The organism is Candidatus Limnocylindrales bacterium (assembly GCA_035626395.1).
Classification (GTDB): Bacteria; Desulfobacterota; Binatia; order UBA1149; family CAITLU01; genus DASPNH01.
The window spans coordinates 230,687-288,357 of sequence record DASPNR010000031.1; the positions used below are offsets into that span (position 1 = coordinate 230,687).

General features: G+C 68.4%; 49 protein-coding genes (2 of these 49 running past the window's edge). 27 read left to right on the forward strand and 22 right to left on the reverse strand.

Annotation, left to right across the window (positions count from 1 at the left end; all coding sequences use genetic code 11):
- The 9 genes in view from VEC57_12540 to VEC57_12580 are tightly spaced (each overlapping or abutting the next) and all read left to right on the forward strand, a layout consistent with a single transcriptional unit that may run on beyond the window.
- Positions 1 to 478 carry the end of a nickel-dependent hydrogenase large subunit gene (locus VEC57_12540; GenBank protein HYB99951.1) on the forward strand. The gene continues 1,307 nt to the left of window position 1, outside the view, so only the last 478 of its 1,785 coding nucleotides appear in the window; the start codon falls outside the window, past its left edge; it ends in the stop codon at positions 476 to 478.
- The gene (locus tag VEC57_12545; protein HYB99952.1) at positions 475 to 1,494 is read left to right on the forward strand and encodes a DUF5947 family protein; all 1,020 of its coding nucleotides are present in this window, start codon (positions 475 to 477) and stop codon (positions 1,492 to 1,494) included. The genes VEC57_12540 and VEC57_12545 overlap by 4 nt, the downstream gene beginning before the upstream one ends.
- Positions 1,491 to 2,564: a hypothetical protein gene (locus VEC57_12550; protein ID HYB99953.1), complete on the forward strand. Its 1,074-nt coding sequence runs from the start codon at positions 1,491 to 1,493 to the stop codon at positions 2,562 to 2,564. The genes VEC57_12545 and VEC57_12550 overlap by 4 nt, the downstream gene beginning before the upstream one ends.
- Positions 2,561 to 3,046, forward strand: a complete 486-nt coding sequence (locus tag VEC57_12555; protein HYB99954.1) for a hydrogenase maturation protease — start codon at positions 2,561 to 2,563, stop codon at positions 3,044 to 3,046. Before VEC57_12550 ends, VEC57_12555 begins: the two co-directional genes overlap by 4 nt.
- On the forward strand, positions 3,039 to 3,368 hold the full coding sequence (locus VEC57_12560; protein HYB99955.1) for a hydrogenase maturation nickel metallochaperone HypA: 330 nt from the start codon (positions 3,039 to 3,041) through the stop codon (positions 3,366 to 3,368). The genes VEC57_12555 and VEC57_12560 overlap by 8 nt, the downstream gene beginning before the upstream one ends.
- A complete protein-coding gene (hypB, locus tag VEC57_12565; GenBank protein HYB99956.1) occupies positions 3,368 to 4,225 on the forward strand; it encodes a hydrogenase nickel incorporation protein HypB in 858 nt (285 codons plus the stop codon). Before VEC57_12560 ends, hypB begins: the two co-directional genes overlap by 1 nt.
- Positions 4,212 to 5,648, forward strand: a complete 1,437-nt coding sequence (locus tag VEC57_12570) for a histidine kinase dimerization/phosphoacceptor domain -containing protein (protein HYB99957.1) — start codon at positions 4,212 to 4,214, stop codon at positions 5,646 to 5,648. Before hypB ends, VEC57_12570 begins: the two co-directional genes overlap by 14 nt.
- Entirely contained in the window at positions 5,645 to 8,308 is a 2,664-nt protein-coding gene (locus tag VEC57_12575) for a GAF domain-containing protein (GenBank protein ID HYB99958.1), read from the forward strand. The genes VEC57_12570 and VEC57_12575 overlap by 4 nt, the downstream gene beginning before the upstream one ends.
- A complete protein-coding gene (locus VEC57_12580; GenBank protein ID HYB99959.1) occupies positions 8,305 to 8,658 on the forward strand; it encodes a response regulator in 354 nt (117 codons plus the stop codon). The genes VEC57_12575 and VEC57_12580 overlap by 4 nt, the downstream gene beginning before the upstream one ends.
- Before the next feature lie 93 nt (positions 8,659 to 8,751).
- On the opposite strand, the gene VEC57_12585 is transcribed toward VEC57_12580, so the two are convergent.
- The 5 genes from VEC57_12585 to VEC57_12605 form a co-directional block, all read right to left on the reverse strand.
- Complete coding sequence (locus VEC57_12585) at positions 8,752 to 9,714, reverse strand: hypothetical protein (protein ID HYB99960.1); 963 nt, start codon at positions 9,712 to 9,714, stop codon at positions 8,752 to 8,754.
- Position 9,715: 1 nt separating this feature from the next.
- On the reverse strand, positions 9,716 to 10,435 hold the full coding sequence (locus VEC57_12590) for a hypothetical protein (GenBank protein HYB99961.1): 720 nt from the start codon (positions 10,433 to 10,435) through the stop codon (positions 9,716 to 9,718).
- Positions 10,432 to 11,580 (reverse strand): ELM1/GtrOC1 family putative glycosyltransferase, encoded by a 1,149-nt coding sequence (locus VEC57_12595; GenBank protein ID HYB99962.1) that lies wholly within the window; start codon positions 11,578 to 11,580, stop codon positions 10,432 to 10,434. The genes VEC57_12590 and VEC57_12595 overlap by 4 nt, the downstream gene beginning before the upstream one ends.
- Positions 11,581 to 11,605: 25 nt before the next feature.
- Positions 11,606 to 14,101 carry an ELM1/GtrOC1 family putative glycosyltransferase gene (locus VEC57_12600; protein HYB99963.1) on the reverse strand — a complete coding sequence of 832 codons (2,496 nt, stop codon included), beginning with the start codon at positions 14,099 to 14,101 and terminating at the stop codon, positions 11,606 to 11,608.
- 142 nt (positions 14,102 to 14,243) lie between these two features.
- Positions 14,244 to 15,971, reverse strand: a complete 1,728-nt coding sequence (locus VEC57_12605) for an ABC transporter ATP-binding protein (protein ID HYB99964.1) — start codon at positions 15,969 to 15,971, stop codon at positions 14,244 to 14,246.
- 144 nt (positions 15,972 to 16,115) lie between these two features.
- Here VEC57_12605 and VEC57_12610 point away from each other — a divergent pair, with 144 nt between their 5' ends.
- From VEC57_12610 to VEC57_12640, 7 genes are all read left to right on the forward strand, one after another.
- Entirely contained in the window at positions 16,116 to 16,904 is a 789-nt protein-coding gene (locus VEC57_12610) for a nucleotidyltransferase family protein (GenBank protein HYB99965.1), read from the forward strand.
- A 94-nt stretch (positions 16,905 to 16,998) separates the two neighbouring features.
- Positions 16,999 to 17,958 (forward strand): diacylglycerol kinase family protein, encoded by a 960-nt coding sequence (locus VEC57_12615; GenBank protein ID HYB99966.1) that lies wholly within the window; start codon positions 16,999 to 17,001, stop codon positions 17,956 to 17,958.
- A gap of 14 nt (positions 17,959 to 17,972) precedes the next feature.
- Positions 17,973 to 18,965, forward strand: coding sequence for a hypothetical protein (locus VEC57_12620; GenBank protein HYB99967.1), 993 nt, complete (start codon positions 17,973 to 17,975; stop codon positions 18,963 to 18,965).
- Between the two features lie 156 nt (positions 18,966 to 19,121).
- Positions 19,122 to 20,204, forward strand: a complete 1,083-nt coding sequence (locus tag VEC57_12625; GenBank protein HYB99968.1) for a fatty acid desaturase — start codon at positions 19,122 to 19,124, stop codon at positions 20,202 to 20,204.
- A gap of 240 nt (positions 20,205 to 20,444) precedes the next feature.
- Positions 20,445 to 21,434 carry a hypothetical protein gene (locus VEC57_12630; protein HYB99969.1) on the forward strand — a complete coding sequence of 330 codons (990 nt, stop codon included), beginning with the start codon at positions 20,445 to 20,447 and terminating at the stop codon, positions 21,432 to 21,434.
- Positions 21,431 to 21,859 (forward strand): hypothetical protein, encoded by a 429-nt coding sequence (locus tag VEC57_12635; GenBank protein ID HYB99970.1) that lies wholly within the window; start codon positions 21,431 to 21,433, stop codon positions 21,857 to 21,859. The genes VEC57_12630 and VEC57_12635 overlap by 4 nt, the downstream gene beginning before the upstream one ends.
- A gap of 107 nt (positions 21,860 to 21,966) precedes the next feature.
- Complete coding sequence (locus tag VEC57_12640) at positions 21,967 to 23,181, forward strand: hypothetical protein (GenBank protein ID HYB99971.1); 1,215 nt, start codon at positions 21,967 to 21,969, stop codon at positions 23,179 to 23,181.
- Positions 23,182 to 23,190: 9 nt separating this feature from the next.
- Here the strand turns inward: VEC57_12640 and VEC57_12645 are convergent, their stop codons facing one another.
- The 9 genes from VEC57_12645 to VEC57_12685 all read right to left on the reverse strand — a co-directional run bounded on the left by VEC57_12645 (position 23,191) and on the right by VEC57_12685 (position 35,540).
- Positions 23,191 to 24,687 carry an amino acid permease gene (locus tag VEC57_12645; protein ID HYB99972.1) on the reverse strand — a complete coding sequence of 499 codons (1,497 nt, stop codon included), beginning with the start codon at positions 24,685 to 24,687 and terminating at the stop codon, positions 23,191 to 23,193.
- A gap of 7 nt (positions 24,688 to 24,694) precedes the next feature.
- The gene (gene lptF / locus VEC57_12650; GenBank protein ID HYB99973.1) at positions 24,695 to 25,822 is read right to left on the reverse strand and encodes an LPS export ABC transporter permease LptF; all 1,128 of its coding nucleotides are present in this window, start codon (positions 25,820 to 25,822) and stop codon (positions 24,695 to 24,697) included.
- Positions 25,823 to 25,854: 32 nt separating this feature from the next.
- A complete protein-coding gene (locus VEC57_12655; GenBank protein ID HYB99974.1) occupies positions 25,855 to 26,391 on the reverse strand; it encodes a DUF4833 domain-containing protein in 537 nt (178 codons plus the stop codon).
- A gap of 137 nt (positions 26,392 to 26,528) precedes the next feature.
- A complete protein-coding gene (locus tag VEC57_12660) occupies positions 26,529 to 29,747 on the reverse strand; it encodes a PAS domain S-box protein (protein ID HYB99975.1) in 3,219 nt (1,072 codons plus the stop codon).
- Between the two features lie 26 nt (positions 29,748 to 29,773).
- A complete protein-coding gene (locus VEC57_12665) occupies positions 29,774 to 30,412 on the reverse strand; it encodes an MEDS domain-containing protein (GenBank protein ID HYB99976.1) in 639 nt (212 codons plus the stop codon).
- Between the two features lie 208 nt (positions 30,413 to 30,620).
- A complete protein-coding gene (locus VEC57_12670; protein ID HYB99977.1) occupies positions 30,621 to 31,289 on the reverse strand; it encodes a glutathione S-transferase family protein in 669 nt (222 codons plus the stop codon).
- 95 nt (positions 31,290 to 31,384) lie between these two features.
- A complete protein-coding gene (locus VEC57_12675; GenBank protein ID HYB99978.1) occupies positions 31,385 to 33,775 on the reverse strand; it encodes a molybdopterin-dependent oxidoreductase in 2,391 nt (796 codons plus the stop codon).
- A gap of 54 nt (positions 33,776 to 33,829) precedes the next feature.
- Entirely contained in the window at positions 33,830 to 34,270 is a 441-nt protein-coding gene (locus tag VEC57_12680) for a MarR family winged helix-turn-helix transcriptional regulator (GenBank protein ID HYB99979.1), read from the reverse strand.
- A 118-nt stretch (positions 34,271 to 34,388) separates the two neighbouring features.
- A complete protein-coding gene (locus tag VEC57_12685) occupies positions 34,389 to 35,540 on the reverse strand; it encodes an epoxide hydrolase (protein HYB99980.1) in 1,152 nt (383 codons plus the stop codon).
- Between the two features lie 63 nt (positions 35,541 to 35,603).
- Between VEC57_12685 and VEC57_12690 the strand changes: the two genes are divergently transcribed.
- Complete coding sequence (locus VEC57_12690) at positions 35,604 to 36,800, forward strand: cytochrome P450 (protein HYB99981.1); 1,197 nt, start codon at positions 35,604 to 35,606, stop codon at positions 36,798 to 36,800.
- Between the two features lie 55 nt (positions 36,801 to 36,855).
- On the opposite strand, the gene VEC57_12695 is transcribed toward VEC57_12690, so the two are convergent.
- Positions 36,856 to 37,326, reverse strand: coding sequence for a 2,4'-dihydroxyacetophenone dioxygenase family protein (locus VEC57_12695; protein HYB99982.1), 471 nt, complete (start codon positions 37,324 to 37,326; stop codon positions 36,856 to 36,858).
- Positions 37,327 to 37,400: 74 nt separating this feature from the next.
- On the reverse strand, positions 37,401 to 38,816 hold the full coding sequence (locus VEC57_12700) for a wax ester/triacylglycerol synthase family O-acyltransferase (protein ID HYB99983.1): 1,416 nt from the start codon (positions 38,814 to 38,816) through the stop codon (positions 37,401 to 37,403).
- A gap of 329 nt (positions 38,817 to 39,145) precedes the next feature.
- On the opposite strand from VEC57_12700, the gene VEC57_12705 reads away from it, so the two are divergent.
- The 5 genes from VEC57_12705 (at position 39,146) to VEC57_12725 (ending at position 45,878) form a co-directional block, all read left to right on the forward strand.
- Positions 39,146 to 42,583: a mechanosensitive ion channel domain-containing protein gene (locus VEC57_12705; GenBank protein HYB99984.1), complete on the forward strand. Its 3,438-nt coding sequence runs from the start codon at positions 39,146 to 39,148 to the stop codon at positions 42,581 to 42,583.
- A gap of 23 nt (positions 42,584 to 42,606) precedes the next feature.
- Positions 42,607 to 43,077, forward strand: coding sequence for a hypothetical protein (locus VEC57_12710; GenBank protein HYB99985.1), 471 nt, complete (start codon positions 42,607 to 42,609; stop codon positions 43,075 to 43,077).
- Positions 43,074 to 43,946 carry a PaaI family thioesterase gene (locus VEC57_12715; protein ID HYB99986.1) on the forward strand — a complete coding sequence of 291 codons (873 nt, stop codon included), beginning with the start codon at positions 43,074 to 43,076 and terminating at the stop codon, positions 43,944 to 43,946. The genes VEC57_12710 and VEC57_12715 overlap by 4 nt, the downstream gene beginning before the upstream one ends.
- Positions 43,947 to 44,142: 196 nt before the next feature.
- On the forward strand, positions 44,143 to 44,958 hold the full coding sequence (locus VEC57_12720; GenBank protein HYB99987.1) for a PD-(D/E)XK nuclease family protein: 816 nt from the start codon (positions 44,143 to 44,145) through the stop codon (positions 44,956 to 44,958).
- A gap of 32 nt (positions 44,959 to 44,990) precedes the next feature.
- Positions 44,991 to 45,878, forward strand: coding sequence for an MBL fold metallo-hydrolase (locus VEC57_12725; GenBank protein HYB99988.1), 888 nt, complete (start codon positions 44,991 to 44,993; stop codon positions 45,876 to 45,878).
- A 61-nt stretch (positions 45,879 to 45,939) separates the two neighbouring features.
- Here VEC57_12725 and VEC57_12730 read toward each other — a convergent pair whose 3' ends face one another.
- Complete coding sequence (locus VEC57_12730; protein ID HYB99989.1) at positions 45,940 to 46,383, reverse strand: nuclear transport factor 2 family protein; 444 nt, start codon at positions 46,381 to 46,383, stop codon at positions 45,940 to 45,942.
- 1,047 nt (positions 46,384 to 47,430) lie between these two features.
- Here VEC57_12730 and VEC57_12735 point away from each other — a divergent pair.
- Together VEC57_12735 and gorA are read left to right on the forward strand one after the other, a co-directional pair.
- Positions 47,431 to 47,856 carry a hypothetical protein gene (locus VEC57_12735; protein ID HYB99990.1) on the forward strand — a complete coding sequence of 142 codons (426 nt, stop codon included), beginning with the start codon at positions 47,431 to 47,433 and terminating at the stop codon, positions 47,854 to 47,856.
- A 231-nt stretch (positions 47,857 to 48,087) separates the two neighbouring features.
- Complete coding sequence (gene gorA, locus VEC57_12740) at positions 48,088 to 49,443, forward strand: glutathione-disulfide reductase (protein ID HYB99991.1); 1,356 nt, start codon at positions 48,088 to 48,090, stop codon at positions 49,441 to 49,443.
- Here gorA and VEC57_12745 read toward each other — a convergent pair.
- On the reverse strand, positions 49,404 to 50,048 hold the full coding sequence (locus VEC57_12745; GenBank protein HYB99992.1) for a DNA-3-methyladenine glycosylase: 645 nt from the start codon (positions 50,046 to 50,048) through the stop codon (positions 49,404 to 49,406). The genes gorA and VEC57_12745 overlap by 40 nt on opposite strands.
- Positions 50,049 to 50,088: 40 nt before the next feature.
- Positions 50,089 to 50,472, reverse strand: coding sequence for a Co2+/Mg2+ efflux protein ApaG (gene apaG, locus VEC57_12750; protein ID HYB99993.1), 384 nt, complete (start codon positions 50,470 to 50,472; stop codon positions 50,089 to 50,091).
- 106 nt (positions 50,473 to 50,578) lie between these two features.
- Between apaG and VEC57_12755 the strand changes: the two genes are divergently transcribed.
- Together VEC57_12755 and VEC57_12760 are read left to right on the forward strand one after the other, a co-directional pair.
- The gene (locus tag VEC57_12755) at positions 50,579 to 52,729 is read left to right on the forward strand and encodes a molybdopterin-dependent oxidoreductase (GenBank protein ID HYB99994.1); all 2,151 of its coding nucleotides are present in this window, start codon (positions 50,579 to 50,581) and stop codon (positions 52,727 to 52,729) included.
- Between the two features lie 270 nt (positions 52,730 to 52,999).
- Complete coding sequence (locus VEC57_12760) at positions 53,000 to 55,072, forward strand: ABC-F family ATP-binding cassette domain-containing protein (GenBank protein HYB99995.1); 2,073 nt, start codon at positions 53,000 to 53,002, stop codon at positions 55,070 to 55,072.
- Positions 55,073 to 55,080: 8 nt separating this feature from the next.
- On the opposite strand, the gene VEC57_12765 is transcribed toward VEC57_12760, so the two are convergent.
- Positions 55,081 to 55,719, reverse strand: coding sequence for a hypothetical protein (locus VEC57_12765; GenBank protein HYB99996.1), 639 nt, complete (start codon positions 55,717 to 55,719; stop codon positions 55,081 to 55,083).
- A gap of 140 nt (positions 55,720 to 55,859) precedes the next feature.
- Between VEC57_12765 and VEC57_12770 the strand changes: the two genes are divergently transcribed.
- Positions 55,860 to 56,393 carry an O-acetyl-ADP-ribose deacetylase gene (locus VEC57_12770; protein ID HYB99997.1) on the forward strand — a complete coding sequence of 178 codons (534 nt, stop codon included), beginning with the start codon at positions 55,860 to 55,862 and terminating at the stop codon, positions 56,391 to 56,393.
- 132 nt (positions 56,394 to 56,525) lie between these two features.
- Here VEC57_12770 and VEC57_12775 read toward each other — a convergent pair whose 3' ends face one another.
- Entirely contained in the window at positions 56,526 to 57,008 is a 483-nt protein-coding gene (locus VEC57_12775) for a DUF2267 domain-containing protein (GenBank protein HYB99998.1), read from the reverse strand.
- Positions 57,009 to 57,169: 161 nt separating this feature from the next.
- A protein-coding gene (locus tag VEC57_12780) for a glutathione S-transferase N-terminal domain-containing protein (GenBank protein ID HYB99999.1) crosses the window boundary here: on the reverse strand, positions 57,170 to 57,671 show its final stretch. The gene runs 524 nt beyond the window's last position; the window shows 502 of its 1,026 coding nt (coding positions 525-1,026); its start codon lies off the right edge, out of view — the gene reads right to left on this strand; the stop codon is at positions 57,170 to 57,172.

Below are 57,671 nucleotides of genomic sequence, written 5' to 3' on the forward strand. Positions count from 1 at the left end.
GCGCAACCGTGCGCGCAGCTATTTCCAGGCGTACGCGGCAGCGTGCGCGCTCTACTTCGTGGATCGCGCTCTGGAAACGTTCAACGCCGGCGACACCAGCGTCTGGTCCGAATTCCAGGTTCCGGAGGAGGCGATCGCATGCGGCTTCCACGAAGCGGTGCGCGGTGCGCTGTCGCACCATCTCGTGATCCGCAACGGGAAGATCGCCAACTACCACCCGTATCCGCCGACCTGCTGGAACGCCAGCCCGCGCGACGTGCATGGAACGCCCGGGCCCTACGAGGATGCCATCGAGGGAAGCCCGATCTTCGAAGAGAACGGTCAGGAGAACTTCAAGGGCATCGACATCATGCGCACCGTGCGCAGCTTCGATCCCTGCCTTCCGTGCGGCGTGCACATGTATCTCGGTCCGGGAAAGGAGCTGCTCGTGCGCCATTCGCCGATGTTCGGTGTCCAGCCGCCGAAGGAGACGGAGTGACCATCGCACCCGAGCAGCTGACGGTCGCGATCGCGCGCGTGGAGTCCATCCGCGACGAGGAGGCGCGCGCCGCCGCGCGCGCCGCCGTTTCGGCCGTGCTCGCGCTGCACGGAGAAGGCCTGCGCCGCCTGTGCCTTCGGCTGCGCGAGGAGGCCGCCGGCGGCCGGGTGCTCGGCGACGCCGCGCGCGACGAGGTCGTCGCCAGCGTGCTGGCCGTGCACGGCCTTCATCCGCTGTCGGTGCGGGAGCGGGTGGAGCAGGCCGTCAACGTTCTCAGCGCCGGGCGCGCGTGCGGCAGCATCGAGATCGTCTCGCTCGACGATGCGGCCGCGCGGCTGCGCGTTCGAGGCGGCCACAGCCTGCGGCAGGCCGTCGCGGACGCGGTCGGACAGGCCGCCCCCGAGCTCGAGCTGGTCGAGGTGGTCGAGGAGGAGCCGGCGCCGTGCGCGGCCCGGACGCCCGCGGCCTTGCGTCATGACCGCTGCCATCTGTGCAGCCAGCCGCTCGGCGACGAGCACGAGCATCTGATCGACAGCCGCGACCGCCGGCTCGAGTGCACGTGCACGGCCTGCGCGCTGCTGTTCGACGCGCCCGGCGCCAAGGTGCGCCGCGTGCGTCGCCGGACGCTGGCGCTGGAGGGCTTCTGCATGAGCGACGCGCAATGGGCAGCGCTCGAGGTCCCGGTGGGACTGGTGTTCTTCACCTATTCGTCCGCGATGGACCAGGTGGTGGCGTCGTATCCCGGGCCTGCCGGGCCCATCGAATCGCTGGTGCCGAAGAGGGCGTGGAACGACGTCGTACGCAGCAATCCCGTGCTCGCAGGCCTGCAGCCCGACTGCGAGGCGCTGCTGGCCCAGCGTCTGCGCCACGAACCGAGCTACCACATCCTGTCGATCGACGAGTGCTACCGGCTGTCGGCGCTGGTGCGGACCCGCTGGCAGGGCATCACGGGCGGGGACGGGCCGATCCGGGCCGTCGAGGAGTTTTTCGGCCGGGTTGCGGAGGCTGCTGCATGAGCCACGACACGCGCCAGCTCGCCGACGCGGTCCTGCACGAGGGCTATCTGCTGTATCCGTATCGCGCCTCGTCGCTCAAGAACATGCGCCGCTTTCCCTTCGGTACGCTCTATCCGGAGCCGTTCTGCCGCGTGCGCGGCGAGGGCGACGCGTCGTCGGCGCGGGTGCAATGCGTGATCGAGGGAGCACCGGAGGCCGGCGTCACCGTTCAGGCACGGTTCCTACACCTCCAGACCGGCGACGCGGCGGTGCGAGAGGTCTCGACCGCCCCGGCTGCCTTGTCGGCGCTGGCAAGCTGTGAGGCCGTGACCGCCTTCACGTTCGGACCGCTCACCGGAGAGGTGGCCGTCGCCGCTGCCGACGGCGGCGGGGGCAGGTGGACGCTGTCCGTGGACCTGCGCAACACCAGCGGGATCGACGAGGCGCAATCGGTAACGCGCGACGAGGCGCTGTCGCGCGCGCTGTGCTCGGCGCTCCTGCTGCTGCACAGCGCCGACGGCCGATTCGTCTCGGCCATCGATCCGCCGCCGGACGCGCGCGCGCTCGTGGAGGCTTGTCGCAGCTCCGGCCTGTGGCCGGTGCTGGTGGGCGCGCCCGGATCGCGCCACACCGTCCTGGCAGCGCCCATCATTCTCTACGACTATCCCGAGCTGGCTCCGGAAAGCACCGGCGACTTCTTCGATGCCACCGAGATCGACGAATTGCTGACGCTGCGCATCCTGACGCTGACGGACGAGGAGAAGGCAGCAATGGCTGAGTGCGACCCTCGCGGTCGCGAGCTGCTCGCGCGCACCGAGGCCGCGGGCCTGGCGCGGCTGGGAGAGCTGCACGGGCGCCTGCGTTCCGGCTCGCCCCTTCGGCCGGGCATGAGCGTGCGGCTGTGCCCGAGGGCAGGCGGCGACGTCTTCGATCTGGCGCTGGCAGGAAAACGCGCGACGATCCAGGCGCTCGAACGCGATTTCGAGGGGCGCACCTACGTCGCGGTGACGGTGGACGAGGACCCCGGCAAGGACATGGGCGTGCATGGTCATCGCTTCTTCTTCACGCCGGAGGAGGTCGAGCCGCTATGACGCAGGGGGCGACCCTGGTTGCCGGCATCGGCAACATCTTCCTCGGAGACGACGGTTTCGGCGTCGAGGTCGTACGGCGGCTGGCCGAGCGTCCGGCCAGGCAGGACGTGCGCGTGGTCGATTTCGGAATCCGCGGTCTCGATCTGGCCTACGCGCTGCTCGACTATCCGCGCGTCATCCTCGTCGACGCGACGATGCGCGGAGGAGCGCCGGGCACGCTTTATGTGCTCGAGCCCGATGCGGCCTGCAGCGACGCCGGCGCGGGCGCCGGGCTGACGGCGCACGGGATCGTCCCGGAACAGGCGCTGGCGCTGGCGCGATCCATCGGCGCTCAGCCTGGGTACGTGCGGGTGGTCGGATGTGAACCGGCGCAGATTCCCGACGCCGACGACATCGCTGTCGGGCTGAGCGCGCCGGTGGCGGCGGCCGTCGACGAGGCCGTACGATTGATCGAGACGATGTTGCAGGCCGGCGATGCATGAGCTGGGCATCACGCAGGAGATCGTCGCGATTGCGGCCGAAGTGGCCGGAGGCGCGCCCATCCGGCGCATCGTCGTCGAGGTCGGTCGTCTCACCGCGGTGCTTCCCGACGCCGTGCGTTTCTGCTTTGAGGCGTGCAGCGAGGGCACGCCGGCGGCCGGGGCCGCGCTGGACATCATCGAGATTCCGGCACGTGCGCGCTGCCGGGCGTGCGGCTGCGAGTGCGTGCTGGATCAGCCGTTCGGATTCTGCTCGTGCGGCCGGACCGAGTTCGAATGGCTCAGCGGAGAGGAGCTTCGCGTGAGCCTGGTGGAGGTGCAGTGATGTGCGCAACCTGCGGCTGCGTCGCCGACGATGCCCCTATCGACGCTTCGGCGCTCGGCGATCACTCCCACGATCACTCCCACGATCACCGGCACGACCACTCGCACGGTCACCTGCACGACCACCCGCACGACCACCCGCACGACCACCCGCACGACCACTCGCACGATCACCCGCACGACCACTCGCACGATGGTCAGACGCTGCGCGAGCTGACGCTGCAGACGGCGATCCTGGCCAAGAACGACCGCATCGCCGAGCGCGTCCGCCGTCACTTTCGCCAGCAGAACGTGCTAGCGCTGAATCTGGTAAGCTCTCCGGGCGCGGGCAAGACCACGCTGCTCGAGCGGATGATCGGCGACCTGCGCAACGAGCGCACCATCCTGGTCGTGGAAGGCGACCAGGCAACCTCCGCCGACGCCGATCGCATCGAAAGAGCGGGCGCAAGGGCGGTCCAGATCAACACGGGAACCGGTTGCCACCTCGATGCGGCAATGGTGGAGGGCGCGGTGCGTGCGCTCGAGCCGACGCAGGATGCCCTCGTCCTGATCGAGAACGTGGGGAACCTGGTCTGTCCGGCGCTGTTCGACCTGGGCGAGCATGCCAAGGTCGTCGTGGCCTCGGTGACCGAAGGCGAGGACAAGCCGCTCAAGTATCCGCACATGTTCCGCGCCAGCAGCCTCGTGCTTCTGAACAAGATCGATCTGCTGCCGCATCTTTCCTTCGACGTCGCACGATTCGTGGCGAACGCGAAGCTGGTTCATCCCCATCTCGAGGTTCTTGCGGTCTCCGCGCTCACCGGTGCAGGTCTGGAGGCGTGGTATGCATGGCTGAGGTCGCGCGATGCCGGTGCGTGACCCCGTGGCGCAGCCGACGCCGGACCTGGCGCTGGCGATGCTGCAGCAGCTGGCGGACGTGTTTCTGCGTGGAGGCGTGAAACTTCCTGCGGAATCCGCGGCCACCCAGGACACCAGCGACAATCTGCAACCGGCCATGCTCGTCGTCACCGCCGACGGTGCCATCGTCGGCGTCAATCCGGAGGCCGAGCGGCTGCTCGGCGTCTCATCAGCGGACGCGGTCGGCCGCCCGGCGCAGTCGCTGCTGGGAAAGGTGCCGGCCGCCGGCGAACGGCTCGAGGCGCGCGTGGCCCGTGCCGGCGGCGGTTACCGGTCGCTGTGGGTCAGCCGGTCCGACATTCCCATGAACGGCGCCATGCACGCCATCCTCGTGCTGCACGAGCAGGATCTGATGGCGGGGCGGCGTACCGAGCTGCGCTATCGCCACCTCGTCGAGCAGATTCCGGCGGTCGTGTTCACCGCCGGCTTGGATGGCGGGCTGTACGACATCTACGTCAGCCCACAGATCGAAACGCTGCTCGGGTACTCGCAGGCGGAATGGGTGGCGAACCCGGTCTTGTGGTACGACCGGCTGCACTACGACGATCGCAGGAAGCTGGACGCCGAGTTCGCCCGAGGCTGCATCACCGGCGGACCGTTCCGCTCCGACTGCCGTTTCCTCACCCGTGACGACAAAGTGGTCTGGGTGCACGGCGAGGCGCGCCTGATCAAGGACGCGCGCGGCGTTCCCGTCCTGCTGCAGGGAGTGGCGTTCGACATCAGCGAGACCAAGCGCGCGGAGGAGATCGCCCGCGCCTCTCTGCGTGAGAAGGAAACCCTGCTCAAGGAGATCCATCACCGCGTCAAGAACAACCTGCAGGTGACCTCGAGCCTGCTCAAGCTGCAGTCCGAGCGCGTCCTCGATGAATCGGCCAGGACCGCGCTGCGCGAGGGGCAGGGCCGCATCCGATCGATGGCGCTGGTTCACGAGCTTCTGTACCAGTCCAAGGACCTGTCCAGCGTCGACCTCGGCGACTATATCCGCGACCTGACGCGCCAGCTGCTGCGCTCGCACGCCCGCGACTCGGTGAACGTGCGCGTGGAGAACCGCGTCATCCCCGTTCCGCTTCCCATCGACGTGGCGGTTCCCTGCGGGCTCATCCTGAACGAGCTCGTTTCCAACGCGCTCAAACACGCGTTCCCCGACGACCGTCCCGGAACGATCTGGGTCGGCCTCGAACCGGGCGCCGACTTCGACGACCTGGTGGTGCGCGATGACGGCGTCGGCATTCCTCCCGGCGTCGACCTTGCGTCGGGCGCAACTCTCGGTATACGGCTTATCCGCACGCTGGCGGATCAGATCGACGGGAGGCTGTCGGTGCGCACGAACGGCGGGACCGAGGTCCGGCTCAGCATTCCACGGCGGCTGCGGGCTCCGGCATGAGCGGCGAGGCCAAACCGTCCATTCTCGTCGTCGAGGACGAGAACGTGGTGGCGATGGACCTGGTCTCCAGCCTCCAGAAGCTCGGCTATCCCATCGCCGGCGTGGCCGCGTCCGGCGAGGAGGCGATCGACATTGCCGAACGGGTCCGTCCCGGGCTCGTGCTCATGGACGTCAACCTGCGCGGCGTCATGGACGGCATCCAGGCCGCTCAGCAGATCCAGGACCGATTCTTCATTCCCGTCGTCTACCTGACGGCCTACTCCGACGAGACGACGCTGGAGCGCGCCCGCGTCACCCATCCCTTCGGATACGTGCTCAAGCCGTTCGAGGACCGCGAGATCGAGATCGCGATCCACATCGCGGTTTTTCGGCACAGGTTGGAGCGGGCGCTTCGCGACAGCCAGCGGCGTCTGGACGCCATCCTCAGCAGCATCGGCGAGGCCGTCGTGGCCACCGATACGCAACGGTGCGTCACGTTCCTGAACCGCGCGGCCGAGTCGCTGCTCGGTTGGAAGTCGGAACGCGCCACCGGCCGCCGCCTCGCCGACGTTCTTCGGCTGTTGCCGCAGCCCGACGGCACGCTGCGCCTTGCGCGCGGCAATTCGGAGTCGTGTCCGGTCGAGCTGGTCGAGTCGCCGGTCACCGACAGCAACGCGGCACTGACCGGATACGTCACCGTCGTGCGCGACATCTCCGAGCGCATGCGGGCACAGGACGCTCACGACCGGGAGCTGGTCGAGCGCGCCGCTCGGGCGGCCGCCGAAAAGGAGCACGAGCGGGCGCGGCTGAAGAGCGAGATCACCGGGGCGCTCAGCGACATCACCGATTCGACCGATCAGATGGCCGCGCTTCACAAGGTCGCGGAGCGAATCGCCGGCGCCATCGGGACGTGGTGCGACATCGTCCTCTCCGACGGCGGCCACGCCAGCCGCGTCGTCGCTCACGCCGATCCTGCGCGCGAGGAATGGACGCGGCAGTACGCCGCATGCTGGCGACCCGATCCGCCGGCGGAGAAAGGTACTCACGCCGTCATCCGCAGCGGGCGTGCGCAGTTGCTCCAGTTCGTGACGGACGATGCGCTCGCGGCGATGGCGCACGATGCCGAGCATCTGGCGCTCCTTCGCGCTTCAGGCGTTCGTTCGCTCATCTGCGTTCCGCTTTGCGCTCGCCAGCGCATTCTCGGGGCCCTTTCGGTGGCCGCCTGTGAGGAGACGCGCGAATTCCAGCCCTCCGACCTCGCGTTCGTCCAGCAGATCGCCGATCGCATCGGCCTGGCACTCGACAATGCGCGCCTGTACCGGGAGGCGCAGGAAGCCAAGCTGGCGGCGGAGCGGCGATGGGAGGGCGAGCAGAAGGCGCGCGCGGAGGCCGAGGCGCTGTACCGCGTCGCCGAGGCGCTCTCCGGCGCACGACTGGACCTCGAGACCATCGTCCAGAGGGTAACGGATGAGGCCACCGCGCTGGTCGGCGCCCGTTACGGAGCGTTCTTCTACAATGTCGTCGGCGAAAACGGCGAGAGCTACAAGCTTTATGCGCTCTCGGGCGCATCGCGAGAGCAGTTCGAGCAGTTCGGGCTCCCACGCAACACGCCGATTTTCGGTCCGACCTTCGCCGGCCTGGACGCCGTGCGCTGCGACGACGTCCACAAGGACCCGCGCTACGGCCAGATGGCGCCGCACTACGGGATGCCCGAGGGGCACCTCCCGGTCGTCAGCTATCTGGCGGTCCCTGTGGTGTCGCGGAGCGGTCCGGTGATCGGAGGACTCTTCTTCGGCCATCCGCAAAGCGGTCAGTTCACCGAGCAGCACGAACGGATGGCCCGGGCGCTGGCCGTGCATGCGGCAGTCGCCATCGACAACGCCCGTCACTTCCAGGAAGCGCGTCAAGCCGAGGAGCGGCAGGCGCGGCTGGTCGCGGAGCTGGAGCGGGCGGTGCGGTTCAGCGAGATGTTCGTCGGCATCCTCGGCCACGACCTGCGCAACCCGCTGTCGGGCATCACGACATCCGCGAGCCTCATCGCGAGCCTGACGGAGTCGGAGCAGATCGTGAAGCCGGTCGACCGCATCCTGCGAAGCGCGGGACGCATGAGCCGCATGATCGACCAGATTCTCGATTTCACGAGCGCGCGTCTGGGCCGCGGAATCCCGCTGCGACGGAAGAGCGTCGATCTCGCCGAGCTCTGCCGGGCCGTGCTGGACGAGCTCAAGAGCCGATTCGAAGGCGGCGCGGATGTGCAGTTCGAGGTGCGAGGGAACACCGAGGGGCTTTGGGACGAAGACCGCCTCGCCCAGCTCATGTCGAACCTGACGGGTAACGCGCTCCAGTACCGGGCCGAAGGGACGCCCATCGTGGTGACCGTCGACGGCACCAGAGACGACGTGGTCACGCTCAGCGTTCGCAACGACGGCAGCATTCCGCCCGAGGTGCTTCCGGCCATCTTCGAGCCGCTGCGCGGAGGGCAGCACCGCAAGCGCGAGGGCGCCAGCGGGCTCGGGCTCGGCCTCTATATTTCCCAGCAGATCGCGCTCGCCCACGGCAGCGCCCTCCGCATCGATTCCGCATGCGGGCAAACCGCTTTCGCAGTAGACCTGCCGCGAGTTCCGCCCGCGCAGCCCGAACAGGTCTTCGGTTCCGCCGGTGGTGAGGACATATCGCTTTGAGCCGCAAAACGATTCTCATCGTCGAGGATGAGGCAGATATCCGGGAGTCGCTGCGCGAGGCGTTCGAGAACCGAGGCTACTCGGTGCGCTGCGCGTCCAATGGCATGGAGGCGCTCGAGCTCCTCCTGCGGCATCCGCCGCCGAGTGCGGTGGTGCTGGACCTGATCATGCCGGTCATGAGCGGGTCCGAGCTCTATGCCGCGATGCAGGCCGATCCGGTACTCTCGAACATTCCCGTCATCGTCTCCACCTCCGACCCCTCGCGCGCGCCGCAGAACGCGGTCGTCCTCAAGAAACCCATCGATCTGCGCGTCATGCTCATGATGGTCGATGCGGTCTCGGTGTCCTGACGGCCCGAGACGAGCGCAAAACCGGTTACGGTACGCGCAGGCAGCGCTTCGGGCGCTGCGGTGGAACGTGGATCTTCGGCGTTCGATCGCGCGTCAGCTGCTGCGCCAGCTGCGCCAGAGCGGCGCGATCGCCTGCAGCGGTCCGAGCAGGCTCTGCTGGGCGGCGCGCAGCTCGGCCTCGAGGCGATCGCAATGCCGCAGCACCGGCGCCAGGTCGCGCACCGCACCCGCGATGCGGCGCCAATCCTTCCAGAGCTCGGCATCGTCGAAGGCGACCTGATCCGTGCAGAGGCGGAACAGCCAGCGGTACGCATCCCGCGCCAGCGGATGGATCTTCGAGTCGCGGTCCAGCTCCTCGATCGAAAAGCGGCTATGGCGGATGCCCGGCACGAGGAACTCGTCGCGATAGACGGCGATGCCGCGCTGAACGCGGTCGCCCAGCGGCTGCCCCAGCCCGCGCGCCAGGCGTTCGAGCTCGGCGGTGGGGTCGGCCATCACGTTGTCATAGTCGACGACGACGGTGACGTGCCCTCGCGCCAGCTCGAAGTAGGGCACGACGTTGACGAGCCATTCCAGGTCGCTCTTCTCCTGCGTGCCGCGATGCGGGTCCAGACGCAGTCGTGAGCGCGCCACGCTGAGCGGATTGCGCAGTGCAACGACATAACGGTCTTCGAGGCCGAGCCGTCGATAGACGTCCTGCCAGAACGGCAGCATCCGCAGCGTGCGGCCGTACTTGTATCCCCACAGCGGCCTGTCGCCGAAGCGGCGGCGGATGAGCTCGACGGCCTCGTCGGCGAGCGCCCGCACCTGCGGCTGCCGCCACTCTTCGTCCTCGATGAGGCGAACGCTGTCGCCGCGAATGCCGAGCGCGCGCTTGAGCCGCTTGTTGAGCGCGAGCAGATCGTTGTCTTCGAAGAAGCCGGTGGGATTCTTGCCGCTTCCGGGACGCAGGTTGTCGCCGAGATCGACGCCTACGGCCTCCAGAGCGCGCGTGATGGCGCTGGTGCCGCTGCGGCCCGCACCGAGGATCGTCACCATCACCCAGGGCGGTGCCACGTCAGTAGCCTGCCTCCTGATGCAGGAGGCGCTGGCGGACCAGGAACGGGATCGACCGGATCATGTCGTTGACGACGACGATGAAGACGCGCCGGAGCCTGCCTTCGGGGCTGCGGATCTCGCGCACGCCGTGCCACGAGTTTCCGCGGCGTGCGAACAGGAGGCTGCGGTTGCCCATGGCCTTGCCCGTCCACGAGCGCGGGAAATCCTCCCACTTCGGCGCCGACTTGGTCGGAAAGCGCCCTTCGTCGTCGAGGATGACGGTCTCGCCGCCCCAGGACGCATCCCAGTCGCTCTCGGTGTTGAAGTAGAAGATGTGCGAGCCGAGCTTGCGCGGGCTGTCGCAGTGGGGAGAGACCGAGGCGCTGGCGGGCGTGTAGTGCCAGTGGAAGTTCAGCCAAAGCCGCCCGCGGCCGAACATCGCTCGAAGAAAGCGGCCGTATCGGTCGCCTCGCAGCTCCTCGATGAATTCCCTCCACTCCGGCGACACCGCAGCCTTGTCGGTGTACTCGAGCACGTAGCGGTCGTGCGGCTGCTGGCCGTGCTTGCGACGCACGCCGAAGAAAGGCTGCATGTCCTCCTTGCGCGGCAGCGTCGCCAGCAGGCGCTGGTAGCCCTGCTCGGTCAGCGCGCCCTCGGGGTTGATCCAGGGATAGGGCGAGGTTTTGCGGAAGGCCTCGACGTCGATGGACTCGAGCAGATCGAAATTCAGATACGTCACGACGGAAGCAGCGCCCCTGTTCCAGCGGCCGTGGACGGGGCGGACGAGGAAGTCTGGACCGTCCCTGCAGGGAAGTCGAGCAGCCGCGAAATGCTCTGCACCGCGCGCTCGATGTCGTCGAGCGGCTGACGCCGCGGCGGCGGCGCATCGCCGAGGCGGTAGGCCAGGCCGCGCCGCTTCATCTCGCGGTGATAGGCGTCGAAGTCGCGCGGCGGCTTGAGCGCGCCCCAATAGATGAGCTCGTCGTAGATCGCGCTGCCGACCCAGCGCTGCAGGCCGCGCGGGCCTGCGCCGCCGCGCCGCGGCCATTCGAACACCGCAACCGGACGTCCGGTTCCCGCCGCTTCCACCAGCAGCGAGGCGCTGTCGACGGTGACGATGAAGTCGTCGGCCAGCGCGAGGAACCCGTGGTACGGGTTGTTGTCGGCGTCGTCGGGCTTCCAGAGGTAGACGAACGAGGGCGCATCGATGGCCTGTGCAAGCGCGGCGGCTGCATCGGGCGGCGTGCGTGGGCTCGTGGTCACCAGCAGCGAGCCGGCGCTGGCCCTCGCTCTGGCGCTGGCCGCGCGCCCGAGCTCGGCGGCGCGCGCGGTGTCGAGCTCGTACGAAGAGCTGCTGCCGCCCACCAGGAGCGCAGTCCAGGGACGCGCGAGGCGCTGCAGGCGAGGGCGCCACTTCTCGGCCGCCGCATCGATCCTTGCCCGGTCGATGCGATTGAGCGCGCCGGCAAGGTGCACGACGTTGTCGCGGTGGGGCAGGCGGTACTGCGGCAGAGTCAGCACGAGATCGAACCAGTGCAGCGGCGCCTGCGCGTGCAGCAGGTGAACGAGCTGGGTCCGCCCGCCCGACTGCTTCTTGATCCACAGCGCAACCGGAGCGGCGCGGCGTGAGGCTGCAATGACGACGTCCGGCCACGGCGGCACGAGCGGCGAGGATCCGTCCTTGTCCAGCGTGATGTCACTTGCGCCCAGCAGCAGCGTCGGCAGCGCGTTGAGCTTGTTGTGCCGCAGCTGCTTGAGCTCGTAGGGCCAGCCGAGCGCGTCGGCCAGCGTCCGCATCTGGTTGTTTCCGCCGGTGCCCTTGCCCAGCAGCACCCAGACCCTTGGCGGCTGGCGGTTCAACGCCGGACCGGACGTGGCAAGCATGCGCAAGGTCGCACCGCGCGAAGGCTCAGCCCGCCGCGAGCGATGCTCGCGAGCCTTCCCGGCGCGGCTCGGGCTGCGGCACCTCGCTGCAGCCGAGCAGCGCACGCACGCGGTCGGCCACCGCCTGCGTCTCCATCAGGCGCGCGGGCGCAGCAAGATCCAGCGGCAGCGCCAGCATCCTGGCGTAGCCGCCGTCGACGAGCGCGCGGTGGAACGCCTCCAGGTCGCGCGTGGGATGGATGAGACCGCGCTCGATCAGACGCGCGCAGAAATACTCGAGGCCCTGCTGCGGCCGGATCGTGCCTTTGCTCTTGCGCGGCCGCGAGAACGCCTGCGCCGTGATCCAGTCGACGAACGCGAGCCAGGGCCCCCGCTTCTTCTTCGGCACCGGATACAGGAATACCGGCTTTCCGCTGGCGCACGCCTCGGCGATCATCGACTCGCTCTCGCCCGTGACGATGAGCGCGTCGGCGCCGGCAAGGTAGGCAAGGTAGGGGTTGTCCTTGCGCTCGGCCGACCAGCGATGAACCTGCCCGACGCCGGCCACGGCCGCTTCGATTGCCGCCACCGCCGCATCGCCGGTACGGCGGCTGGTGACGACGAAGACGCTTCCGCCGCAGGCGCGCGCGGCGTCGGCCGCGTCGCGCCCGAGCGCGCGCGCGGTTTCGACGTCGAGCGTGTACTGCGCGCAGCTTCCGCCGACGAGCACCACGATGCGCGGATGCGGTGCCCAGCCGAACAGGTCGGGAAAACGCGCCGCCGCATCGGCGAGGCGGCGCGGTGTGACCTGATTGATCGGCGCGACGATCTGGATGCGGCGCTCGTGCGGCGGGTAGCGCACGTGCGAGCACGTCACGACCAGGTCGAAGTTGGTGGCGACGTCGCCGCCCTTGCGTCCCATCTGCACGGTGCGGACGCGCCCGTCGCTCTGCGCGGCGATCCAGCGTGCGATGGGCCCGGTGGTCCAGCCGGTGGAGACGACCAGGTCGGGCCAGGGCGGCTGCAGCAGCTTGCGGCGACGCCCGCCGGGATCGATCGTCGTCGGCGCGAGCAGCCGGTCCGTGATCTTGGTGTAGAGCGGGTAGCCGAGGTCGAGCACTTCGACCGGCCAGCCCAGCTCCTCGGTCAACCCTATGGACTGCGTGGTGTGCCCCGGCTTGGGATCGGACAGGATCCACACGCGCGGCGGCGTCGGCTCGATGCGCCGCCCGCCTTCGCGCCAGGCCACCTGCCGCGGCGCCGTCTGCACACCCAGGCGCCAGTGCAGGTCGGGCCGCTTGCGCGCCGCGGCTTCGAGCTGGCTGCGCCACCAGGCAAACCCGCGCGGCGCGATCAGGCGCGCGCGGTCGTGAGGGAAGTGCACCTTTCGCGCAGTGTCCTCGACGACGATGTAGAGGAGCCGCCGCGCGCGCCGCGCCAGTTCGTCGAGAACCCAGGGGACGTCCTCGTCATGGAGGAGGTCGAGCCCGCTCGTGCAGACGACGGCATCGAACGGGCCGGCCGGTGCAACGATGCCGGTGGCGTCGGTGGCGGTCGGATCGAACGCGACGGTGCTGGCGCCCGGAAAGATGCCGAGGCGCGACTGCATGCCGGTATCGCGCGGATGCGCGAGCGAGAAGTCGAGCACCTTCTGCGTGCCCGTGCGCGCGAGCAGGTCCGTGAGTCCCGTCAGCTCCACCGGCGCCGACTCGAGATCGGGCTGCTCGAGCGCGCGCGCCTGGCGCAGCATGTCGATCAGGCGCCTGTAGAGCAGGCTCGGACGATGGAAGTCGAAGACGCTGTAGCCGGCAGCGTCGGCCTCACGCTCCAGGCCCATCCACAGATCGGTGACGGGGCTGGGCATGTAGACGTAGAGCTCCGGGCACGGATGCCAGGGCTGCTCGTGGATCGTGGTGAAGTGCAGAACCTTGGAGTAGCCGGGAACGTAGTCGAAATCGCGTGCATGCCAGGCCGGATCGAGCTTGCCCCACTCGTGCCGCGACTTCTTCTCGATCTGCTTGCGGTGCGTGCTCTGGCACAGCTCCAGCGGCCACAGCTCGCCCATCTTCTCGCAGTCGATGAGCATCACCGCCGTGTCGTTCTCGGTCAGCGCCAGAAAACCCTTGCCGCCCATGTCGGAGTCGAACAGCTCGGCGGGATCGGAAAGATAGACCTGGTCGACGTCGTTGTAGATGGCACGCCCGCGCTTGCCCGCCCAGTGGGCGATGGCGAAGCGGTAGTTGGTGAAGCCGGTCAGCCACCAGCGACGGTCGAAGCCGGCGACGTCCTTCATCAGATGGATTTCGTAGACCCGCGACGGATCGCGCACCTTCTCGATGGAGTAGAGGAAGATGCGCTCGGCGCGGTATTGCCCCGGCTCGGTGCCGAGGAAGATGCGAACGGGCGGCCTGGCGCTGGGCGCGACGCCGGCGGCAACCGGCAGAGTCACGACCTCCGGAACCTGCCGCGCACCCGCTTCAGGAAGCCTGGCCGGATCGGGAAACAGGCGCGAGATCAGTCGCTGCGTGGTCAGGAAGGGCATCGTGGCACCGCGATCAGTCGTCGCGAGACGGCATGCGCACGCGGCGCGGCGCCGGCATCACCAGATGCGTGCGCACGTGCCATGCAAGCAAGCTCGTCATCGGTTGGCGGCGTTCCATCCGTGCCGCCATCCGGAGCGGATGTCAACGCGCGTGTGCACCGGCGGCGGCCGCCGTTTCGTGCACTCGCTCGGCTGCGGTCACCTCGCCGTCGCAGAGGCGATAGACGCGGTCGGCAACCGCCAGAAGGCCAGGCTGATGCGAGATCGCCAGGATGGTGGTGCGGCCGCGCAGCGCGCGCACCGTATCGTAGATGGCCTCTTCGTTGACGGGATCGAGCGCCGCGGTGGCCTCGTCCAGGATCAGGAGGCGAGGTCGGTGCACGAGCGCTCGTGCGATCGCGATGCGCTGGCGCTGGCCGCCCGAGACGCGCGCGCCGCGCTCGCCCATCGGCGTCTCCAGGCCTTCGGGAAGCTGCGCGACGAAGTCCCAGGCACCCGCGGCACGCAGCGCCTCTTCGACGTCGCGCTCGGATATCGCGGGGTCGCCGAGCGTGACGTTCATTCGCACGCTGTCGTGCAGCAGCAGCATGTCCTGCGGGACGTAGCCGACCTGATTGCGCCACTTTCGCACATCGATCTCCGCCAATGGCACGCCGTCGAGCCACACCTCTCCGCGCTGCGGCCGCATCAGACCCAGCACGAGGTCGGCGATCGTGGTCTTGCCCGAGCCCGAGGGACCGATGACGGCGGTGACTTCGCCCGCGACGATCCTCAGCGACAGGTCGCGAAGGACGGGCCGTTCATCGTACGTGAAGTCGACGTCGCGCAGCTCGATCTCGCGCGTGAAGGACGGGGCGCGCGTGCCGGTGTGAGTCTCCGCCGCCGCCTGCGTCTCCTGGATGGTGCGCTGCAGCGCCCAGAATGCGCTCTCGCACGCGGCCATCGCCTGATACGACTTCTGCACCTTGCCGAGCGCGACCAGCGCGCGCGCGAACACCAGCGCCAGCACCACCACGCTGTCGAGCGCCAGTGACCACTGCACCGTGGCCAGGTAGAGACCGGCGGTCAGCGCCAGCACCATGAACGGCTCCTGCAGCGCGCGCACGGCCTCGCGGCTGAGCACCTGGCGGCGAAGCACGCTGTTGAGCATCTGCGTGTCGCGCTGCAGCAGCGGCGAGACCAGCTCCTCGCGTCCCATGGCCTTGAGCGGCTTGACCGAATACAGCACGTCGGACATGCGGCCGAGCGCCGAGCGCATGATTTCGGTCTGTCTGGCGCCGGCACGCTTGGTCATGCGCACGAGGCCGTTGAGCGCGCCGATGGTGGCGGCGCCGACGACCGCCGCCGCCGCCGCCGTCTGCCACGAGACGAGCGAGGCGATGACGATGTACAGCAGCGTCTCGATGCCCTGCGACATCATCGTCGCCCCGTGCAGATAGGCGTCGGCCGCGCGATGCGCTTCGGTGGCAAAGGAGTTGGCGAGCGTGCCCACCGGCTGACGCACGTAATAGAGCCAGCGTGCCTGCAGCAGTGAGCGCAGCAGCGAGAGCCGAAGGTCGGTGGCCACGTGCGCGACGGTGTAGCCGACCTGCTTCTGGCCGAGCAGCACCAGAGCCGCCTTGACGAGGCTGCCGGCGACGATGAGCGACAGAAGGACTCCGGTGGTCGGCTCCAGGCCCACCGCCGCGATCGCGCTGCGCAAGGTGCGCTCGAGCGGCGAGGAGCTGGCGTCGGTTTGGGTGACCAGGCTGAGCAGCGGAAGCAGGCTCGACAGGCCGACGCCTTCGGCCAGCGCCGCCAGCGACAGGCACAGCAGCATCAGCGAGCTGCGGCCGGGATACTGGCGGCCGAAAACGATGAGAAGGCGCATGAGGAGTGCCGGTTCGAAGTACAGGGCACGGCGGCGGCGGTCAACACACCTGCCGCGGCGTCGCTGCTCTTGCCGCGCGCGATGCGCCGCTTTCGTCGCCGCGGCAATGGTGCTGCTCGTCGGTTTCACGCATAAGGCTGCGCCATGATGCCGCCGCGCGTGCTGGTCCTTGCCGGACGCAGGGAAGGAGAGGATGCGCTCGCCATGTCGGCCGGCGTTGCCCATCGCGCGCTGCTTCCGATCGCGGGAGTGCCGATGCTGGTACGGGTGATCCGCACGCTGCGCGAAAGTGGCGTCGCGCTCCCGATCGCCGTCACCGCCGGCGACGACTCCGTCCTGCGCGGGGATGCGGAGCTGGCGGCGTGGACGACCAGCGGCGACATCGTCTTCCACCGAGCGGGCATCTCGCCTGCCACCACCGTGGCGGAGTACTTCGAGACGTGCGGCAACGGCACCCCGCTGTTCGTCACCACGGCCGATCATCCGCTGCTGACGCCGCAGATCGTGCGGCACTTCCTCGCCGAGGCGACGGCCAGTCGCGCCGACTTCGTCGTCGGGCTGGTGGCCGGGAGCGTCTTTTGCGCGCGTTTCCCCGATCAGCCGCGCACGTTCATCGTGCTGCGCGACGAGAAGTTCTCGGGCGCCAACCTGTTCCTGCTGCGCACGCCGCGCGCGCTCGAGGTGCCGCGCTTCTGGACGCGCGCCGAGGCTTTCCGCAAGCGGCCGTGGCGGCTGGCGAGCGTGTTCGGCGTATCCAACCTCGCGTTGTTCGTTGCCGGGCGCCTCGATCTGGCCGGCGCGATGGATCGAGCGTCGCACGTCATCGGCGCCGACATAGGCACGGTCGTTCTCCCTTTCGCCGAAGCGGCGCTCGATGTGGACAAGGAAGCCGATCGAATCATCGCCGAGAGCCTGCTGCGGGGACGGACCTGAACATCGCGCGGGACAGGAACCGAAATTTGCGCGGCCTGATCTCACATCTCCGATTGGAGTTTGGCGCAGTCCCCGGTTAATTGCCCGCATCGCGATGCGCGTCGGAGTTCTCAGCAACATGCGAGCGGGCGGCAGCGGCGCGCGCGTCGCGCAGGTGCTTTCGCGACTGTCGAAGTATCCCGAGGTCGTGCGTGCCGAGAGCGACAGCGCCGAGGGTGCCGCCGCGGCGATCCGCTCGCTTGCCGAGGCCGACATCGACGTGCTCGTCGTCAACGGCGGCGACGGCACTCTGCAGCGCGCGCTGACCGAGCTGCTCGGGACGGCCAGCCCGTTCAAGAGGCTTCCGGTGGTCGCGCCGCTTCGCACCGGACGCACGAGCATGAGCGCGCTCGACATCGGCAGCCCGGGCGATCCCGTCAAGGCCATCGACCGCGTGGTGTCGCTTGCCAGATCCGGGAACGTCGATCGGCATCTGGTCGACCGCGCGGTGCTGCGCATGATGCTCGATCCGGACGGCATCGATCACTACGGCACGTTCTTCGGCGGCGGCGTCATCTACCGCGCCATCCACCTGACGCACGAGGTGTTTCCGAAGGGACGCGCGCAGGGCGTGTTCGGCAGCAGCATCATCACGATCACGCTGCTCGGGCGCGTGCTGACGGGGAAGGAGCACGACGTGCTCGAGCCCGACCAGGTCGAGGTGCATGCCGACGGGCTGCACCTCGCGCAGACGCGGTATCAGCTTCTGCTGGCCACCACGCTCAACCGTCTGTTCATGAGGCTCCGTCCGTTCTGGGGCACCGGCCCCGGCGGCATCCGCTTCACCGGCATCGCACCGGGCGGTTTCCACAACCCGCGCGCGGTCGCGCGCCTGGTGCGCGGGCGCTGCCCGGTGCGCGGCAACGATCCGCGCTACGTCAGCGCGAACCTCGAAAGCGTGGTCATGAAGCTCGACTCGGGCGCCACTCTCGACGGCGAGATGTTCGATCCGCTGCCTGGGCGCAAGGTGACGCTGATGGCCGATCATCGCATTCGCTTCCTCGGCACCCGCTGAGCTAACGTTCCAGGATGGACGACCGGCTACAGGCATCGGCAGCACCAGCGGCATCCGCGCTGGCGGAGCTGGCGGCGTTGCTGGAGGCCGAGGAGCGGCGCGAGGTCCTGCCCGAAGTGGTGGCGATGGCGCAGGAGGTAAGGCGCCGTCACGGTGACGCGGTCCAGGCCGTGCTCTTCTACGGATCGTGCCTCCGTCGCAGCTACGTCGACGATGGAGTGCTCGACTTCTACGCCATCGTCGATTCCTACCGTGCCGCCTACGCGTCGCGAATCCTGGCCCTGTCGAACGCCGCGCTTCCGCCCAACGTGTATTACCTCGAGCACGCGGTGGGCGGGCGCACGCTGCGGATGAAGTACAACGTCCTCTCGCGCGCCGACTTCGCCGCGGCCTGCCGCCCCGAAAGCCTGCATGCCATCGTCTGGGCGCGCTTCTGCCAGCCGTTCGCGGTGGTGTGGGCTCGCGACGACCAGGTCCGGAGCACCATCGCTGCCGACGCCGCCGAGGCCGTGCTGACGATGATCAGCCGGATGCTGGCGCTGGCCCCGCAGGCACGGACGGCCGAGGAGCTGTGGCAGGCCGGCTTTGCCGCCACCTACGGCACCGAGCTTCGCACCGAGAGCGATGCCACGATCCGGTCGGTCTATGAGGCAGCGCCGCAACGATACGGACGGGTAGCGAGCCTGGCGATGGCCGAGCTGGCGCGGCGGGGGCTGGCCAGTGGGGCCATCGATGGCGACGGCCGCATCCAGGGCGGTCTGCACGGCGAAGCCGCCCGCTCCATCGCCCGCTCGTGGCGGCGCAAGCTGCCCGTGGCCAAGTCCCTGTATGCCGTACGGATTCTGAAGTCGGCCCTGACGTTCGGCGAATGGCTGCCGTACGCTCTGTGGAAGCTGCAGCGCCACACGGGCGTTCGCATCGAGCCGACCGAACGCCAGCGGCGCCATCCATTGATCTGGGGGTGGCCGGTGGTCCTGCGACTGCTGCTGCGACAGAACCTGCGATAGCTCTGTTGCAGGATCGCACGGGCAGCGTCGTGCCGGACCCGCTCATGAGCCGGCGCGGCATCGGCAGCGTCCAAATGCGCCCCGTCGCGCGGTGCGGCAATGCAGGCCGGTTTTGTTGTAATCCCTCGCCTGCACTGGCAAGGTTCCCGAACTGCCATGACGACAGCCGCTGTAGGGATGGGGTCCGAGCAGCGCGTGGAGGCGTCGGCCGAGCATAGTCCAGCCGCACTGCGTCGTCGCTACGCGACCCGTTTCAAGCCCATCCCTTTCATCTATTGGACCGACATGCTCGCTTCGGCCGCTCTTGGCTGGAGCGCATTCCTGCTCGCCCATTGGGCCAGCCGTTTCTCGGTCCAGTGGTTCATCCTCGAAGCCATCGCGACCTGCGCCCTGTACCGGGCCGTCCTCTTCATCCACGAGCTGACCCACCTCCGCCGCAGGGCGGTTCCCGGCTTCAACGTGGTGTGGGACCTGGTTCTCGGGGTTCCGCTGATGGTGCCGAGTCTGATGTACGTCGGCTCGCACGGCGAGCACCACCGCCGCATGGTGTTCGGCACCGAGGCGGATCCGGAGTACGCGCCGATCGCCTCGTGGAGCAAGGCCCGCATCCTGCTCTCGTCGCTGCCCATCCTGACCGTGCCCGGCCTGCTGGTGATCCGCTTCGCGATCCTGGGTCCGCTCTCCTACGTCATCCGGCCGCTCCGGCCTCTGGTGGTCGGCTACATGTCGACGCTGGTCATCAACCCCGCCTACAAGCGAAAGATGCCCGAAGGCAAGAATGCCTACCGCTGGTATCTGGAGGAGGCGGGGACCGCACTGGTCGCCTGGGGCATCGCCTTCGCGATGGTCATGGACTGGATGGCGACCAGCTGGCTGTGGGAGTGGTACTTCGTCTCCAGCCTGATCCTGATGCTCAACCACGTCCGGACCCTGGTCGCCCACCGCTACCACAATGACGGCCAGCCCATGGACCTGATGGGCCAGTACCTGGACTCGGTGAACCTGGACAGCGACTCCTGGTTCACGATCCTGCTGGCGCCGGTGGGGCTGCGCTATCATGCGCTGCACCACCTGCTGCCCACGGTCCCCTACCACGCGCTCGGCCGCATCCACCGCGAGATGCTGAGCGAGCTGCCCAAGTCCACGCCCTACCGCCAGTCCGAGCACCGCAGCCTGATCGCGGCGATGCGGCGGCTGCTGGCCAAGCGCGGGACCGAGGCCGCGCAAGTGCCCTCTTAGCAGTCCCGTTCCGGATCCCCGTCCAGCACCAGTGCGACACCCTGCCCGTGCTCAGGGCATCGGGTGCAGCGCGGTCCTCCCGGCGCTCGCCGACGCAGGCGTGCGTCGAGCCGGTGCAGCGGCCGCGCGAACGCGGCCGCAATCCTCTCGTCGCGCCGATGCCGCCGGCATTGCCGTGCCCCGGGCAGGGACATACGGTTCGAGGAGCGGCGCCATGGCGCCCGCGAGGAGGACGCAGCGATGCAGGGTCGCGGCAGGTCAGCGGCTCGAAGATCGCCTCGGCGAGAGATCGACCGCTCGCCGCGCGCCGCCGTCATCGCCACCGGGCAACCGCTGGCAACCCGCTGGCATGCGCTGTGGTCCGCCGTCGATCCTGGCGACGCCTCGCTGATCGATCGCAGGCTCGACAGCCTGCGCCGGATCGTCCTGCTGTATGGCGCCGCCAGGAGCTGGCTGTGGCTGCGCTTCGCACCCGATCTTCCCGAAGGCGGTCTGGCACTGACGGCGCTGTGGATGTCGATCTGCGCGGCGTTGTCATTCGGCAGTCGCCGCGCGGGCTGGGCACCCGTTGCCGCGCTGGCCGCGCTGGTGCCGCAACTCTGGTGGACGTTCCCGCGCACGAACAACCACTTCTATCTCGAGCTGTTGGTCGTCGTGCTTCTCGGCGTGGCTGCGGGGCGGAAGGGCGAAGACGGGCGCTTGGCCTACCGCGGCGTGGTCTGGCTGACGCTGATCGTGCTGTTCCACACCGGTCTGCAGAAGGTCCTCTATGGCTACTACTTCGGCGCCGAGATGCTGGCGTGGATGGTGGCCTCCAGCGAGCGCTTCGGCGACCTGTTCGCGATGCTGCTTCCTGCAGAAGAGACCGCGCGTCTGCGCGGCTACGACACCATGCGCACCGGCGATGGTCCGTACCGAGTGCAGAGCCCGCTGTTCATCGCGGGCTCCAATCTCGTCTATGGCGCCGAGATGGCGCTGCCGTTGCTGCTGGCGCTGCCGGCCACGCGCCACCTCGCGGCGATCGCTTCGATCGCGCTGGTCGTGCTGTTCCAGCTCGGTGCGCGCGAGATCGGTTTCGGCGTGCTCTTCCTTCAGCTGCTGATGCTCTTCCTGCGAGGCGACGCCATCGGCCGCACGTTGCCGGCCACCGCCGCGTTCCTGGCGTGGGCCGTTGCGGCCGCCTACGGCCTGCTGCCGGGCCGCTCGCTCGTCGATCCGGGGTACCTGTGAAGCGTGCGGTGGTCGCTTGCGTGCTGGCGTGGGCGGCGCTGTGGCCGCTGGCGCACTACCGGCTCGTGCACCATTACGGCCTCAACCCGTGGAAGTTCGGCGCATGGGCGATGTACACGGTGCCGACGCCGCCCGTTCTGGTCGCTCTGTTCACGAGATCCGGCGGCGGCTACCGCCACATCGACCACCAATCGCTCAGCTCCGAGCTGCAGCAGGTGCACCGCCGCTTCCAGATGGATCGTCACGTCTGGGGCGATCTGGCGCGGCCCGATGATCTGGCCAGGGCCGCGCTGGCGGAGCTGCCCGGCGTCCATAGCATCGTGATCATCGTGCAGCGGATGACGCTGGATCCGGAAACGAGCCGCATGGTCTCGGCGAAGGCCGAGTACGATTACGACCGCCGCACGATCCTGGCGTCGCGCTGACACCCATCGGGGCATACCTGCTGCCGCTTCGACGCATTCGGTTGCAGCCGTCTTGTTGGCCGGCACGGTCGCACATTACAGTGACCTGCTTCCAGAGATCGATGGGCATGCACGACAAGCTGGTCTGCGCCGTCCGCGTTTCCATTGCAGCTGCCGCCGTCTTGGCCATGGTCGGCTGGCGCAGCGAAGCGCTGGGCGCCCTCGGCGATTGCAGCCAGCCCGTCAGCAGCGGGTCCAAGCCCACGGCATCCGACTGCCTGTTCATTCTGAAGGCGGGCGTCGGCACCGAGCAATGCGGCTGCATCTGTGACACCAACGGCTCCGGGACGACCACTGCCACCGATTCGCTGGTGTGCCTGAAAGCCGCCGTCGGCCAGCCCCAGCCGCTTGGCTGCGAGTGCACGGCGACGACGACTACGTCCACGACCACGACGACCACGACGACGACCACCACCACGATCGCCGGGCCGGCGCAGATCGTCATCGAGACGCCGCTGCTGGAAATCGCCCCGCAGCAGGAAATCACCTATTGCTACTACTTCCGCACGCCGAACGAGGTGCCAGCGGCGATCACGGCCTTTTCCTCACAGATGTCGTCATTGGTACACGAAATCATCGTGGCGACCACGGTGGATGCCGAGGGGGAGCCGGCAGATCTCATGCCGCCTGGAACCGTTTCGGCCAGCGGGTGCTCTTCGGCGAACCTCGGGCAGATCACGTCGCAGTGGATCTACGTGGCCCAGAGCAGCCCGCACGCACTGGACGTTCCCGACGACGACGGCAACGGAAAGCCCCTCGGCGTCGAGCTGCCGGCCGGCGCGGCCGGCTATGTCCTGCTTCATTATTCCAACGCCACCGAGGCAGCGGCGCCTGGCAACGCGACGTTGACGCTGGAGCTGCTGCCCGCCGGCGCGGACTACACCGAAACCGCCACGCTGGTCACCTACGACTCCACCATCTCCATTCCGCCGTTTATCGTCGGCGACATCGAGAGCCAGACCTGCGAGCCGCCGCAGGGCGCGTCGTTCTGGTGGTTGTCGATGCACGCGCACAAGCAGGCGGTGCTGATGGAAGTTCTCGACGGGACCGAGCCATTGTTTCAGACCGAGGACTGGGAGAATCCCGGCGCCCGGCAATGGGCGGCGCCGTCGTTCCATTCGTTCTCGGGCGACATGACTTCCCGCTGTACGTACAACAACTCGACCAACCGCACGATCACCGCCGGCCCGTCCTACGTGAGCGACGAACAATGCATGGTTGTGGGGTACTTCCTTCCCGCGTCCGAGCCGCTATGGTGTTTCGACGGCTTCGAGCTGTACTGAGGAAGCCGGCTAGGAGCGCGCGGGGCCGCCGCCCCTGTCGCGATGCTCGATGGCGAACTCCTCCTCCGGCGACAGGATGAGCTTGTGCCGTCCCACCATCGCGAAGTAGGCGATGCAGACGGCAAACCAGATCGCAACGCCGACCACGCCGCCGCGGAACACCGGATCCTGCAGCTGAAAGACGATGGTGAGGCCGGCGATGGCAACCGTAAGGACCGCGCCTGGAACGCCGAACGGCGAGCGGTAGGGCCGCTCCATGTGCGGGAAGCGCTGCCGCAGCCGGATGAACGACATGCCCTGCATGACGTAGGAGAACATCGCGCCGAAAACCGCCATGTTCAGCAGCGTTCCGCCGATGAACGCGCCGCGCGCTTCTTCGCCCAGCGTGAACCACACGACCAGCATCACCGCCAGCCCCACGAGCGAGCCGGCCACCAGCGCCACGTGCGGCGTCTTGCGACTGCCGTGCGTCAGCGACAGCACGGTCGGAAAGTAGCCGGCCCTGCTCAGCGAATAGATCTGCCGCCCGTAGGCGTAGATGATCGAATGGAAGCTGGCGACCAGGCCCAGCACCGCCACCAGTGCCAGCAGCTTGGCGACGTCGTCGCCGAAGATGGCCTTGAAGCCGTCGAGCACCGGCTCGCCGGAGGTGCCGAGTTTGTGCGCGCCCACGCCGATGATGGCCGGGTTCAGGACCAGCACCAGGAACGCCGAAACCGCCAGCGTGAACATCCCGAGCAGGATGCCCTTTGGCATGTCGCGCCGCGGGTCGACCGACTCCTCCGCGGCCAGCGGAAGCTGCTCGATGGCCAGATACAGCCACACCGCGAAGGGCAGGCAGCGCAGCACGCCGAGAACGCCCATGGGGAGGAAGGGACCGTTGCCCTCGGGCAGCTCGCTGCCGTCGGGTGCGATGTTCATCGCCCAACGGGAGAAGTCGATGTGCGTCAGCGCCGCCGCATAAAAGAACGCCAGGCACGCCAGCGCCGCCAGCGTTACGATCAGCGTGACCCGGAACGACATCTCCACCCCGACGAAGTTCAGCCACACGAAGAGCGCGTACCCGGCTACCCAATACACCGGCTGCACCGACTCGGGCGTTTCCAGGATCGCGCCCATGTACGTGCCGATGAAGAAGACCACGACCGCCGGTGTCAGCACGTACTCGACGTTCTCGGCCAGGCCGGTGAGAAAACCGCCCCACGGCCCCATCGCCGTTCGTGCGAACGAGTACGCGCCGCCGGTGTGCGGCATGGCCGGGCTCATCTCGGCCAGCGAGTAGGTCAGCCCCAGATACATGATCGTGATGACGATCGTGGCGATGAACATCCCGCCCCAGCCGCCAAAGGCGAATCCGAGGTTCCAGCCCGAGAACTGACCGGAGATGACGGCACCGACGCCGAGCGCCCACAGCAGCCCGACGCCGGCATGCCGGCGCAGGCCGCGGGCCGCGAAATAGGCATCGTCGACTCGGGTGTAGGTGATCAATGTTTCCTGTTGCGACATCTCGCCTTCACCTCCGAAGCCCGAGCAGCGGACGCTCGAGGGACGCGCGCTGGAACATCCACCACCCGAGCAGCCCCAGCACGACGTTGGGCATCCACATCGCCAGCCCCACCGGCAACTGCCCTCCGCGCGCCAGGGTCATCGCCGCGGTGAGCAGCAGGTAGTACAGCAGCACCACCGCCACGCTGGTGACCAGCCCGCGCGACTTGACGCCGCGCCTCCCGCTGGCACCGAGCGGCACGCCGACGAGCGGCAGCAGCAGCGCCGCCACCGGCAGCACGAGCTTGCGATGAAGCTCGACCGACTCCTCGAGCGCGGGCTCTCCGCGCGCCAGAAGATCGCGCCGCCTGGCCAGAAGGTCACCGAGCTTCATCGCCGGCGGCCCGCCCTGCTTGGCAAGATCGACGCCGGTGTCCTCGGCCATGTCCAGATTGAGCTCGAGCGAATCGAAATCGGTCTTGTCGTGGTACTTGCCCGAGGCGTGGTAGGTGATGAGGCTCCCGCCCACGAGCTGAAGGTACGCCGTCCGCGCATCCTCATTGGACCGGATGGTACCCTCGCCGGCAAAGATCGTCTTGCGGCCGTACTGGTCCCGCTCCTCCGACAGCACCACGCGCTGCATGTGTCCGGTCTTTCCATCGAGCTGGTCGACGTAGAGGATGACTCCACCGAACCAGGAGTTGAAGACGCCCGGCCGAAGTGCCGCCGTAAGGCGCGTCCGCGCCATCTTGTACGTGGCGCGCTCGATGCCGCGATTGGCCCACGGTCGCATCCACACGCCAAGGGCCAGGCTGAGCACGGCGGTGGTGACGCCGAAGACGAACAGCGGCCGGCTGAGCTGGCGCAGGCTGATGCCGCTGGCCCGCAGCGCGATCAGCTCTCCGTCGGCGGACAAGCGCGCGAAGACGACGACGACGCTCAGGAGCGCCGCCATCGGAAGCGCGACTTCCAGGTAGGAGGGGACGATGTAGCCGGCCAGCGACAGCACGAGCCGCGCCGGCACGCCGCGTGCGAACGCCAGGTCGACGAACTCGACCATTCGCAGCACGAACAGGATGGCCACGGCCAGCGCCATGCCCGCGGCGAAGGCGCCGCGTACCTCCCGCAGCAGGTAGCGCTGAAACGTCGGTCCCAATTGCTCCTCGGCTCAGCGAAGGGGGCTGCCCTTCATTCCTCGACGGTGATCTTCTCGTAGACGGCATGGCCGTCGTTGCTGCGGCCGTAGAGCTCGACGTAGCGCACGCTCGGAAGAAGAATCCCCTCTTCGGCGAACACGAACACCTTATCCAGATAGGCATCTTTGCCGTCGATGGTCAGGAACGCCTCGGCCTTGCATCCCTTGCCCTTGCCGGCCGCAGCAGCCCTGACCGTCAGCAGCCGCTCCGGGAACGCGCGCATGCGCGCTTCGACGCGTCCGTCGCTGGCGACGGTCTGGCTCTGGAACCCGTACGCCATCTGCTGGAAGAACTTCAGCGGCTTGGTCGTGGGTGGCCCGCTGTCGATGCGCAACCAGTAGTTGTAGAGCGGCTCCTCGCCGACCGGCCGGCATTTGTCGTCGACAGTGATGCCGTAGTGCACCTGATTGCGGTTCTTGTTGCGGTCGATGTGGAAGACGGACTCGGGGCGCCCGCCGCCGTGGGCGATGGGGCCGATCAGCAGCAGGGCAGCCGCAGCCAGGGCGGCAAGGCATGGTCGGCGCTGCATTCGGGGAGCCTATCCGACATGGCGGCTAACTGCACTTCGGCGGCCATCGCGCGGCGCGGCGCCTGCCGGCGACACCATCGCACGCCGACGCGGTGCGGCTTGGGATCGGGGTCGCGGGCGACGCCATTCATTGGGCGTCACGTGGAGGCGTTCGGTACGCCGACCTTCGACGGCAGCCGTGCGAGCAGACTGGCAATCTCCGTCGGCTCGGGAGGCTTGACGAGGTGGTAGTCGAAACCGGCCTCCGCCGTCAGGCGCCGGTCCTCCTGCTGGCCCCACCCCGTCAATGCAGCAAGGACCGTCTCGGCCGTCCCCGGCTGCTGCCGGATCCGGCGCGCCACCTCGTACCCATCCATGCCGGGCATCCCGATGTCGAGGAAGACCAGGGCGGGACGGAAGCGCTCGACGACGTCCAGCGCGGCAGCACCGTCATGCACGACGCGGACTGCGTGTCCCTGCATTCGCAAGAGCATCGCCAGGCTGGTCGCCGCATCCTTGTTGTCGTCTACGACCAGCAGGCGGTGGCCGTTCGCGACGGGCTTGTCGGCGTCTCCCGCGCCGTTGCCGAGGCTCGAATCCCTCGCGATGCGAGCGTGGTCGAGGGCCGGCAGGCGGACGACGAACTCGGTGCCCCGTCCTACACCGGCACTGTCCGCTTCCACGGTTCCGCCATGCATCTCCACAAGGTTGCGCACCAGCGTCAGACCGATGCCGAGCCCGCCCTGCGACCAGGCCATCGCGTGATCCGCCTGGACGAAGAGATCGAAGATGCGCGGCAGCATTTCGGGAGCGATCCCGATGCCGTCATCGCGCACGCGCAGGATCGCGTTTGCGCCAACGCGTTCGGCGATGACGCGGACGTGGCCGCCAGGCTCCGTGTACTTGGCCGCGTTCCCAAGCAGATTGCCGACGACCTGGGTCATGCGTACGGGGTCGGCGTCGACGAAGATCGGCTCGGGCTGCACCTGGATCTCGAGCTCGAGCCCCTTCTGCCTGATGGAAGCCTCGACCGTCTCCACAGCGCGGGCAATGATCGCGCCCAGCTCTACGGGCTCGCGGCGAAGGTCGATCTTGCCGCGCATCACCCGCGAGACGTCCAACAGGTCGTCGACGAGCCGTACGAGATGATGCACCTGCCGCTCCATCATGTCGCGGCTCTGCCGGAACGTCTGCTCGTCCAGGCCCGGCATCTTCATGATCTGCAGAGAGTTGCGAATGGGTGCGAGCGGGTTGCGCAGCTCGTGCGCGAGCGTAGCTAGGAACTCGTCCTTGCGCCGGTCTGCCTCCCGGAGCGCATCCTCCATCCGCTTGATCTCGCTGATGTCGGTGTTGGTCCCGAACCAATACAGGATCCGGCCACTGTCATCGCGCAGGGGGTTGACGCGGGTCAGGAAGGGCCGGAATGTTCCCGCGGAGTTGCGCAGCGGGAAAACCATCTCGAAAGGCTTTCCGGTCGCGATCGAATCGTTCCACTGCTCGAGCACTTCCGGCAGGACATGAGGATCATGCACCGACTGCCATCCCCAACCTTCCATCTGCTCCGGTGAAGTGCCCGTGTACTCGTACCATTGGCGATTGAACCAGAAGACATGGCCGTCGGGGTGGGCCATCCAGGCAAGCTGCGGAATCGTGTCCGCGAGGAGGCGCAGCTTTTCCTCGCTCTCGCGCAGCGAGCTGAGAAGCTCGTCCTTGCGGCGGTCAGCCTCGGCGAGCTGCGCCACGCGTAGCCGCAGCTCCGTTTCCAGCATCTTTCGGTCGGTTATGTCGACGAGCACACCGGGCATGCGCACCGCCCGGCCGGAGGCGTCGCGTTCGGCACGCCCGCGCGCGGCCACCCAGCGGATCGAGCCATCCTGCTGCACGATCCGGTAGTCGGCTTCGTAATCGTCTCCTTCCGTCACCGAGCGGGACAACGCCGCGGTGACGCGTGCGACATCATCGGGATGGATCGCTTCGATGTAACGGTCGAGCGCGGCGCCGTTGGCGTCCCTCGCCGCCAGATTGAACAGTCGGGCGAGATTGGCGTCGGCGAACAGGCGGTTGCTGCCGATATCCCAGGTCCAGGTGACGATGGCTCCCGCTGCCAGCGCCGCGTCCAGCCGCGCGCGGGCGTCCTGCAGTTCTCTTTCAACGCGCTTGCGCTCGGTTATGTCCTCCTGGACGCAGACGAAGTAGCGCCTCTCACCCATCTCGAGGGCGGTGATGCGCGCATGCGTGATGAACTCGCTCCCGTCCTTCCGGCGGTTGCTGAACTCGCCGGACCATTCCCCGGCCGTGCTGAGGCGGGCGATCACCTCGCCGATGACACGCTGGTTCTCTTCCGGCGGATACGCGTTCTGGACGCTGACGTGCTTGCCGATGAACTCGCCGTGCTCGTAACCGAACATCCTGTCCTCGGCCGGGTTCGTGTAGACGATGATGCCGGATTCGTCGGTGACGCTGACGCCCTCGGCCATGCTCTCGAGGACGCGGGCCCTGAGCTTGGAATCGTGCTCGGCGCGGCGGCGCTCGGTGACATCGAGCGTGACGGCGAGTTGGAGCAGGCCGCCGTGGCCTTGCAGCGGAGCGGCATGGGTCTCCATGTGGCGCCGGCTGCCCTTGAGCCCCCGGATCTCGAAACGGAGGGAGCCCTTCTCACCGCGACAGATCCGCTCGTTGAAATCACGAAATCGTTCGCGGCTCTCCTCGGTCATCAGGTCGTACACGCATCGGCCGATGACGTCCTCCGGCCGCTCCGCATCGACCATCGACAGGCCGGCGGTGTTCATGTCCACGAGGGTGCCATCGGGCGCTACGACCTTGATGCAGGCCGGCGTCGTCTCCACGACTGCGCGCAAGCGCTCCTCGCTGCGTCGCATGTAGTTCTCCGCCCGCCGGCGCTGCACGATGATCGCCGTCTGGTTCGCACCGACGCCCAGCAGCAGCCTGTCGCGCTCGGAGGGAAACGAAGCATTGCGCGACGCCGTCACCAGCACGCCCAAGTCGTCGCGGATCGCGAACCGGGTGACGGCGACGTGGAGGCTGCCGGCGCCGAACGGGTCGACGATGGTGGACGGCGAATCGCCCGCGTCCTGCAGCACCGGCGCGACCGCTCTACGGACCGCGTCCACGTCCGACGGAGCTTCGCCGCCGGCGCCGCGGGCGACCTCGATCGTGGGCTCGGCGCCCAGACCGGAGAGCCGCAGGTAGAGAAGGTCCAGGGAAAGCGTGTGCACGAGAATGTCGGCGAGGCTATGCGCGATCTGCTCCAGCGGCTGGCCGAACCACACCGCCGGCAGCGTGGAGAGCGCGACCAGGTCGCTCATCGTGCGCCGCAAGCGCCGATTCTCCTCGATCACATGGTCGATGGGTTCCATGTGTGCCCGGCCGTAGCGACGGACGCTCAGAGCTGGTTTCGCCCCGCTCGCTCGTGCAGCTCTCGCAGCATCTCCCGAGGAGGTACGTAGAAGGGATTCTCCTGAAGGATGCCGCCGATGATGACCATCGGATGCGTGCGGAGGATGTCGATCACGATGCGTGCATCGAAGCGCATCAGGTCGTACGTGCAGACGACCGGGTCATGGTAGTGGGGCAGAACTTCGTTGAGCCGCGTCTCGTATTCCACGATTTCGTCGACGCCGGGCAGATCCTCGAGCGCCCATTCCATGTTGGCTACCAGGCGAGTCACGCGACCCGGGCGCTTCTTGGCCGGATCGAGCGCCTCCTTGATCGTTTCGATCATCCGGAACTGATCGAAGCAGTCCTCCGCGAGATAGGCTTCCTGCCATGGCCTTACCTCGAGCTGTCCCTCCGCCTCCGCGGCGGCGACGTCGATACCCGCCTGCTCGAGCCGGCGCAGGTGCTCCTGGCGGTGATTCGGGTCGACGACGTGAAACGCACGGTCGCCGAGGTCGAACCCTTCCTTGATGAAGGGCATCAGCACCTCGTACTCCTCCTCCTTGGAGTGAAAGAACGCGCAGACGTGGCAGGACCGGCCGAGAACCGACTGCGCCAGGCGCACCGGCTCCATCGCAATGCTCATCGAACTTCCTCCGGTGGCTGGAACGGTCCGCCGAATGGCGCCGTGCCGCATCGGTTGCGTGACGGCCTCCATGATGGCAGTGCCGGAACGGACAACAAGGGATCGGGACGCTTCATCGAGGGCAAACGTCGGGCGACGGGCGCTGGGACGGACCATCGGGCGGCGATGCACGGGCGCCGGCCGAGCCACCGGCGCGTCGGAGTACCGATCAGCGCTGCAGGATCGACTGCGCCGCCTTGACGACGTCCTCGCTCGAGGCGGTCTCGATGGGTCGCGGAATCTCGACGCCGCGCTGCACGGCCGGGCGCTCGGCGACGCGGTCGATCCACTTCTGGAGGTTGGGCATGTCGTCGATCTCGATGCCCGACCACGCGTGGATGCGGACCCACGGCCAGGTCGCGATGTCGGCGATCGAGTACTCGTCGCACAGGTACTCGCGGCCCTCGAGGCGCGTTTCCAGGACCTGGTAGAGGCGCTTGGTCTCGTTGTGGTAGCGGGAGATCACCGAGGGGAGCTTTTCGGGGAAGTAGCGGAAGAAGACGTTGGCCTGCCCCTGCATCGGGCCGACGCCCGACATCTGGAACATCAGCCACTGGATGACGGTGGAGCGGCCCTTGCGGTCGGTGGGCAGCAGCTTCCCCGTCTTCTCGGCGAGGTAGATCAGGATCGCGCCCGACTCGAACACGGCGAAATCGCCTTCCTCGCGATCGACGATGGTCGGGATGCGGCCGTTGGGATTGATCTTCAGGTACTCGGGCTGCTTCTGGTCGCCGCTTTGAAGGCTGATGGCGTGCACTTCGTAGGGAAGCCCGACTTCCTCGAGCATGATGGAAGCTTTCCAGCCGTTGGGCGTTTGCGAGGTGTACAGGTCGATCATCGCTCCTCCTGCAGAAACGGGGACCGGCCGCCGTTCTTCGCCGGCGCCGTCCCCGTTCCTCTATCGCTGCGGTCCTTCGAGGGCTACCGCGCCGGCTACGCCGCCGAGGGCTGCTCGGCCTTGGCGATCCGGCAGCGAACGTAGCGGTGATGCGGAATGCCGGTGAACGGGTCGCGGTCGGCAACGTCGGTCAGCTCGTTGCCGTTGGCGCCGTCGATGCCGGCCGCGGCCTGGCCCGGCTTGCCGAGCACGGTGCCGAAGCCGTTGGGCATGGAGACGTGGCCGCTCATCAGCTTCTCGTCCAGCACCACCGGCAGGATCACCGCCGCGCGGTTGGTTTCGAGCCTGGCGAGGTCGCCCGCGCCGATGCCGAGCCTGGCCGCGTCGCCCGGATGGATGCTGAGCGAGCAGTGCGGCCCGCTGCCCTTTCGCCACTTCGGATCGCGCTGGATCGTGTTGGCCGTCCAGCGCGTGCGCAGGCCGTTGGCCAGAATGAACGGGTAGGCCGGGTCCTCGCGCCGGGCCGTCGCCGCGCGCTCGAGCTCGGCGAGCATCTCGGGGATGGCGAGCCGCACGCGCTTGTCGGGGAAGTTCACATGCTGCTCGAAATTGGTGCCGAGCTCGGTGCGCGCGATCACCACGCCTTCGGGATGCGCCATGATGCGCGCGAAGATCTCCTCGCCGAGCTCGAACGGGTTCTTGGCCGCGTGCTCCTGCCCGAGTGCACGCAGGACGTCGTCGCGCCGCAGCATCGCGTTCTTCTGCGACAGCACGTACGGCGGGACCAGGCTCGGGGATGCCAGCACGGGTCCCAGCAGGCGGTACGACCACGCCAGCAGCTGCGTCTCCGGATCGATGCCGCGCTTGGCGACGTCGCCGAGCAGGCTCATGGCCACCCCGAGGAAGAAGCCGCGGCCTTCGGGCGTGCCGAGCATGGGCACCAGGCTCAGCAACTCCTGCGGCGGCGCCTCCACGAGGCCCATCGCCTCGAGGATGCGGATGTAGATCTCGCCCTCGGTGCGCGCCTCGGGCGGCCCCGCCACCACCGGCGGCCGCACCTGGACGGGAATGTCGGGATAGCCCTTGGGGAACAGCGCCATCTCCCATTTCTCGTATCCGGTCGGCGCCGGCAGCACGTAATCGGCATCGCGCGCCGTCTCCGTGAACGCCGGCTCGATGACCACGAGCAGGTCGAGCTTCTTGCGAGCCTCGCGCCACGCGTTGGTGTCCGAGTACGACAGATAAGGGTTGGACGAGTCGACGATGATCGCGCGCAGCCGCTCGGGGTGATCGAGCATCACCTCCTCGGGCACGAGCGTGGGCGAGAACATGCCGGCATTGCCGAGCGCACGAATGGCGGGGATGCCCGACGCCAGCGCACGCTCGGGCTCCTCGAAACGGTTCTTGCTCCACTCCGAGGGAGCGACCGTGGAGTAGAAGACGTTGCCGCCTTCGCGCGCGAGGTTGCCCGTCAGCGCCAGCAGCACTCGAATCAGGTACGAGTTCAGCGTCGAGAACGGCGTCATCTCCACGCCCAGGTCGTAGAGCACCGAGGCCGCCTCGGCGCGGGCGAACTCTTCGGCCACGCTGAGGATGTCGGCGGAGGCCAGGCCGGCGCGCCGGCCCATCTCGTCGACGTCGATGCGCGTCAGGACGTCGCGCAGCTGATCGAAGCCGCTGGTACGGTCCTGCAGGAACGCCGCGTCGTAGAGCTCGCGCTGCACGATCGCGGCGGCCATCGCGATGAGGAAATAGACGTCGCCGCCCGGCCGCACGCGCAGATGCCGATCCGCCGTCTTCGTCGTCTCGGTCACGCGCGGATCGAGAACGACGACCTTGCGCGCCGGGTCCTTGGCCATTTCGCGGAAGAAGTCGGTGGCGTTGTGGCCGCGGTTGCTGATCTTGGGATTGGTGCCCAGCACCAGAAGGTACTGCGTGCGCTCGAGGTCGGGATGCAGGAACCCGGTGGGCGGCGCATCCATCATCCAGAAGTCGACGAGGCAGTGCTGGGTCTTCTCCTGCGCAAATGCGTTGTACCAGCGGCGCGAGCCGATGGCCTTGAGGAACCCGAGCGCGAAAGGACCGCCGATGTGGTTGGCCTGACCGCCCACGCCCACCAGTCCGATCGAGCGCGGCCCGTGCTCGCTGCGGATCGCGGAGAGCCTCACGGCGATCTCGGCGATGGCGGTGTCCCAGTCGATGCGCTCGAAGGTGCCGTCGCCGCGGCGCCTCATCGGGTACTGCACGCGCTGATCGTGCTCGACGTAGTTCACGATCGTGACGGCCTTGTTGCAGATGTAGCCGTGCGTGATCGGGCTTTCCTTGTCGGGCCGCACGGCCGTGATGCGGTTGTCGGCGACGTCGACGCGGATGCCGCAGTTGTGGCTGCACAGGACGCACACCGTGGGCAGATCGGCGCCGTGTGTGGGAATGGGCGCGGCGGCGATGGACGGATGGACGGCGGTGGTGGTGCGGCTCTGCTCCATGGCTACTCCCTTTGGCCGAAGTAATTGGCCATACAAATATCCGGATAAAAACAGCTACGGCCGAAGCGCGGAGACGACGGCGCCCATGTCGCCGACCAGCCGCTCGAAGCGGTCCGCGCCGATCTTGTCGCGCAGGTCGTCCTGCGCCTTGGTCCAGAGATCGAAGGCTTCGCCGAGCTTGCGGTGCCCGCGCGGCGTGAGCGCAAGTTCGCGGACGCGACGGTCCTCGCCCTGCTCGGCGGTGACGTAGCCGTCGCGCTGCAGCGGCTGCAGCGTCCGCGTCATGGTGCTCGGATCGAGCCCCAGCTCGCCCGCCAGCTCCTGCATCGTCATCGCGCCGTGCATGCGGATCGAAGTCAGGATTGCGAACTGGCTGACTCGCAGGCCGCAGGGCTCGAGAACCTGGTCGTACAAGGCCGTGATGGCGCGCGCCATGCTGCGAGCGCGGAAACAGGCGCAGGGGCCGAGATTGTCGCCGTCTTTGCTGGTCGTCACTGTGCTTGCATATACAAGCATCGGCGCACGGGCGTCAAGGGCCTGCGTCGACCGACCGCCCCCCGGGGCTGTGGCCGGAGCGGGGGCGCGCAGCCGTTCCCCAGCGCCGACGCGCAGTTCAGGCCCGCAGCGTGCGGAAGAATTCGGCCACGTCGCGTGCCAGCAGCTCCGGCTCCTCCATCGCCGCGAAGTGCCCGCCCGAGGGCATCACCGTCCAGCGCCGGATGTCGTAGAGGCGCTCGGCCCATGCCCGCGGCGGATTGAAGATCTCGCGCGGGAAGACCGCGCACGCCGCCGGCACGTTCACTCGCGCTTCGACCTCGCCGAAGCGGCCGGAGGCCTGGCTCTCGTAATACAGCCGCGCCGCCGACGCTGCGCTCCTGGTCAGCCAGTACAGCGTCACGTTGGCGAGCAGCTCATCCTTGGTGAAGCGGCGCTCGACTTCTCCGTCGCAGTCGCTCCAGGCGCGGAACTTGTGGACGATCCACGCGCACAGCGCCGCCGGCGAATCGGTGTGCGCGACGCCGATCAGGTCGGGTTCGCGTCCCTGCACCTTCTGATACGCCGTGCCCGTGCTCATGTAGTCGCGCGCCTTCATCAGCGACGCGAGCTCCTGGTCCGAAAGGTCGCCGATCCCCTCCTTGGGCGGCCGCACGACCATGAGATTGAGATGGATGCCGGCGCAGTGCTGGGGATCGAGCAGTCCGACGTACGAGGTCGCCATCGCGCCCCAGTCGCCGCCTTGCGCGCCGTAGCGGTCGTATCCGAGCCGATGCATGAGCTGGACGAGCGTGCGCGCGACTTCCTTGATGTCGAAGCCCCGGCGCTGCGGCGCCTGCGAGAACCCGTAGCCGGGAATGGACGGACAGACGACGTGGAACGCGTCGCGCGCGTCGCCGCCGAAGGCGGGCGGGTCGAGCAGACGCGGCAGGATCTTCATGAACTCCAGGATCGACCCCGGCCATCCGTGCGTCAGCAGCAGCGGCATCGCGTTTGGATGCGGCGAGCGCTGATGAAGGAAGTGCAGATGCAGGCCGTCGATGGGCGTCACGAAGTGCGAGTACCGGGCCAGCTCACGCTCGACGGCGCGCCAATCGAAGCGGTCGCGCCAGTACGCAATGAGCTCCTTCAGGTAGGCGACGTCGATGCCGTAATCCCACCCGGCGCCCTCGATCGGTTCGGGAAGGCGCGTGCGCAGCAGCCGCTCGCGCAGATCCTGGAGAGCGTGGCGGGGAACCTCGATGCGAAAGGGCGTGACGGCTTCGTCCATGCGCCGCCTCTACACGGCAGCGGCGACTGGTGCGAGCGGGGCGGGCGCATAAGAATGCGCGGCATGCCTGCCGCAATGTCGATCCTGTACGACCCCGACGGTTACGTGAACGGGCCGCCGCATGCCGAGCTCGCCAGGCTGCGGCGCGAGGAGCCGGTTTCCTGGCAGCACACCGGTGACGGCAACGGCTACTGGGCCGTCACGCGTCACGGTGACGTCGTCACCGTCTCCACCGATCCCGTCGCCTACTCCTCCGAGCGCGGCTCGGTGATGATCGAGGACCTCGAGCCGCACGTGCTCGAGATGACGCGCTCGATGCTGCTCATGATGGATCCGCCTGCGCACGGGCGTTACCGCCGCATGGTGCTGCATGCGTTCACGCCGCGGATGGTCGATGCGCTCGAGCCGCGCATTCGCGAGCTGACGCGCGCGATCCTGGAGCGCGCCGCGCAGCGGCGCGACGTCGAGCTCGTGCACGAGGTGGCGGCGGCGCTTCCCGTGCAGGTGATCGGCGAGCTGATGGGCATCCCGCAGGCGGACTGGCCGCAGATCCAGGCGTGGGCCGAGCAGCTCACCGGCTCACAGGACCCGGAAGTCAATCCGGGCGGCAACGAAGCGGAGGCCTCGTTCGCCATGGGTGCGTATGCGGTGGGCCTGGGCAGCGAGCGGCGCGGCAAGAGCGGCAGCGACCTGACCACCGCCATCGTCAACGCCAACGTCGACGGGCACACGATGACGGATTTCGAGTTCGGCGCGTTCTTCGTCCAGATCGTCACGGCCGGCAACGACACCAGCAGGACGCTGCTGTCGAACGCGGTGGACGTGCTGCTCGACCATCGGGCCGCCATGGATGAGCTTCGGGCCGATTCCGCGATGATTGCGGGCGCGGTCGAAGAGGTGCTGCGCTACGCCAATCCCCTTCACTATTTCCGCCGCACGGCCATGCGCGACGTGCGCCTTGGCGGCGCGGACATCCGTGAAGGCGACAAGGTGGTGCTCTATTACACGTCGGCCAATCGCGACGAGGCCGTCTTCGAGCGTCCCGACGTGTTCGACGTACGCCGGCATCCCAATCCGCATCTCGCGTTCGGATTCGGCGAGCACTTCTGCATCGGCGCCAAGCTGGCGCGGCTGGAAGGGCGGGTGTTTCTCGAGGAGCTGCTGTCGCGCTTCGCTGCGATCGAACGCACCGGCCCGGCACGTCGGCAGCGTTCCAATCTCAACAACGCGCTGAAGAGCCTGCCGGTGCGGCTGCGATGAGCTGCGGGGCGGCGCTCGACCGCGCCGCGGCCGCGGAGGCGGCGACGTTTGACCTTCAGCGCTCCAGCACCGGCGGTGGCGGCAGCCCCTGCGCCTCGCACATCATCCGGTAGTAGGCCAGCGTGGTCGGTCCGTCATCCACGCGCACGATCATGGCGCCGTCGTCGCCGAGGACCAGGTTGGCGCCGCGCATGACGAACAGTACGTCGGCCGGCTCGGTGGCCTCGCCCGGTACCATCAACGTATGCACGGAGCCGGCGGGCTCGTAGATGTAGGTGCCGGCGGGATAGTCGATGCCGTATTCGAGGTAGCGCCACGACCCGGAGATCGTGAAGCCGTGCACGTCGCCGGTGTGACGATGCTTCTCGATGCTGGTGCCGGGTGCGAAGCGGTTGCGCACCACCCACAGTCCCTCGCTGGCCACCACGCGCAGGACCTTGAGCTCGATGCCTTCCCAGACCGTCAGCCACGGCAGCGCGTCATCGGGTGCGCAGCCCACCATGGCTGCCGACAATGCGTCGCTCATGGCGTGCACTGTGGCCGTGCCGCCGGCACCGGGCAAGCTCGAAGCGGAGCTGTGGTCGCGCCCCGCCGCGCGCGTCACGCGGCGATGTCGACGCTGCCCTCGGCCGCAATGCCGGCTCGCGCCGCGAGATCGGCACAGGCCTCGGCAATGCCGTCCCGCAAGCGGGCGCCGGCGCGCGCGAACGCGGAGTCGACGTGGAAGCCCCAGCCGACCTGCCCGTCGTAGCTGAGCACGGCGATGCCGAGTCCCTGCCCGTGGAACAGCGGCACCAGCGGCGTGGCCGTCACCATGCGATGGTTGAACAGATACAGCGACGCCTGCGGGCCCGGCACGTTGGTGACGATCAGGTTGAAGACCGGGCGCAGGCCCACGAGCCACTCGACATTGGCGAGCAGGGAAGGCGCGAGCGCATTGGCCAGCTCCTCGACCAGGAGCGTGCCCTCGACTTCGCCCGAGCTCTTCTGCTCGCGCGTTGCGCGGGCCACCGCAGCAAGCCGTTCCTCGACCGACACGGGCGACGTCGGCAGGTCCACCAGCATGCCGGCGACGCGGTTGCCCAAGGCCAGCACGCTGGCACTGGCGCTGGCGCCGACCGGACAGTACGCGCGAATCGATTCGCCCTCTCCGTGAAGGTCGGGGCAACGCGCGAACCCGTCGGCCACCAGCGCTAGGACGACGTCATTGACGGTGGCGCCGTAGCGGCGGCCGATGCCACGCAGTGTCTGCAGGCTGCAGGTCCACGACAGCAGCCGGCGGCTGGACCCGGCCGGCTCGTCGAACACGGTCGGCGTCAACGAAGTCGTGGCTTTGCCGAGAACGGAGCCGACGGTCGCCGCGAGACGGCCGCTTTCGGCCAGCAGCGACTGCGGCGAGGCCCAGGTCTGACGCACGAGCCGTGCAGCGATGGCGGCGGCGCCGCCGATGCGGCTGGCGGCGGCGTCCGCAAGAAGCTCGAGCCCGCCTGGAGCCGGCTGCGGCGACCACGGCTCGGCGGCCGCAGGCGCATCGAACGGCGTCGCAGACAGGATCGCCGCCAGCAGCGCGGCGCCGCCGAGCCCGTCGACCAGGCAGTGATGCGTCTTGCAGGCCAGCACCACCTGTCCGCCTGCAAGTCCTTGGATCAGCCACACTTCCCACAGCGGCTGCGTCCTGGGCAGCGGCTGCGAGAAGATCCATGCCAGCATCTCTTCGAGCTGCTGCGGCGTTCCCGGCCCCGGAAGCGAGACCGCGCGCACGTGACGCGTGAGGTCGAAGGCGGCGTCGTCGATCCAGACAGGATGGCCTTCGAGCGGAACCCACGCGATCTTTCGACGATAGCGCGGCACGAGGTCGAGGCGGGCAGCAATGTGGTCGCGCAGTGCGCCGATGTCGACGCCGCCGCCGGCGGCGTCGAAGAGGCACGCCGCGCCGATGTGCATCGGCGTGCGGTCGCTCTCGCAGTCCAGGAAGAAGCGGTCCAGCGCGCTCAGGCGCTCGCAGAACGTCGTCATGGCGGCCCCCAACCGGTACTCGCGCGCACCGCGCGGCGTGGAGTGGAAAAGGGAATCGAACCAACCACGGTCCGCGCGGGCGCCGCGAGCGACTTGGCCCTGAGTATCTGCAGAACGCACGAGCGCAGCATGGACCATGCCACGCGCGGATTTGGAAAAGCTCCGTATGCCACGGAGTTGCGCACACGACGCCCGCCGCGCGCTCGTGCGAAGCTGCAACAGCGGGAAGTTACGCAAGGCCGCGCCGGTTCGTTCGCCCGCTCGCGTACGCTAAAGCGCACATCGGCGAGCACGCCGCAGGCCTTGGGTCCATGTCGAAACGTTTCTGCATGAAGTCGTCGCGGCCCTGGCTTGGTCGGGCGGCCGCGGCCTGCGCCTTCCTTCTCGCGGCCGGAGCCCTGCAGGCGCACGCACAGTCGAACGGTCAGCAGACCATCCGCATCGCCACCGGTCTGACGCTGGACGTCGAGTCGATCCAGGAACGAATCAAGAAGGTCCAGGCTAGCGAGCGCCTGGACGCCGATACCAAGGCGCAGGCCGTTCGCGACTACGAGGAGGCGATCGAGCAGCTCGAGCTGGCCGCGCAGTGGCAGCGCCGCCTCGACGCCCTGCACACGTTCCAGCGGGAGCAGCCGCGGCTGAACGCGGCGGCCCGGCGCGAGCTGCAGGCCGGGGTTGTCGGCGAGGCGGCCGCCATTCCCCCCGACGCGTCCTTGGAGGCCCTCGACACGCGCCTGTCCGAAGCTTCGGCCGCGCTCGAATCGCTGCGATCGAGCGCCGCGCGCATCGACGAGGAGCTGCGGCAGCTCGCCGAGCGCCGGCTGCGACTGCCGGGCGAACTGGCGACGCTGCGGCTGAGCCGCGAGCACTTCCTCGGCGGCCTGGAGCTTCCTTCCATGCCGACCTCTGCCGCCGAAACCTCGCTGGCGCACCAGGCCGCGCGCCTTGCCGAGGATCGCCTGGCGATGCGGCGGCAGGAGGCGCTCGAGCTGGAGCTGGCCAGCCTGGAGACGCGCCGCGAACTGCTGGAGTCGGCGCGCGAGCTGATGCGGGGCAAGATTGAGGCGAAGCGGGCAGTGGTGGACTCTCTGTCGGCTGCCGTGGCCGACCGGCGCTCGGCCGAGGCGCAGAAGGCGGCCGAAGAGGCCAGCGCGGTGCAGGCGTCCCTCGAGCGCGTGCATCCGGTGCTCGGCAAGCTTGCGCAGGAGAGCACGCGGCTCGCTTCGCGCCGCAGCGGCCCCGAAGGCCTGGTGCACGCGATCGAAGCTGCCGGCGCCGAGCTCGCCAGCACCGGCCAGCTCCTGATCAGCATTCAGGAGCGCGCGCAGGGTGTGCGTCAGAAGGCGCAGGCCGCCGATTTCAGCAATGCCGTCGGCCTGCTGCTTCGAAAGGAACGCGCCGAGCTGCCGGACATCGCCGAAGCGCGTGGCCGCATCCGAGCGCGCCAGCCCGTCATGTCCGATGCCCAGCTGCAGCTGCTGACGCTCGAGGACCTGCGCGCCGGTCTTCCGCAGCTGGAAGCGGAGGTTCGCCAGATCCTGGACGAGCAGGGGCCGGCGCTGGCCGGTGAACGCACCACGATCGAGCGCGCCGCAGCCGACGTCCTGCGCACGCGCCGCGAATACCTCGATGCGCTGATCCGCGATTCCAACACCTACTTCGCCACGCTCGTCGATCTCGATGCGCGCGAACGCCAGCTCGTCGATGCCGTCGAGAGCTACACGCGCTTCCTCGATGAGAACGTCTTGTGGATCCGCGATACCACGCTGCCGCGTCTGAGCGGCCTGCGCGAAGTCGGCGCGGCGGCGGCGTGGGCGGCCGATCCCGGCAACGCCGCGGCGCTGGTCGCGCGCGTTCGGGACAAGGCGCGCACCGACCCGCTTTTCGTTTCGCTGGCGCTGCTCGGCTGGGCGGCTGCGGCGCTGCTGCGGTGGCGCGCGCGCCGTCGCCATCGGCAGATCTACCAGAGTCGCGGCGCAGGCTTCGGCGGGCCCCTGGCGGCAACCGTGCAGATGCTGGCGCTCAACGCGTACCTGGCGGCGCTGTGGCCCGCACTCATGCTGATCGCGGCATGGATGATCGAGTCGGCGCCGTCGTTGGCCGACGACTACTCGCGCGCCGTCGCCGAAACGCTTCAGCGAACGGCGCCGATGCTGTTCGGCCTCGAGTTCCTGCGCCGCGCGGCGGCTGCGCGCGGCCCGGGCCGGGCGTTCCTGGCATTCCCGGAGACGGCGCTGGCGGTGGCGCGGCGCCAGATCATGGTGCTCGAGGCGCTGCTGCTGCCGGCCTTCGCCATCGCGTTCTTCTTCGACAATCAGCCCGAGAAGAGCTGGGCCGACTCGATCGGCCGCATCGCATTCCTGACCGGCGTGGTCACGATCGCGACCTGTGCGAATCGGGCGCTTCATCCCGGCGGTGCCCTCGGTGCGACGCTGCAGCGTCGTGCCGAGCTGCCCTGGGTCAAGCGCTTCCTCGCGCGCGCCTACCGCATCCCGCTGCTGATCGGTGCCACCATCGGCGGCCTCTCGCTGGCCGGCTACGACTTCACCGCGCGGGAGATCGCGCAGCGCCTGTGGTGGACGGGCTGGTGGGTGTTCCTGTTCGTGCTGACCAATGCGGTGCTGGTGCGGTGGCTGGCTCGCGCGCGGCAGAGCGTCGCGGAGCGCAAGGTCGAGGAGGGACGCACCATCACGGTCGCGCGTGACGAAGGCGAGGTCGAGGTCGTCGAGGACACGACCGACCTTTCCGTCATCGGCGTGCAGACGCGCCAGCTCCTGCGGCTGCTGGTCGGCGCGGGGCTGGCCATCAGCATCTTCGTCGTGTGGTCGGACGTGGTGCCGGCGTTGCGCGGGCTCGAGCGCATCGAGCTGTGGTCGGTGACGGCGCTGGTCGAGCAGCCTGGCAGCGGCGCCGAGGCCGGCAAGCCGGTCGAGACGCGCGTGCCGGTGACGGCGGCCAATCTCGTCGTGGCCATCGTCGCGCTGGTGTTCGTCGTGGTGGGCAGCCGCAACCTGCCCGCGCTGCTCGAGATGATGATCCTGCAGCGAGCAACGGTCGATCAGGGCCTGCGTTACGCCATCGCGACGCTGGCGCGGTACGTGATCGCCGTCGTCGGCAGCATCGTCCTCTTCCGTAATCTCGGCGTGGCATGGTCGCACGTGCAGTGGCTGGTGGCGGCAGTCTCGGTCGGCCTGGGTTTCGGCCTGCAGGAGATCTTCGGCAACTTCGTCTCCGGTCTGATCCTGCTGCTGGAGCGGCCCATACGCGTCGGCGACACGGTCACGCTCGGCGGCGTCTCGGGCACGGTCAGCCGGATGAGCATGCGTGCCACGACCATCGTCGACTTCGACCGCAAGGAGCTGATCGTGCCGAACAAGGAGTTCATCACGGGACAGCTCGTCAACTGGTCGCTTTCCGACACGGTGCTGCGTCTGGTGGTTCCCTTGGCGGTCGCCTACGGCACCGACACGGCGCTGGTGGAGCGCCTGCTGCTGGAGGCGGCCAGGCAGTGTGCGGACGTGCTCGAGGAGCCGCGTGCCACCGCCGTGTGCGTTCGCTTCGGCGATGCCGGAATCGATTTCGAGCTGCGCGTATTCGTCGAAGGAACCGATGCGGTGGCGCGTGTGCGGCACGCCCTGCACGTCGAGATCGAGCGCAAGCTGCGGCTTGCCGGAATCGAGATCGCCTCTCCTCAGCGCGACGTGCGCATCCGTTCCGTCGACTCGCCGCTGCCGGTGGCGCTGCAGCCGAAGCCCGTCGCGACCTGATCCGCGGGCTGCCTCGCACGCCGATGAGCACCGCCGATTCCCATGCCGCTCCGCCGCGCCGCCCCGCCGTCACCGTTGCCGGGCGGCCGCGTTTCGTCGCGGTGCTGGCGACGGCTGCGCTGGGTGCGGTCGCCTACGACCTGTGGCGGCTGCTCACCGCGTCGTCCGCCGCTCCGGTGCACTGGCTCGGGCTCGACTTTCGTGGTGGCGCGGCCGTCGCCGCCGCCGCTGCGCGCATCGCCGTGCACGCCGTCGGCGCCTGGGGACTGTGGCAGCTGCGGCCATGGGGCCGCATGGCCGGGATGATCTACCTCGGTGCGCTGCTGGCCTCGATGCTGTTCCTGTGGCGGCCTGCGGGTTACGGCGCATCGTCGGCCGGAACCGCGCTGCTGTGGCAGATCTCGATGATTCCGCTATGCACGTTCTGCCTCATGTACCTGTATCGCGGCCACAAGGACTTCGAGGCGCGCGGCCGCGCGCGCAACGACCCGTGAGCGCGCTGGCACGTCAGCGGGCGACCGAGCTGGAGCGCGGGCAGTATGCGCAGCGCATCGGCGGTCGCGTCGTGGCGCTGGGAGACGGAACCGCCGAGGTCGACGCGCCGTACCGGGACATTCACGCCAACACCTACGGGCTGGTCCACGGCGGGATCGCCGCGTCGCTTGCATGCTGGGCCGGCGCGCTGGCAGCGTGGACGAGCCAGCGCGTGCAGCAGGAGACGGACTTGCTTCGGGGCCGCATGCTGTCGCTGCACGTCAACTACCTGGCCGTCGCGCGCGAGGAGGCACTGCGGGCCGTGGCGGTGGTCAGCCAGCGCGGCCGCGAAGCGGTGCATCTGCGCGCCGACGTCCTCGCCGGCGCTCGCCTCGTCGCGCAGGCGGCGATGGTTTATCGCATCGCGCTGCCGGTTCTCGCCTCCGCGCAGCCGATCTCCACGTACCTGGGCAGACGCCGCGCGTGGAGCGGGGGCGCGCTGGCGGGCCAGGCGCCGCTGCCCCTGGTCTCGCCGTTCATCCGCTCGGCCGGCATCGTTCTTCGGCGCTCCGATCGTGAGCTGGCTGCGATGACGATGCCGCTGGCGGGCAATGCCGATGCAGGCGGGATGCTGGACGAAGGCGCGCTGGTGGGCTGCATCGACACCTGCGCGGCGCTGGCGTGCAAGCCGTTCCACGAGGTCATCCCCAGCAAGAGCACGACGGTGTCGTTGTCGGTGGCGTTCGGCGAGCCGGTTGCCGACGATGTGGGCATGGTCGGCTGCCTCGAAGCGCGCGACGGCGAGATCTTCACCACCACCGTCGAAGCCAGCGCCGGCGACCATTCGCGCTGCGCCGCCTCTGCCGTCGTCGTCTATCGTTTCGCCTGAAACGGGCAGCGCCGTGCCCGGCGGCTGCTGGCGCCTGGCGCTGGCGTGCATCCCCGTGCGACCGTCGCAGATCCCGCCACGCCGGCTTGCGCCGCCGTCCGCTGCCCGGCGCGCCGCGGCCTGCGGGTGGCAACGTTGCGCACAACATGACGCGCGCGACATTGCGCGGCGCGCGCCCGCCGCGCACAACCACGTCGTGCCCATCGACGCCTTCAGCTTCTCGCGCCTGACCACGTTCGAGCAGTGCGCGCGGCGTTACCGGTACCGCTATCTGGACAGCGTGCGCGAGGCGTTCCAGTCGATCGAGGCATTCATGGGCCAGCAGGTGCATGCCTGCGTGGAGTGGCTGTACCAGGAGCGCATGGCCGGCAACGCGCCGCGCGTGGACGCGGCCGTGGAGCGCTACTGCCGCCAGTTCGACCGCGAGCTCTCCGGCCACCGCCCCGCCGTCAAAGTCGTCCGCCGCGATGGCGCCATCGAACACTACCGCCGCAGCGGCGCCGAGATGCTCGCCGACTTCCACCGCCAGCGCTTTGCGCCCGACCCCCTCGAGACCGTGGCCACCGAGCGCCACTTCGTGCTCGATCTGGCCGAGGGTCTGCAATTCCAGGGCTTCATCGATCGGGTCGCGCGCGACGCGCGCGGCACTCTCCATCTCATCGATTTCAAGACGGGCTCGCGCGTCCCGGAGCGTTTCGAGGGCAAGGATGCTGACCAGCTCGATGCGTACGCCCTGGCGATGTTCAGCGAGTCGCCCCAGCTGGACGAGATCGTGCTGATGCTCGAATACCTGCGAACGGCACGCGCGCACATCAAGCGCATCCGACGCGCCGACGCCGCTGCGATTCGCCAGCGGCTGGCTGCGCGGATCGCGGTGGCTCGCACCGCCACCGTCTTTCCGCCGGCACCGGGCGCGCTGTGCGACTGGTGCGGGTTCAATGACCTGTGCGAGGCCTACGCGCCGGGCGCGCCGCGGCGCGCCTACGCGGCGGCCGCGGCACGCCCGGCGTAAGACTCCTCGCGCGAATCGCGCTACGACGACGCATGTTCGAGCGCGTCTCCCTCGGCGACGTCACCGTTCTCGTCGGCGCCAAGGGCGGTAAGTATCCGAACGGCAACTCGATCCTGATCGAGGACGACGTCCGGCTGCTGGTCGATCCCTCTACCAATGTCGTCGCTGCCGGTGCCGAGGCCGTCGGCGGCGTCGACCTCGTCGTCAACAGCCACGCCCATGAGGACCACTTCGCCGGCAACTTCCTGTTCCCGCAGGCGCCGCTGATCCTGCACGAAATGGACGCGCCGGCGATGGCGTCGCTGGAGGCGCTGCTGGCGGCGTACGGAATGGATGCGACGACCGAAGCGGCCTGGGCCAGGGTGGTCGTCGAGCAGTACAACTTCCGTCCGCGCACCGACGTGCGCACCGTCGCCGACGGCGACGTGCTCGATCTCGGCCGCACGCGCGTCCATTTCCTTCACATGCCCGGACATACCGCCGGACACCTGTGCCTGCTGCTGGAGCCCGAAGGCGTGGTTTTCACGGGCGATCTGGACCTTACGTGGTTCGGGCCCTACTACGGCGACGCCACTGCCAGCCTCGGCGACGTCATCGCCTCGCTTGCGCGGCTGCGCGCGCTGGACGGAGTCCGCGCGCTGGTCAGCTTTCACGAGTCCGGCATCGTCCGCGACGATCTCGTCGGGGCCATCGACCGGTACACGGACGTGTTGTGGCAGCGGGACCGCGCGCTGCTCGAGCTTTGCCGGCAGCCGCGCACGATCGAGGAGATCGCCGAGCGCTGCATCGTCTACCGCAAACCCTATCCGCAGCTTCCGTGGCAGCCGCACGTGGAGAAGGTGATGATGGCGCAGCATGCGCAGCGCCTGATCGAGCTCGGAGAGATGAAGCTGGAGGACGGGCGCTACCGCACTCTGTGAGCGGACAGGGGAACGGCTTGCCGGCTGCGTCGGCGCCTCGCCCAGGTCCGAACGTTGCGGATCAATGGTCGGCAGCCACGCCTTCGTCGGCGAGCCGAATGAGCATCTCGGCCGGATCCCAGTACGACATCACCGTCTGAATCTTGCCCTCGGCATCCAGCTCGAAAATCGAGATGCCTTCGAAAGTGATGGAACGACGAGGCGTTGTGCTCGCAGCGCCGCTCGTTGCGGCAGCCTGGCCGCGGGCGCGCCACTTCACCGCTGCACCGCTGCCGCCGTAGAACGTCTGCTCGGCTTGCACGCTCAGACTCGCGAATGGACCGGTAAGCATCTGCCACACCTGCTCGCGACCTTCGTCGTGCTCGGCGGGAAGCGCACCGACCGGCTCGTGAAGGATCGCGTTGCGCGCGAGCAGCGCGAGCCATGCCTGCTTGTCGCGCCTGGTGAGCGCGTCGAAGTACGCGAGCAGCGCCGCTTCCACACGCGAGTCGTTGAGTGCCTGCACGGCCGCGTCGTGCCCGACGGCGCCGTCAAAGGCAATGCCGCGCCAGCGGGCCCCGCCTCGTTAGAGGCGCGCAAGCCCGCGTAAAACCTAAAGATTTTTGCGCAGCTGCGCCGACGGCCCGATGGTTTCGGCCCTTTTCGAGGCGCTGGCGATTCCCCTTACAACTCAAGCGCTTGCACGGAGCCATCGGAGCAGGGGGGCCGGCGACGGAGCGCGTCACGGCTGCGCGAGGACTGCCAAACCTCGAAAAAAGGCCGGCTTTGGCGGCCGCGCTCGAAAACCTCACGATGCCTATTGGCTGGGAGGAAAGTCGGCGGCAATCTTTAGCCGCGCCTTTTGCCTCCTTCGGCGCAAACCGGGCGCCTTAACGGGTGGGGCCCGGCAGGGCTCCACCCGGAAGGCGTCTTGGATACGATCTTCCAAGCCGCAGCCTTCCGGGCCCTCCTGCCAACCAAGTTACCGAAAATCTTGCGCTTTCCGTGGGCCGACCGGTCGATGACTCGCGCCGTTCCGGGCCCAGCCCGACCACCAGGGTCGTCCGGCTCGCGACGCGGCGAGGCCACAGCTGGCGAAGCCATGGGCATCGATGGTGCGGCCGCGGCGCGGCCGCTGGCTGCAGCCCGGCGCGCAGGCCCGGGGCCGGCTTGCCGCGGTCACGGATACCGTCGCAGCGACCCGGCCCGCACCGGGACCGGGCATGGCCACAAAGGACACGGGGTGCGCGCGGTGCCATCGCACACGACACGCAGGCGTGTCCCATTCAGGCAGCAGCGCAGTCGCTGCAGCAGGCGAGGCTTCATGCTCCCATTGCTTCGCGCATCGGATGCCTGATCGAGACGCACGATTTCGCCCAGCCTGCGCCTCGCACCGCCGCCATCGCTCCGGCATCCAAACAAAGAAGCCTCACTTACGCCACGGCTCGCGCGATTCGACGAATGCCGCTCGTTGACGACCGTCTTAGCAGACGAACGCGTGCCAAGCCGCTTGGGAGAGGGCAGCACCCGAAGGATTGCGATCAAGTCGAAGATGATTAGGTAGGACGGGCACATGTGGAGCAAAAAAGAAGAAACCGAAGCCGCAGTCAGCGGTGTGGATCCCACCATGGTTTCCGAGCCTGCAGCCGTCGAGGCATCCGAGGCCGACGCGAACCATGATCAGGATGTGCACGTCGAAGACATCATTCGGGACAGCGGCAATCTCGATCAGTTCTGGGCGACGGTGCTGCCTCTTCTCGGCGTGATGCCATCGGCGATACGCGAATATCCGGGGCTTTTCCGCATCGTCCCCGGGCCGGGCGCCGACGAGGCGACCATTCACATCGACATGGCAGACAAACCGTACGCTCCGGGCGACAAGCCCGCGCTGCAGCGCGTGGTGAGCCTGACCATCCGGCTGGCGCACGATTATCGTCTGCTCGGCAGCGCGTACTACTGCATTGACTGCGATCTGCCGGAATCCGATACGATCCACTGATTCTCACCGCACACGGCGGCGGCGGCGTCTGGCGCCGCCGCCCGCCGCGTCCGATCGACAGGACATAGATGCGCCGCCGTTCGACGGTACGCGTCGCCCGCTCGCTGCGGCGCGTTCTTCCTGCGTCGCGGCAACGGCGCGCGATCGCGCCGCTGCCCGGCGCAGCTCGTGGCTGACCGGCCGGCCCGGCGCCGGTGTTGAGCCGCCGAGCGACTTTGGTAGTGCGGCGGCGTGACATCCCGATACGATCTCGTCGTTCTCGGCGCCGGCAGCGGCGGATTGGCGGGCGCCAAGCGCGCCGCTTCGTACGGCGCCAGGGTCGCCATCGTCGAGCAGGACCGCTTCGGCGGCACCTGCGTCATCCGCGGCTGCGTTCCGAAGAAGCTCATGGTGTACGCGGCCGAGTTCGCGCATGCGTTCGAAGACGCGCGCGGCTACGGCTGGGACATCGCCGCGCCGTCGCTGGACTGGCCGCGGTTGGTGCGGGCGCGCAATGCGGCGGTGGCATCGCTGGAGGCGACGCACGAGCGGTTGCTGAGCGAGGCGGGCGTGGAGATGCTGCGCGGACACGCACGCGTGACCGGCCCCCACACCGTCGATGTGGAGGGCCGAACGCTCGAGTCCCGTTACATCCTCGTCGCCACCGGCTCGCGGCCGTGGGTTCCGGAGCTCGAGGGCGCCGAGAACACGCTGACCAGCGACGGCTTCTTCGAGCTCGAGCGGCGGCCTGACGAGGTCGTGCTGGTGGGCGGCGGCTATATCGCCTGCGAGTTCGCCGGCATCCTGCGATCGCTCGGCGCCGCGGTTCACATGGTGCTGCGCGGCGAGCTTCCCTTGCGCGGGTTCGACGAGGATCTGCGCCGCGAGCTCGACGGCGCGATGCGAGCCGCCGGCATCATCATCCATACTCGCAGCCGCGTCACCGCCATTCGCCGCGGCGGTGACCGCGTGAGCGTGCACGTCGAGGGCAGCACGGGCCCCGGGGATCTGCGCGCCGACTGCTGTCTGCTCTATGCGACCGGACGCGTGGCCAACACCGACGGCCTCGGTCTGGAGGACGTCGGGGTGGAGCTGCACGCCAACGGCGCCGTCGTCTGCGGCGAGGACGGCGTCACGGCCGTGGGCAGCATCCTGGCAGTCGGCGACGTCACGGGCCGCGCGCCGCTGACGCCGGTGGCGATCCAGGCTGCGCGCGCCATCGCCGACCGCATCTTCGGCGGCAAGAACACCGTCATGAGCTACGAGAACATCCCGACGGCCGTCTTCACCGATCCGCCCATCGGCACCGTAGGCATGACCGAGCTCGAAGCGAGAAGCGTGCATGGCGAAGATGGCGTGCGCGTCTATAGGGCGCGGTTCCGGCCGCTGCTTCACAACCTGAGCGGCCGAGCTTCCTATACGCTGGTGAAACTGGTGGTGACGGCCGGCGAGGAGAAGGTGCTCGGCTGCCACGTCATCGGCCGCGATGCGCCCGAAATCATTCAGGGCTTCGCGGTGGCGGTGAAGATGGGCGCGACCAAGGCCGACTTCGATGCCACCGTCGGAATTCACCCTTCGACTGCGGAAGAACTGGTCACGCTCCGCTGACGCGACACCCACGGGTTGCCCGCCTCGTAGAAGCGCAGCGGCAGGTCGCTGGCCCTGGTGATGCCGATGCGCGCGGAAACCTCGACGCGAACGCCCGCGCGCCGCGCGCCGCGCTCGAGCCAGAGCCGGTCGCGTGCCAGCAGATCGATGCCGTCCAACTCCAACGTCACTTCGAGCGCCTGGCACAGCTTTCCGGGGCCGTTCATCAGCGCCACGCCCTCGGGCGCCACGCGAGCCGGCGAGGCCGCTGCGCGCAGCCTCCGCGCCAGCTCGAGCCCTTCGAGCGGCTCGGCCGCTCGGATCAGCACCGCCTCCCCGCGACCCGTGATGCCGGTGACCACGTTCAGGCAGACCGAGCGGTGGATGCGATAGACGTAGGCGAGCCCGGCGCGGCCGAACATCGAGCGGTTGCGCGCGCTCTGGCCGGCGAAGCTGTGGCTGGCAGGATCGTCGGGCAGGTAGGCCTCGGTCTCGACGATGCGCGCGCGGATGATGCCGCGGCAGGTTTCCCGCACGAGCACGCAGCCCAGCAGCGAGCGCGCGGCCGTCTGCGCATCGACCAGCCAGGAGCGGCTGATGTTGTTGCGGGTGGAAGTCGAGGCCATGGGCGGCAGCGACGCTGCGCCTGCCGGCGAAGCCGGCGCTTCAGTGCAGGGTCCGAGGCATCTGCAGCGAGAAGCGTGGAATGGCCGCGTGGAACACCTTCCCGTCCTCGCGATGCATCTCGTAGGCCCCGTGCATGGTCCCGACCGGGCCCTGGAGGATCGCGCCGCTGGTGTACTCGTGGCTCTCGCCGGGCGCCATGATCGGCTGCTCGCCCACCACGCCTTCACCCTCGACTTCTCGCACCGACCCGTTGCCCTCGGTGATGTACCAGTGGCGCCGCATCAGTTGCACTGTGGTTGGAGATTCGTTGATGATGCGCACCCGGTAGGCAAAGACGTACCGGTCGATGACCGGATCCGACTGCTCCGGCACGAAATACGACTCGACCTCGACGGCCACTCCCTCGGTCACGCTCTTTGGCACGGCCGCAATTAATCGAATGATCGGTATTGGCGCAAGCCTTGGACGCACCCCGGCCCCATCGGTCGGGCCCACTGGACTGGAGTGGGCGCCGTGACAGGATCCGACGATGCGTATCCACCACCGCACCTGCAACCTCTGTGAAGCTCACTGCGGCCTGATCATCGAGACGGAGGACCGGCGAATCGTCTCCATCCGCGCCGACGAGGACGATCCTCTCTCGCAGGGCTACATGTGCCCCAAGGGTTACGCGCTCAAGGATCTGTACGAAGATCCCGATCGCCTTCGCCGGCCGCTCATTCGCACGGGCGAGAGCTGGCGCGAGGCTTCGTGGGAGGAAGCGATCGCCGCAGCGGCGCGGGGGCTGCACGAGGTGCAGAAGCGGCACGGTGCCGATGCGTTGGCCAGCTACGTCGGCAACCCTACGGCTCATAATCTGGCGGCGATGCTGTCGCTGCCGGCGTTCCTGCGGCTGCTCGGGACGCGCAACAAGTACAGCGCCTCCTCGGTCGATCAGTTTCCGAAGATGCTGTCGGCCTATCTGATGTTCGGTGGACAGCTTTCGGTTGCCGTCCCGGATGTCGATCGCACCAGCTACTTCCTCATCCTCGGTGCCAATCCGCTGGTCTCCAACGGCAGCCTGATGACGGCGCCGGACATGAAACGGCGCCTGCGCGAGCTGCGCAGCCGCGGCGGGCGCATCGTCGTCGTCGACCCTCGCCGTACCGAGACGGCGGCGGCGGCCACCGATCACGTCTTCATCCGGCCGGGGACCGACGCGCTGCTGCTGCTGGCACTGATCAACGTCGTCTTCGAGGAGAACCTGGTCCGGCTCGGCGCAGCCGACGGCCGCATCGACGGCGTCGAGCACATGCGCGAGCTCGCTTACCCGTTCACGCCCGAGCGCGTGCAAGGCGCCACCGCAGTGCCGGCCGCCGACATCCGACGCATTGCCCGCCAGTTCGCGGCCGCCGACGGCGCGGCCTGTTACACGCGCATCGGCACCTGCGTGCAGGAATACGGCACCCTGGCGAGCTTCCTCGGCGACGTCCTCAATCTCATCACGGGAAACGTCGACCGCGTCGGCGGCATGATGTTCCCGAACCCGGCCGTGTCCTATTCCTCCAAGGGAAGCTACCGGCGCTGGAAGTCGCGAGTTCGCGGGCTGGTCGAGTTCGGCGGCGAGCTGCCGGTGGCATGCCTGGCCGAGGAGATCGAGACGGAAGGACAGGGACGGATCCGGGGCCTCTTCACGATGGCCGGCAATCCCGTGCTCTCCACACCCAATGGACGGCGCCTGGAAGCGGCCCTGGCAACGCTCGATTTCATGGTCAGCGTCGACCCGGCGCTCAACGAGACGACGCGTTTTGCCAACGTGGTACTGCCGCCGCGGCACGCGCTCGAGAACTCGCACTTCAGCCTGGTATTCCACAAGCTCGCGGTGCGCGACACGGTCAAGTTCTGCGATCCGGTGTTCGAGCCTGACGAGGACAGCCTCAGCGAATGGGAGATCACGGCGCGCCTGTCGGCCGAGCTGGTGCGGCTGCGCAATGAGGATGCCGTCGCGGCAGGAAAGCCGCCGGTGCCCAATCCGACCGAAGCGCACTTTTCGGCCACGCCCGAGCAGTTCATCGAAATGCTGCTGGCCGGCGGCCCCTATGGTCTGACGCTGGAGGAGATTCGTGCCCGGCCGGCTGGCATCGACCTCGGCCCCTTGAAGGAGGGCGGTTTGGATCGCGCCCTCCGGCACGAAGATGGCCGCATTCATCTGCAGCACGAGGAGATCGATGCGGAGGTCGCGCGCCTGTCGGCACAGCTTGCCGCGGGAGCCTTCGGCGGCGACGGCGCGGCCGGCAACGGCTTCCTGCTGATCGGGCGCCGTCAGCTGCGGTCGAACAATTCGTGGATGCACAACTGTGCCAGCCTCATCAAGGGGCCGGAGCGGTGCACTCTGCTCATGCATCCGTCCGACGCGACGCGGCTCGGTCTCAAGCACGGCCGCACCGTCTCCGTGGCAAGCCGCGTGGGCGAAGTGTCGCTCGCCCTCGAAGTGACCGAGGAGATGATGCCGGGCGTCGTCAGCATGCCGCATGGCTTCGGCCATTCGCGCGAAGGCACGCGCATGAAGCTGGCATCGGCAAAACCCGGTGCTTCGATGAATGACCTGACCGACGAAGCGATCACCGAGGGTCTGGTCGGCAACGGAGTTCTGACCGGCGTTCCCGTGCGTGTCAGCGCGTTTGAACGCGGGATGAGCTGACGCAAAATTCCCTTGACGCCCTCGGCACTCGGGCGTACCGTCATCTCCGGGTTCCGGGCGTTGCGTTGCACTTCCGCGAATGGACGCTCGCGAAACCAATGACAGGGCGTCCTACGGCGACGACCTAAACAGATACCGGTTCCGCAACCGGTAGGTTTCTGGAGGTGAGGTACGACCCTCACCTCCAGAATCTCTTTTTCCTTCCCTCCTTTTCTTGCGACTCCTTGCGAGTTGCTCGGCACGCTTCGCCTCTCTACAAGGGACGGTCCCGTGTCGTTGATCGTTCTGGAGAGCTGCGACCTCGCCTTCGGCGGTCGCTCCATTCTGTCGGGCCTCAATCTGCGGATCGGAGAAGAGGATCGCGTCGGCCTGGTCGGCCGCAACGGCTCGGGAAAGACGTGCCTGCTGCGCATCCTTGCGCGTCAGCAGGAGCCGGACTCAGGCGCCGTGCGCACCGCCAACGCGATGCGCACCGGCTATCTCCCCCAGGAAGTGGATGTGGCCGGCGGCCGCAGCCTGATCGATTCGGTGCTGGCGAGCGTGCCGGGCCGCATCCAGCTCGAGCAGGCCCTGGAGGTCGTCGAGCAGGAGCTGGCGGAGGCGCAGACCGAGTCCGAGCAGATGGAGCTGTCCGAGAAGCTCGCCACGCTCCACGACGACCTCCTCCACTTCGACGGCAACTTCTCCCCGCACGAGGCACACGCCATCCTCGACGGACTCGGCTTCCGCCCTGGCGATGCGCAGCGCGATCTGTCGGAGTTCAGTGGCGGCTGGAAGATGCGGGCGGTGATGGCCTCGCTTCTGTTCCAGAAGCCCGACCTTCTGATGCTGGATGAGCCGACCAACCACTTGGATGTGACGACCATCGGCTGGCTGGCAGATTTTCTGAAGCGCTTCCGCAACGCGCTGGTGCTGGTCTGCCACGACCGCGATTTCCTCAACGAGCAGATCAACCGCGTCGTTTCCTACGAGCCCGAAGGGGTGCGCCAGTACGCGGGCAATTACGAGGACTACCGCCGCCAGCGCGCCGAGGAGGCCGAGGTTCTGGAGCGGCGCGCCGCCAATCTCGCACGCCAGCGCGAGCAGGCCGAGCGCTTCATCCGCCGCTTCCGCGCGCAGGCGACCAAGGCGCGCGCGGTGCAGAGCCGCATCCGCGCGCTCGACAAGCTCGACGACGTGGTCACGCTGAGCGAGGAACGCAGCCTGAGCTTCCGCTTCCCTCCCTGCCAGCGCTCGGGCATCGACGTCGTCACGATCAAGGACCTGGGGCATGCCTACGGCAGCCAACACGTGTTCGATGGAGTCTCGGCCACCATCCGTCGCGGCGACAAGGTCGCCATCATCGGCCCCAACGGTGCAGGCAAGACGACGCTGCTCAAGATCCTCGCGGGGGAGATGGCGACAACGCGCGGCGAGGTGAAGCTCGGCCACAACGTCAAGCCCGGCTACTACGCCCAGCACGTCACCGAGAAGCTGGACGTGCGCAACACGATCTTCGACGAAGTCTGGCAGCACAGCGCGTACGACGACATCACGCAGGTGCGCAACGTGCTGGGCACCTTCCTGTTCTCGGACGACGACGTCGAAAAGGGGATCCGCGTGCTGTCGGGCGGGGAGAAGGCGCGCGTGGCACTGGCGCGCCTGATGGTCGATCCGGGCAACCTGCTTCTCATGGACGAGCCCACCAACCACCTCGATCTCGAATCCTCGGAGGCGCTGGCGGATGCACTGAGCACGTACGACGGCACGATCGCGTTCGTCAGCCACAACCGCACGTTCGTTCGGCGCCTGGCCACGCGCATCTGGCACGTACACGACGGCACCATCGAGGAGTTCCCGGGGACGCTCGACGAGTTCCTCTATCACCTGGCGCAGGCCCGCCGTCGCGCGGACAAGGACGGTGCGGGTCGCCCGGTGACGGCCGACGTGATCGACCGTCCCGTCGAGACCGTGGCAGGCAATGGCAGCCAGGCCGCGCGCAAATCCCGTGACAGCAAGGCGCGCGGCGCGCCGACCGCGCCCGGCGCTGGGCAAACGCCGCATCCGGCTGGCGCGCAGCGCAGCGCACAGACGCCGCATGCGCAGGCTCGAGCCGAAGCGGCGCGGCCGCAGAAGAACAAGGCGCGAGAGCTCGAGCGAAGGATCGCCGACTACGAGGCGCGCATCGCCGCCATCGAGAAGGCGCAGGAAGAGCGCAGCCGCGAGCTGTCCGATCCGGCCGTCTACGCCGACCATTCGCGTTACGGCACGCTGCTGGCTGCCTACACCGACGACAAGAACAAGCTCGAAGAGCTCATGCTGCGCTGGGAGCAGGCGCAGGCGTCCCTGGCCGAGATGTCCTAGAGACGCCGCTACGGCTGCGGCGCGCCGACACCGGTTGCCAGCCCCGCGGCGAAGCGCTGTACGTCGATCGGCCCGAGGTTGGCCAGGAAATCGCGGTGCGAGCGGCCGGCGCGGTACGCAGGCTCACGCTCGGGGTGGCGAAGCAGTCTGTGGATACGGTCGAGGTCGGCTTCCAGAAGGATGGTCCCGTGCAGCAGCATCGCGTGGCGGCTGCGCTTGAGCGCGACGCCGGCCACCTTGCGATCGCTCCAGCACAGATCGCCGCTCTCGTCGGCACGCAGATCGGTGGCGGCACCGGCCGCGGCCAGCGCGGCCATCGTGATCCGATTGCAGAAACGCTTGGACCCGGGGATGGTCGCGAGCTCTGCGTCGTGCTCGTAGGGAAGCACGAACGCGTACTGCAGGGTTCCTTCGCCGACGACGACGGCGCCGCCTCCGCTCGATCGTCGCAGCACCGCCACGCCTTCGTCACGACATCCATCGAGATCGACCTCGCGATCGACGCGCAGGCTGACCCCGAGCACCACCGCCATCTGCGACGTCTGCCACACGCGCGTCGTCGCCCCCGATCCGGCTGCGGCGAGCAATGCGAAGTCGCGCTCGAGCTCAACTCGGGCGAGGCAGTCGTCGCCGCTCAGCAACTGCACGGGGGGCGCGTTACGCAAGGCATATTGCGCGGCACACACGGACGGCACGGCGTGCACATTGCCACGACCGGGTGCATGTGGCGATCCTGCTTCCTATGCCGGCTCGGACACGACTAACGTTTTCGTCGGAGAGCGAAGCCATGGCCAGGCTCACCTTCGTTCACGGCGACATCACGCAGCAACAGGTCGATGCCATCGTCAACGCCGCCAATGAAGCGTTGGTGGGCGGCGGCGGCGTCGACGGCGCCATTCATCGTGCCGGCGGGCCGGAGATCATGGCCGAGTGCGAACGCATCCGTCACGACCTCGGCGGCTGTCCCACCGGAAGCGCAGTGCATACCACTGCGGGGCGCCTGCCGGCGCGCGCCGTCATTCACACGGTCGGACCGGTGTGGCGAGGCGGGATGAGCGGCGAACCGCAGCAGCTCGCCGCATGCTACCGCAACGCGCTGGCGCTGGCCGCCGAGCGCGGGTATCGAACGGTGGCCTTCCCTTCGATCAGCACCGGTGTCTACGGCTATCCCATTCGGCAGGCCGCTGCAGTGGCCGTCTCGACCATCCAGGAAGAGCTGCGCACGCACCCCGAATCCTTCGATGAAGTGCGGATGGTGCTGTTCAGCGAATGCGACCTCGCCGTCTACGAAACAGCGCGCGCAGAGGGCCGCCGCCGCTGAGCCGCGGCGGCGCGTCTTGGCCGCAGCGTTGCCACCGATTCGGTGGCAGCGTTGCGGCCGCCGGCGTACCGCCGATGTCGTGCGGCCGCCGGGTCGAGGCTGGTGCTGCCGTGCAGCCTTCGGCGCATGGATCTACGCCGCGGCGGCCGGCATCTGCCCCTGCTCGAACATCCTCCAGAGCTGTCGCAGATCCTCGGGCAGCGAGCCCTCGATCTGCTGCGACTGGCCCTGGGAGATGCGTCTGGTGATCACGCGGACGACGGCGTACATGTAGCGCATCGGGTCGGGGTTGCGGACGTTATTGGCGGAAAGGTTCTGAGCGATCTGCTGGAGAAACTCGTTGCGGTCGTACTTGATCGGCTTGTCGCGGAGCTGGAAGCCGTTGAAGTACAGGCCCGCCACGAGCAGCGGGAGCTGACCGCCCAGATGCACGGCTTCGGCGGCCGGGAGCCGGTCTCGCAGCAGGTGAAGAACCGCGCGCAGCGCCTGCAGCGCCTCCTGCGCGTTCTCCGAGTGCAGCTCGGTCATGATTTCGTGGATCCAGGTGTTCGCCGTCTGCAGGCTCTGATCGAAGACGTGGACGCCGGGGCCGGCGCCAGTTGTTTTGGTTTCCATGTTCGTCCCTCTCGCGAGTTTTCTCTCGAGAGAGCCGATCGGCAGAGGATGCCGGCGGCAGGTGGCTCATGGAGGGGCCTCTGTCGCGACCGCTCTCCGTCCTGTTCTGGCTCGGACGCTTGAAAACTACGCGGATTCGATGCGATCAGCGTCAATGACCATCACGCGGCGACGTTGAGGTATCGCAGACATCCGGTTTCACCCAGCAGCGCCTCGAGCTCACCACGGTCGGAAATCGACAGCGCCTGCCAGTGAGCGAGAAGCTCGCGAGAACAGCGCGCCTGATACCCGTAGGCGCTGCGCCGATAGGCGTGCCCGTCGACTTCCGCTTCGAACGTCTCGCGGCTTGCCGCAACGGCCGCCGCGTTCGCTGCCATGAAGGGGAAGTAGCCGCGCGCTGCCAGCCGCAGCAACGAGCGGCGCGTTTCGGTCGCGACCTCATCGTTGAAAACCCACTCGCCTTCGACGCCGGATGCATCATCGAGCTGCATCACCCACAGCTCGACGCTGGGCGCGATCTCGCGCGCGATGCGCTGCGGAAGCGGGTCGGTGACCAGCTCGCTCAGCTGTCCGTAAAGCGCGAAGTCGGCCAGCGACGGCCGCGTGCCGAACAGATATCGCGACTGCGTCGCCAGCGGCGCGAGCATGCGCAGCAGCTCGCGG

What these genes read in the sequence shown, in the direction of transcription:
- VEC57_12645 (HYB99972.1), bottom strand. Translation starts at nt 24,687, where the DNA reads ATGTCGCAACAGGAAACATTGATCACCTACACCCGAGTCGACGATGCC.
- VEC57_12710 (HYB99985.1), top strand. Translation starts at nt 42,607, where the DNA reads ATGAGCACCGCCGATTCCCATGCCGCTCCGCCGCGCCGCCCCGCCGTC.
- VEC57_12705 (HYB99984.1), top strand. Translation starts at nt 39,146, where the DNA reads ATGAAGTCGTCGCGGCCCTGGCTTGGTCGGGCGGCCGCGGCCTGCGCC.
- VEC57_12675 (HYB99978.1), bottom strand. Translation starts at nt 33,775, where the DNA reads ATGGAGCAGAGCCGCACCACCACCGCCGTCCATCCGTCCATCGCCGCC.
- VEC57_12655 (HYB99974.1), bottom strand. Translation starts at nt 26,391, where the DNA reads ATGCAGCGCCGACCATGCCTTGCCGCCCTGGCTGCGGCTGCCCTGCTG.
- VEC57_12660 (HYB99975.1), bottom strand. Translation starts at nt 29,747, where the DNA reads ATGGAACCCATCGACCATGTGATCGAGGAGAATCGGCGCTTGCGGCGC.
- VEC57_12735 (HYB99990.1), top strand. Translation starts at nt 47,431, where the DNA reads ATGTGGAGCAAAAAAGAAGAAACCGAAGCCGCAGTCAGCGGTGTGGAT.
- VEC57_12665 (HYB99976.1), bottom strand. Translation starts at nt 30,412, where the DNA reads ATGAGCATTGCGATGGAGCCGGTGCGCCTGGCGCAGTCGGTTCTCGGC.
- VEC57_12670 (HYB99977.1), bottom strand. Translation starts at nt 31,289, where the DNA reads ATGATCGACCTGTACACCTCGCAAACGCCCAACGGCTGGAAAGCTTCC.
- VEC57_12595 (HYB99962.1), bottom strand. Translation starts at nt 11,580, where the DNA reads ATGCTTGCCACGTCCGGTCCGGCGTTGAACCGCCAGCCGCCAAGGGTC.
- VEC57_12550 (HYB99953.1), top strand. Translation starts at nt 1,491, where the DNA reads ATGAGCCACGACACGCGCCAGCTCGCCGACGCGGTCCTGCACGAGGGC.
- VEC57_12685 (HYB99980.1), bottom strand. Translation starts at nt 35,540, where the DNA reads ATGGACGAAGCCGTCACGCCCTTTCGCATCGAGGTTCCCCGCCACGCT.
- VEC57_12625 (HYB99968.1), top strand. Translation starts at nt 19,122, where the DNA reads ATGACGACAGCCGCTGTAGGGATGGGGTCCGAGCAGCGCGTGGAGGCG.
- VEC57_12745 (HYB99992.1), bottom strand. Translation starts at nt 50,048, where the DNA reads ATGGCCTCGACTTCCACCCGCAACAACATCAGCCGCTCCTGGCTGGTC.
- VEC57_12620 (HYB99967.1), top strand. Translation starts at nt 17,973, where the DNA reads ATGGACGACCGGCTACAGGCATCGGCAGCACCAGCGGCATCCGCGCTG.
- VEC57_12570 (HYB99957.1), top strand. Translation starts at nt 4,212, where the DNA reads ATGCCGGTGCGTGACCCCGTGGCGCAGCCGACGCCGGACCTGGCGCTG.
- VEC57_12725 (HYB99988.1), top strand. Translation starts at nt 44,991, where the DNA reads ATGTTCGAGCGCGTCTCCCTCGGCGACGTCACCGTTCTCGTCGGCGCC.
- VEC57_12560 (HYB99955.1), top strand. Translation starts at nt 3,039, where the DNA reads ATGCATGAGCTGGGCATCACGCAGGAGATCGTCGCGATTGCGGCCGAA.
- VEC57_12555 (HYB99954.1), top strand. Translation starts at nt 2,561, where the DNA reads ATGACGCAGGGGGCGACCCTGGTTGCCGGCATCGGCAACATCTTCCTC.
- VEC57_12770 (HYB99997.1), top strand. Translation starts at nt 55,860, where the DNA reads ATGGCCAGGCTCACCTTCGTTCACGGCGACATCACGCAGCAACAGGTC.
- VEC57_12775 (HYB99998.1), bottom strand. Translation starts at nt 57,008, where the DNA reads ATGGAAACCAAAACAACTGGCGCCGGCCCCGGCGTCCACGTCTTCGAT.
- VEC57_12690 (HYB99981.1), top strand. Translation starts at nt 35,604, where the DNA reads ATGCCTGCCGCAATGTCGATCCTGTACGACCCCGACGGTTACGTGAAC.
- VEC57_12615 (HYB99966.1), top strand. Translation starts at nt 16,999, where the DNA reads ATGCGCGTCGGAGTTCTCAGCAACATGCGAGCGGGCGGCAGCGGCGCG.
- VEC57_12610 (HYB99965.1), top strand. Translation starts at nt 16,116, where the DNA reads ATGATGCCGCCGCGCGTGCTGGTCCTTGCCGGACGCAGGGAAGGAGAG.
- VEC57_12700 (HYB99983.1), bottom strand. Translation starts at nt 38,816, where the DNA reads ATGACGACGTTCTGCGAGCGCCTGAGCGCGCTGGACCGCTTCTTCCTG.
- VEC57_12600 (HYB99963.1), bottom strand. Translation starts at nt 14,101, where the DNA reads ATGCCCTTCCTGACCACGCAGCGACTGATCTCGCGCCTGTTTCCCGAT.
- VEC57_12755 (HYB99994.1), top strand. Translation starts at nt 50,579, where the DNA reads ATGCGTATCCACCACCGCACCTGCAACCTCTGTGAAGCTCACTGCGGC.
- VEC57_12695 (HYB99982.1), bottom strand. Translation starts at nt 37,326, where the DNA reads ATGAGCGACGCATTGTCGGCAGCCATGGTGGGCTGCGCACCCGATGAC.
- hypB (HYB99956.1), top strand. Translation starts at nt 3,368, where the DNA reads ATGTGCGCAACCTGCGGCTGCGTCGCCGACGATGCCCCTATCGACGCT.
- VEC57_12630 (HYB99969.1), top strand. Translation starts at nt 20,445, where the DNA reads ATGCAGGGTCGCGGCAGGTCAGCGGCTCGAAGATCGCCTCGGCGAGAG.
- VEC57_12605 (HYB99964.1), bottom strand. Translation starts at nt 15,971, where the DNA reads ATGCGCCTTCTCATCGTTTTCGGCCGCCAGTATCCCGGCCGCAGCTCG.
- VEC57_12575 (HYB99958.1), top strand. Translation starts at nt 5,645, where the DNA reads ATGAGCGGCGAGGCCAAACCGTCCATTCTCGTCGTCGAGGACGAGAAC.
- VEC57_12640 (HYB99971.1), top strand. Translation starts at nt 21,967, where the DNA reads ATGCACGACAAGCTGGTCTGCGCCGTCCGCGTTTCCATTGCAGCTGCC.